This is a genomic window from Rhodanobacter sp. Root179 (assembly GCF_001428465.1).
GTDB lineage: Bacteria > Pseudomonadota > Gammaproteobacteria > Xanthomonadales > Rhodanobacteraceae > Rhodanobacter.
Genome location: NZ_LMHR01000065.1, coordinates 1 through 57,671 on the forward strand (window position 1 = coordinate 1; position 57,671 = coordinate 57,671).

Sequence of the window (57,671 nt, forward strand, 5' to 3'; positions counted from 1 at the left end):
GCGCGTCGTGCTGGCCGAGGACCCCGACAGCCGCCGCGCACAGAACAGTCTTGAACGGATTCGCGCCGCCAGGGACAGCGGCAAACCGAAGCCGGGCGAGGGCCTGGAAGACCGCTTCAAGAAGCCGGTGACCCTGGAGTTTCGCGATGTGCCGGTAAAGGTGGCATTCGACGTGCTGTCGAAGGCGTCCGGCATCAACTTCGTCTATGACCAGGACATTCGCCCGGATCTCAAGGTTTCGGTCTTCCTGCGCAAGACGCCGCTTGACGATGCCATCCGCATGATCGGCCTGTCCACCCAGCTGGAAACGCGGGTGATCAACGGCAACTCGGTGCTGGTGTTCCCCAACACGCCACAGAAGGTCAGCGAGTATCGCCCGCTGAACGTGCGCAGTTTCTATCTGGCCAATGCCGACGCCAAGAAGGTCGCCGAAATGCTCAAGGCGATCCTCAAGACCGAGACGGTGACGGTCGACGAGAAACTCAACATGCTGATCATGCGCGACAGCCCCGACGCGATTCGCCTTGCCGAGCGCCTGATCGCGCTGGAGGACATCGGCGAACCCGAGGTCATGCTCGACGTCGAGGTGCTGGAGGTGAAGAAATCGAAACTTCTGGACATGGGCATCAACCTTCCTGCGGAAGTCGGCCTGTCCGTGCTGCCGCCTTCGCAGACGGCCACCGCGCTGTCGATCAATGCCCTCAAGGGACTGAACGCGTCGAGCATCTACGCCAGCGTGCCGAATGCGACGGTCAAGCTGCATGACGAACGTTCGGATGCGCGGATCCTGGCCAACCCGAAGATCCGGGTGAAGACCAAGGAAAAGGCAAGCGTGCTGATCGGCGACAAGGTGCCGGTGATCACCTCGACCTCGACGTCCACCGGTTTCGTTTCCGAAACGGTCAACTACGTCGACGTGGGCCTCAAGCTGGAGGTCGAGCCGAGCGTCTATGCCGGTGATGAAGTGTCCATCAAGATCAATCTGGAAGTGAGCAGCCTGGTACGCGAGATCACCACGGCTTCGGGCACGCTGTCCTACCAGATCGGCACGCGCAACGCGCAGACCGTGTTGCGTCTGAAAGACGGCGAAACACAGGTGCTTGCCGGCCTGATCAACAAGGAAGACCGGAAGTCGGCCAACGGCCTGCCGTTCATTTCGCGACTGCCCCTGCTCAGTCGCCTGTTCGGTTCCAAGAAGAACGACGTGCAGAATACCGAGATCGTCCTGTCGATCACGCCGCACCTGATCCGCGGCGTGCGTCGCGCCGGCATGGACGAGATGGAATTCGAGAGCGGTACCGCAAACCACTTGCGTGGAGCCAGTGTCGGTGTGTCGACGCCGGTCGCCGATCCGGCGGAGGATCTCCAAGCGGACGGCACGGCGGGTGATGCGGCAGTGCCGGCTGCGGCGGCATCGTCGCCGGCGCCGGCGCCGGTACCCGCAACGGATGTGCCGACGCAGGGCGTGCTGCTCGACTGGTCGGCCCCGGCCGAGGTCGAGGTGGGAGAGCAGTTCACCGCGGTGTTGAACATCAGTGCGTTGAAGGCCATTGATCAGTTGCCCTTGATGGTGGGGTTCGATCCCAAGGTGCTGCAGGTGGTCAGCATCGAGGAAGGGAAGTTCATGGCCCAGGGGGGCGGGCACAGTTCGCTGACCAAGGAGGTGAACCTTTCGGCCGGCCGGATCAGTGCGACGACGATTCGCCAGGGGACGGCGGTATCGGGCCAGGGCAGCCTGTTGCAGGTCACTTTCAAGGCGCTCGCCAAGTCGGAAAAGACCCCGATCAGGGTGCTGTCGGCCACGCCAAGTCCGGAGACGGCCGGCACGGCGAAGCTCGCCGATGCGACGATCAAGGTCCAATGAACGTTCCGGGCGCGAGCGGTTGGCATCGCTGGCATGGCTTCAGCTTCATCGAGCTGCTGGCCACGCTGGCCATCATGTCCGTGCTGCTGTTGGTGGCCGTTCCGTCAGCCCGTCTGGTGACTCAGCGACATCGCGAAGCGGAGCTGCGAACCGCCCTGGCGACCATTCGCGACGGCATCGATCATTACCGAAAGGCGGTCGAGCAGGGACGCATCCAGGCCAGACTCGGCCAGAGTGGCTATCCACCGGATCTGGCGGCCTTGACGGAGGGCGTCGAGGACGTGAGCACGCCCGATCGTCGCAAGATCTATTTCCTGCGCAGGCTGCCCGCTGACCCGATGTTCGTTGGCGAAGCCGGCGACGCTGCCGGGACATGGGGCCTGCGCAGCTATGCCAGCCCTCCCGATGCGCCGGCGGCCGGTGACGATGTCTTCGATGTGTACAGCACTTCCCCAGGCATCGGCCTCAATGGCGTGCCCTACAAGGACTGGTGAGATGCGCCTGCAGCGAAACGGATTCAGCCTGATCGAACTGATGGTCGTCATGGTCGTCATTGCGATCCTGGTGAGCATCGCGTTGCCGCGCTACCAAGGCTCGGTCGAGAACGCGAAGCTGGTGGCGTTGAAGAGCAACCTTCACGTCTTGCGTAGCGCGATCGATCGCTACCATGACGACCGCGCACACTTCCCCGACTCGCTGCAGGCGCTGGTTGACGGACACTATCTGCGTGACGTGCCGGTCGACCCCGTCACGGAAAGTGCCCAGACCTGGGTACCGGTGGAAGAGATGGCCGGAGACGATGCCGGTGTGGTCGATGTGCACAGCGGCGCGGCCGGTGCCGATCCCCACGGCACCGTGTACGCGGAACTGTGAGGATGCGGCGGCAATCCGGCTTTGCCTACCTGTTGATGCTGTTCATGGTCGCGTTGCTGGCGATTTCGCTGCTGGCCATGGGGGCGCTTGAGCACTACGCGAAGGTTCGCTCGGATGAGGTTGAGCTGCTTCGCGTTGGCGCCGAGTTCCGGCGGGCGCTGGCCAGCTATCGAAATGCCGCGGAACCCCGCATGTATCCGGTGTCGCTGGACGAACTCGTGCTCGATCGCCGCTCGGGCCTGCTTCGCCGCCATTTGCGCAAGATCTACGTCGACCCGATCACCCGCAACCGGGATTGGGGATTGGTGCTTGAGGGCGGCGGCATCGTCGGGGTGCATTCGAAATCCGGGCGGAAGCCGATGAAGGTCGCCGGCTTCGATCCGGATGACGCCGGGTTTGAAGGCGCAGAGCATTACAGCGACTGGATATTCAGCCCGGTCCGGTTGACGCCCGAAGCCAATGCCACACCGGAGCGACGCTGAATCAGAGCGCGCTGCAGGCTTTCGACACGGCGGGACCGGCGAGGCGTTTGCGATCCTGCGCCAGTTGCGTCTGCCGCAGTTCGCGCAGTCGTTGCGGAGAACCAATCCAGTAGAACGTGGTGACATTCTTCCTGAGCTGCGCACGGATGGCGGACGAGGGCGTGGTGGCCGTGGCAAGCAGGATCACGCGCGCGGCACCGGCGGGACGCAGGACGGCGTCCCTTGGAGGAAGCGCAGAACGGAGCGATTCATCAAGCACCAGCGACCGGCTGCCAGGTTCGCTCAAGGCGGCTGCCATGTCGGTATCCGAAAGGCGGCTCAATGCCATGGATTCCGGCAACGCATGCAACTGCGCCCAGGCGGCGATGCCACCGTCGACGACATGCACCTGGCGGAATCCGGCACGTCGCAGGCGCTCGCACAGCTGCAGTGCATCGGAGTGGAATCGTCCTCCGTCGTAGACGATCGTCGGGTGGCTGCTCGTTCCTGGCCGGGTGATCAACTCGGAGAGCGTGGCCTGCCTGGCGCCCGGCACGTGGAATTCCAGGAAGCGTGCCCGCTCGCGCAGATCGAATACCTCCGCACCGGCGACGTCCAGCGCACGGGCCTTGACCACGCAACTGTCCTCGCCGGAGGGCACCTTCGGTGCCGAAGGTGTCGGTGCCCGGTTCATCGCCGCGAGCGCCAGCAGTGGGCATTTCCCGGCCAGCGCGGTTGGTGCGCCAGGGGAGTTGCCGGCGTGGCCCGGAACGGACAGCAGGGTGCCGACGCAGAATGCGGCGGACAGAATCCTCCGCCGCAGGTGCGCCCCGGGGTTTCGTTCAGTCGATGGAGATGCTTGCCGGCGAGATGCTGGGTAGGTCATGGAATTCGTGGTCTGCCGGGTAGCCATTCGCAGCCTCGATCTTAGCGTCCTGGCCTGGCAGCTTCGAGGCCTGCGTCAGTGACTCACGGCTTCGTCGTGCCGGGAATCCACAGTTCGATCACGTTCGGTTCGCCGCGGATGGATAGCGGGAACGGCACGGCCTGGGGCGCGCGGGGCGAGGCGAACGGGCGGGTGGCGCCCATCCATGCGCTGATCGCCGACGCGCATTGGGTGCCGGCATCGCTGTAGAGCACGGTGGGTACATGCCACTGGAACGGCAGGGTGCGGCCGTGGCTGGCGGCGCTGGCGGTGACGTTCTCGATACCGGGCGTGGCCACGCCCAGGTCGCGCAGCCGGGGCAACAGGGTTTCGGCGGAGGCGCGCTCGGCCTCGTCGTAGATCTGCGTGTAGACCACGAAGCGACGCGAGATGCCCTGGGTGCAGGCGCGGCGTGCAGCGTCGGCCAGGGTGGAGGCGTTCGCCCGTGACGCGTGGGTGACCGTGGCGGTGGCGGGAGTCGGACGTGCCGCCCGGACCGGTGGCGGTGCTGCCGTTTCGGGCGGCGGCGGTGGCGGCGGCGGGGGAACCTCTCGCGCGGGTTCCGGTGCCGATGCCAGCGGGGGGCTTTCGGACGGCATGTCGACGGTGATGGGTGTCGTGTCGGCGGTGGATGTCGGGGCTGCGGCGTTCGAGGAGGTGTTCGCGCCCGCCACGACGGGCGCATCGGGATCGAGCGCCACCACCGGTGGCCAGTCACGGTAGCCGACCATGGCGCGTTCCCAGCGGGTCAGCGAGGGTGCGCCGCCGAGGATGGTCAGGTCGTTGTTGCAGGCGAGCGCAAGCTGGCCCGGTGGCAGTTTGGTGCATTTCGCCTGCAGCGAATCGACGAGGCCGTCCACCATCAGGCGGATCGAATCCGGGTACGGCGGCGCTCCGGCTTGGGCGCGGAACAACTGCACCGAGGCATCCATGCCGACATCGAAGGCGGCGTCGTCGCCGATCGCCTTGCCCAGGTCGCGGGCGGCCTCGGTGACCAGTTTCTGCTGCTCGATACCCTGTTTCAGATGGGCGTCCCACGCCTGCCAGCCGGCCAGCGCCAGGCCGGCGATCGCGCTCAGCCCGAGCGAGGCGCCGACCGTGGCGGTGACCCGCTGGCGCAGCGACATCGCGCTCTTCTGCACGTCCGGGGCGAGCGGGCCGATGCTGGCGGCGACGCCTTCCAGGGCCAGCACGGGGATCGCGTCGAGGGTGGCGCGATCGAGCGGCCGGCCCAGCAGTTCGCCCAGCTGGCAATAGCTTTCCCACTGCGCCTCGTCGAAGAACTGGTCTTCCGTGCCCTGCTGCGGGAAGCGCATGTCGCGGTTGGCGTAGCCGACGATGTCGAGCGGCGAATCCGCCGGCTGGCGCGGCTTCACCACCAGCAGGGCGCCGGTGTTGCCGCTGTGGTAGCGGATGCGCGCCAACAGCAGGCTTTGCGTGCCCGGCCCCGGCATCACGCTGTCCGGCGTGCCGAGCCGGGCCAGCAGTGCGGGCTCGACGGTGCCCGGCGCGAGGCTGGCCGGGTCGATGAATTCGATGATGGCGGCGTAGTCGATGCGCGCCTTGCGGATCAGGTTCTCGACGTCGGCGAACAGGTAGTTCGGATCGGCGCCGCAATCGGCCAGCACGATCAGCTTCAGCTCGCGCTTGAGCAGGGCATAGACGCCGGTGTTGTCGAAATGCCCGCCGTCGGACAGGTACCACACCGGACCCTGCAGGCCGGGGAAGCGCGCCAGCATTTCCTGCAGGGCCGCCCGCGACTTGCCGAGCCACGACCATGACAGCGACGGCTTGCCGAGCCGGTTGCGCCACCAGTAGCCGAGCCGCAGGCCACTGAGGAAGGTCAGCACGGCCACCCCGGGGCGGGTCATCGAACCCATGCCGGAACCGGCGGCGGCACCGGAGATGGCGATCCATTCGGCCAGCGTGGTGCCTTGCAGCGGTTCGCTGGCGCCCGCGGGCAACGTTTGTGCGGGCCGGGTTCCGGTTTCCACGCCGAACGGACCGACGGTGAGGCAGATGCCCTTCCGATCGGCGTTGAACGCCTCGGTGCGATCGTCGACGGTCTGGTTGATGCAACAGTTGATCAGGTGGATCGGGCCACCGTGCAGGTGCGGCGTGTAGTCGGGCAGGGCCACATCGTCGTGGTCGAGCAGCTCGGTCACCTTGACCACCGCCTGCGCGGTGGCGGTGTCCTTCGACAGCAGCGGCGAGATGGGGAAGCGCGTCGGGCCCGCGGCGGCCACCGGCTGGTTGCCCACCGCGATGTAGGTGCGCGCGATGCGCGAGCGATAGAACGCGTGCAACGACGAGCGGTTGATCGCCTGCAGGTTGCGTCCGGTCAGGCCCGCGTAGGCAAGACAGGGCACCACCACGGCCAGCCAGCGCAGCCAGGCCGCTGCGGCGGACGTGTTGCCCATGAAGAACAGCAGGTATTGCAGCGCGCTGAGCCAGAACAACAACAGCAGGCCGAGCAGCAGCAGGCCGCACAGGTTGGCGATCAGGGCCAATGGCAAACGCGCCAGGCTGGGCTTGTCGTTGTGCGGCTGCAACGCCGGCAGGGCGAACCGCGCCACCGCCACCAGCAGCGCGATCAGGCCCGCGCCGTTCAGCGCCGGGCCGTGCAGGGCGCCCGATTCCAGCAGCCAGGCAAGGAACCAGCCGAGCAGGTCGGCGACGCCGAGCAGCAGGAACAGCAGCAGGCACTTCAGCAGGAAGGTGAGGCTGATCGTGTAGTGCACCCGATCCTGGGCCGGATGGTTGCCGCGCAGCCGGGTCCACAGCCATGCCAGCGGGATCGCCAGCAGGATCACGCCGGCCACCTGCAGCAGGCCCGGGCCGTGGCTGCTGTCCAGCGGCTGGGCCAGCCACAGCAGATAGCCGCCGAGCGCGGCGGTGACCACGACGATGGTCAGGTCCCCCGCCAGCGAGCCGTCTTCCGGATCGCGCGCCCACCAGTAGGCGAAGGCGCAGGCCGCCGACAACCAGCCCAGCGGAACCAGGCCCAGCCACCACAGGTTCAACGTCAGCCATGGCAGGTGTTGTGCGTAGACCGGATAGCAGAGCAGGTGCGGCAACACCACCGCCGATGCCAGCAGGGCCAGCAGCACGGCGATCTCGAACTGGGTGGCCACGAAGCCGCGCAGCTGCCCGGTGGCAGCCTGCAGCAGATCGCCCGCGCCGGCGGGCGTCAGGTAGCGACCGTTGCTGCGCAACCACCACAACAGCAGCGAACGATCGTTGGCCAGGCCCTGCTCGACCTGTTGCGGCGTGGTGGCGGCATTGAACAGACGTCCAAACGCGGCGCCGATGTAGCCGCCCCCGGAGACCGTCGACAGGTAGTCGAAACGGTGCAGCACGCCGTTGCGTGCCAGCGCCCGCAACAGGCCCAGGCAGAAGGTGGCGCTGCGCACGCCGCCACCGGACAGGGCCAGGCCGGCGTGTGGCGCCTGCGGCTCCACCCCGGCGCGGTCGCGTCGCGTGTCGAACAGCTGCTCTTCGGTCGGAGCCGGCTCGCCAGGCGAGGGCTGTGCTTCCCTGTTCTGATTCATGGCTTGTTCTCCCCCGGGCCTCGATGCCCCTGCCACGCCGCGGGTGAGGTTATGCGCCCGCACGTCGCCCGCGGCAAGTGCCGTCGGCGACGTGGAAGCCGCGCCGCGGTGTAGGCGCACCCGCCGCGGTTTGCGATGATGGGCGTTGTCGTCCATCGTTGTGGCCATGAACAAGCTGATCTCCGCTCCCGGCCGCATCGCGCGGCGCATCCTGCCGTTTTCCCGCAGGCGCAAGCCGGGCGCCTCGACGCAGGCGATGCCGTTCTTCGCGGTGCCGGCCAGCGCGATCGCCACCCTGCCTGATCCGTCGGCATTCCGGCAGGCCTTGCTGCGGCTCATCGGCCAGGCCACCCGGCGCATCGTGATCGTGGCCCTGTACCTGCAGGACGACGATGCCGGCCGTGAAGTGCTCGATGCGCTGTACGCGGCGAAGGCGCGCGCGCCGGGCCTGCGGATAACCGTGTTCGTGGACTGGCATCGCGCCCAGCGCGGCCTGATCGGCAAGCAGAAAAGCGCGGGCAACGCGGGCATGTACCGCGAATACGCGGCGCGGCTGGGGCCGGGCGTGGAGATCTACGGCGTGCCGGTGCAGAACCGCGAACTGTTCGGCGTGCTGCACCTGAAAGGCTTCGTGATCGATGACGCGGTGCTGTACAGCGGCGCCAGCCTCAATGATGTCTATCTCGCGCGGCATGAGCGCTACCGGCTCGACCGCTATCACCTGCTGCAGCACGCGGGCCTGGCCGACGCGATGGCCGGTTTCGTGCAGAAGTATTTCATCGGCAGCGATGCGGTGCGGCGCCTGAACGTGGCGGACGTACCCTCGACGAAGTCGCTGCAGCCGGCGATCCGCGAATTCCGCCAGGCATTGCAGCGGGCGAGCTACGACGTGCCGCAGGCCAGCCTGGCCGACGGCACGGTGGCGGTGACGCCCCTGCCGGGCTTCGGCCGCAGCGACAACACGCTGAACGAGGTGCTGCTGGAGTTGCTGCGCGGCACGCGCCAGCGGCTGATCGTGCTGACGCCGTACTTCAACCTGCCGCGGCCGGTGCGCGCGGTGCTGGGCCAATTGCTGCGTCGTGGCTGCACGATCGACATCATGGTCGGCGACAAGACCGCCAACGATTTCTACATCCCGCCGGGCGAGCCGTTCAAGACCATCGGGCTGTTGCCCTACCTGTACGAAAACAACCTGCGCCGGTTCGCCCGCGCGCACCGCCGCCAGATCGATAGCGGCCAGCTCAACCTGCACCTGTGGCGCGACCGCGACAACAGCTATCACCTGAAGGGTCTGCTGATCGACGACGACGTGGCCGTGCTGACCGGCAACAACCTCAATCCGCGGGCGTGGTCACTGGATCTGGAAAACGCACTGGTCCTGCGCGACCCGTCACGCCTGCTGCAGGCACAACACGAAGCGGAGTGGGCGGCCTTGCGCCGGCACGCCACGCGACTGGCCGACTACCAGGCGCTGGAGAGCCCGCGGCAGTATCCGCCCGAGGTGCGCAAGCTGCTGAAGCGGCTCGACCGCAGCCAGCTCGATCACCTGCTCAACCGGCTGATGTAGCGGCGCTGCTACGAATTCGCGGCCAGCCGGCTCAGCCGCATCTCCAGCCAGTTCGACACGTTCGGCCATTCCCCGGCGAGGATGCTGAAGCACACGGTGTTGCGCAGGCTGCCGTCCACGCGACGCCGGTGGGCGCGCAGGACGCCCTCGCGCTGCGCGCCAAGACGCTCGATCGCGCGCTGCGAATCCTCGTTCAGTTCGTCGGTGTGGAAGGCCACCGCCACGCAGTCCAGGGCCTCGAACGCGTGCTCCAGCAGCAGCCGCTTGCAGGCGGTGTTGAGGTGGCTCTTCTGCCAGCGCTTCGCGTACCACGTATAGCCGATGGCGAGGCGTGGGACCGCGGTGTCGATTTCGTAGTAGCGGGTGCTGCCGACGATCTCGCCGCTGCCGCACTCGCGGATCGCGAACGGCAGCATGTGGCCCTCGGTCTGGCCTTGCAGCGCCCTGGCCACGTAGTCACCGGCCTGCCCCGGCGCCGGGACGCTGGTGACCTGCAGGTTCCACAGTTCGCCGTCGGCGGCGGCCGCTTCCAGCGCCGGCACGTGATCCGGGCTCAGCGGTTCCAGCACGACGTATTCGTCATGCAGACGGATCGGGGCGAACGGGGTCATCGGGGATTCCAGTGGGCGGTCAGGCGTCGAGGTCGGGGATCAGCTTGCTCTCGAGCCGGGCGATGTGGTCCTTCAGCAGCAGCTTGCGTTTCTTCAGCCGGGTCAGCTGCAACTCGTCGCGGCCGATCGCCGAGGCGAGCTGGTCGATCGCGGCGTCGAGGTCGCGATGCTCCATCCGCAGCTCGGCGAGCAAGTGGACGATTTCTGCGTGATCCTGGACCTGCATGATGGTGATGAGGCTGGGCGGCGATTTCCCAAGTGTAACGCCGATTTGCCGCGCCGATTGGCCGCGCGGCTTCCCGCCTCGCCCATGGATGCGGCCCGGCGGCGGCCGGGCCGCTACAATGGCAGGCTCCCGTTGCCGATCGCCCGACATGTCCGCCCCGTCGCCCACCTTCCGTCCACCCGCCGCCCACGGCGGCAAGCTGGCCCGGCGCCTGCGCCGCCAGGTGGGCCAGGCGGTGGGCGATTTCGGCATGATCGAGGACGGCGACAAGGTGATGGTGTGCCTGTCCGGCGGTACCGATTAGGTCTACAGTATGGACATGTAACGATTAGGTGTTAGTGTATGGACACTGTGGCTATGACATTGGGCTAGATCTGTGAGCGTTGAATGTCGTGTGGGGCAAGCGGTTAGACCAAGCGGAATGGCAAAGGCTTGCATCCCACCGGCTGCATCGTTGCTATGAAAGTGCAAGGACAGATCGTAGCAGCCGTCGTTTCCCTCAAAGCTGTCACGTCCATTGCGTACCGGCGTGTTTGTCATGGCGCGATGTGAACTCATTACCTTCACGCCGCATTCCCCGGAAGTCGTCGATGGCAAGCTCTCTTGGGTCCCTCTAAAAAGCGGGGCCATGGAGGGCTTGCCCCAGCTTTGCTGGGAAAGTGGCGAGCCATGGCGCGAAGCCAACCTGTGGCTGCTCAGCCGTGCTTATCGACAGAACATCGAGACGGTTCGCTCTAACGCCAAGGCCTTGCACGCTTACGCGCAATGGTTGGAATCGACGGATCCGCCCATTCATTGGTGGGACTTCCCTGCCAAGGAAAAGGACCGCTGCCTGGTTCGTTTCCGAGGGTTCCTCATCAAGCAACGTGAGGCTGGCAACTTAGCTCCTTCGACAGCATCGGCTCGGATGCGTGCAGTGGTGCGGTTTTATCGTTGGGTCTACGCCGAACGTTTGATTACCCCACAGTGGCCGATGTGGCACGAGCGTAACGTCGTCATAAAGCTCGACAGCACGGATTATTTCGAGCGCACAGTCGTCGTGACCACCACAGATTTGGCCATACCGAATCGAAAAAGGAATTCCGCAGGACTCGAAAATGGCGTGATGCCGGTGAGCCCTGAAGAGAGGGATGCGATTCTCACACTCGTCGATGCGCATGGCAGTTTGGAACTTGCGTTGATGCTCCGGCTTGGTTTTTACACGGGGATGCGCCTCGGATCGATCTGCGACCTCAAGGTCAATACCATTCTTCACGCTATCCCAGAACCCTGCGTACCCGACGCCCGGCTGATTTCCATCGGGCCGAACGCTCGGCCACCCGTGCACACCAAGGGTGGAACTTATGGGCACATCACGGTCCCAGGTAAATTGATCGAGGATCTCACGCAATACGCGGCGTCACTCCGACGCCGTGAACGGCAAGCCCTCGCGCAGAGAGATGACAAGTCGCTGCTTTTCTTGACGCGCTTTGGGAACCCGTATGTCAAGCGGCAGGCGAACAAGAGTTCGGCTGTCAATGTGGAAATGCATAAGCTTAGATCGATAGCCCGTGCAGCAGGTGCGAACCTGGCCCACTTTCACTTCCACATGACCCGTGCGACGTTTGCTTGCGAGGTCATGCGCCTGGCTCTCCAGATCGAGGGGATTGATCCGGTGGCGGTGGTCGGTGAGATGTTGTTCCACTCGAGTCGACGTACGACAGAGGCCTACGTGCACTATCTCAAGAAGCAACCAATCAAAGCCGAAGTAGCCAATGAATTCACGAAGGTGTTTCTCGGTTGCATGAAGCGTCCTACCGAAAAGCACGAGCGTGTCTAAGCCATCGATTCCGGAGTTGACGTTTGCCGAGGTGCCGCTCAACCAGGGGGAGGAGCCTTGGGATATGCGCATGTTTCTCTATCGAGGGGCATCAGCATGGCGCAAAGATGCCGTCCGGGCAGCGATCGATGCAGGTGAGTTCGGTTCTCCCATCTCGGAGCGGTTGCCACTGGTGGTCTCCTTGCACGATCAGGTGGCGGCCGGTGTTGCCAAGGGGCATTCTAAGAGGACGTTGGAAAACGTCATGACGGCCCTGCGGGCCTATTTTCGCTACGTGGACGAAGCTGGGCCGGAAGAGCCGACGATCGCCACCGCAGCCAACCTTTACATCGAGTGGATGGAATGGTGCGCACAGCGTGTGGCGACCCACGACCTGAAAGCATCCAGTCAGTATCGCATTGGGGTTACGGCGGGAGCTCCGCTCGCACTCGCCATTGGTAGGACAGACTCGAGCCTTTTTCGCGCCGCGCGACTTGAGCGAAAGGGGCGAAAGAAGGCCATTTACCGAACGTCGGATAAGCAGAACCTTGAAAACACGTTTGCGATGGGGCATGCGTTGCTCGACATCTGCCTGGCCCTCCCAGAAACGGTTATTCGAGGACGACTTCCGATCCTGCTGACGTTCCGTAGCGGTCAAACCTACGAGGAATGGTGCGGATACCGGCGACGATCAGTGGATGAGCTTCTTCAGGGCAAGGTGTCGGGTCGCCTTCGAGTCAGCGCTCGATTTGTCGAGGAACGGCGGCGATGGGAGAGCGATGTAAGCAATCGCCAACGTTCTCCAGCGATCAATGCCCGCTTGGATGCCGAATTGCTGATCTTCATTGCGCAGACCGGCATGAATTTGACACAGGCCTGGAAAATGCAAATGGGCGACTTTCGGTACGAGAGCTTGCGCGATGGCTACGGTGTGAGGCGCTACAAGAACCGCCGACTGGGGGAGGTCGAATTTCATATCTACAGCGAGTATCGGGAACACTTCGATCTCTATCTCAAGTGGCGTGCTGTGGTGTTCGCTGATACCGATAGCGACCTGCTCTTTCCCTACATCAACAAAAAGGGTGAGCCGGCCAGTCATGGCAAGCGAACCTTCAAGGAAATCGAAATGCGCTTGGCGGCCGCACAGGTTAAGCTGGTCCGGCCCCAGTCCTTGCGGCAGACGCGTATCAACTGGATGCTTCGGCGTACGGGTGATCCTGCGCTGACTGCTGAAATGCACGGGCACAGTGTGGAAGTGCTGCACGATGAGTACGAGCGACCTCATCACCAACGTGCTGTCGCGGAGACGACGCGTTTTTGGCACGAAACCGATCCTGCCATTGCCTCGCCAGGGCCTGGCGTGTGTGTCGTGGCTACACCCATGATGCTTCCGGAGTCGCCCGAAGAGGCGCCTAAGCCCGATTGTCGGGCACCCGATGGTTGTCTGTTTTGTGCGCACCAGCGTGACCTGGACACGCTAGATCATGTCTGGTCTCTTGCCTCGTTGCGTCACTTGAAAAGTCTTGAGATGGCGCGCGATGGTTTGTGGATGGCTACGCCTGACAAGCATCCCGCCCACCGGGTCATGGAGCGGATTGCCGAAAAACTTGAGTATTACGCGCATAGCACTTCAGAGCGTGCAGTCTGGGTGGAAGAAGTCGCCCTTCGGATGTCGGAAGGGCGCCATCACAAGCGCTGGGCCGGATGGATTGCGATGGCGGAGTTGACGGTATGAAGGCCCACCAGTTGGGCTCGGAGTATGGTCTCAATATCCGACATCCCACCGTATCCCCGAAAAGCCCGCACTATCGGATCCCTGCGTGGCCACCACCGGATGATTGGCCGGTGGCGGTCGATGCTGATGGTCGGGTCGTCTGCCGGGTGAGTGATTCCGTCTGGAATTTTGCTGTCTACGGTCGCAGTTCCGAGTCCGTGCGCATCAATTTCGCCTCGGGCCGGCTTAAGGTAGACAGAGGACAGGAGGTTCATGTCGACATCGATTCAGTCAATCGGCGTCTTTTCCAGCAAACCATGTGTTGGTTCTTATGGGGGCACCGTCAGCGGCTTAACGCACGGACCGTCGTGGGTTATGCCGCACGGCTTAAGCCAGTTTTTTTACTGTGTGCAAAACACCAGATAGACGCATCCGATCTTTATCGCTTTCCCCGGGTGCTTGATCAGTTGGCGAACACTGTCGCGCCCTCCACGGCCAACGAAGTCCTGACGATGTTGCGCGAACTGTGGACGGTACGCGATGTGCTTGGATTCACGATCCTCGATGAACGAGGCTTGGCTCACTTTGAGGCCGGATTGCCAGAACATCAGGAGCAGCAGACGCCCTATATTCCGCCGCGTATCTGGCTCTATCAGATGCAGCGGCTACGCATATTTTTGGAGGACTTCTGGGCGCATCGGGATGCGATCGTCGCGTTCTTCCGGTATGTGCATGAGGCTTGTCTTGACAATATGGGGTCCGCCGAAGCCCTTTATTCGGAGCCGCTACTGACTCGAAGTCCCTTCAACCGAGAGGCTGACCAACATAAGGGGTGTCGATACCACGGTACCTTCTGGGAGGTGGCTGATCGATTCGGTGTGAGGGGACTGCTAGAACGATGGGCCTTGGATCCTGCCGATGCGGATGTTTCCTGGGCGGCATACGGCCGGCTTCACGTGCTTTCCGGTTATTTTCGGGCCGCCGTCCTTGCGGGCCATAAATATCTGCTGAATTTATCTGGGGTACGCGCCAATGAGGGAGCTGATTTTCGATCCCGTTGCTTTGAAGTCGAGCGAGACCCGACCTATGGTGACCTTTATCTGTTGCGAGGTGAGACCAGCAAAACAGTGAAGGATGACCAGGCGTTGTGGGTCACCTCGCCGTCGGCAAAGTTGGCCGTAGATGTGATGACAACCGTGGCGACCCTGCGTTTGGAATGTGCTCGGAGTAACCCTTACGTCAATCTGCCCGAGGACGAAGTCGCGGACCCATGGTTGCTCAGTCGGCCCAGGGAGCCGTGGTGCTCCTCTGGAAAGGTCAACGGAGCAGGACGCGCATCCGTCAAGTACTACGGATATGGAGATTGGGAAAGTGTATGTCCCGTGCTTTTCGACAAGCGCGAACTAATGATCACGGCCGACGATATCCGGTTGGCTCGCTTGGTGACGCCGACGCTTGATCCCATGCGATATGCAATGGGAATGCTATGGCATTTCCACGATCACCAGTTACGACGTACCACGGCAGTAAATATGTGTGCGTCTAACCTGATCAGTGAGCCTACGCTGCAGTATCAGCTCAAACACATGCGCCGGGCGCAGTCCCTTTACTATGGAAGAGGGTTCACCCGGGTCGCCTTAAATCGGAAGTATGCCGAGGATTTCCTGCGAACTGCTTACGAAATGCTTCGTCGGCAAATCACACTTCTTGCGGATGATCGATATGTCTCGCCGCTCGGTGAGGCGCATAAGATAAATCTCCTGAAGCGCCTTCATTCCGCTGCGGGTGACGAGCCCCTTGGAAAACGCGACATTGGACGAATCCAAAAATTAGTGGCGACCGGCGAGCTGGCTGCGAAGCCGACGCTCTTGGGTCTGTGCCTGAGCCCGGAGCCATGTGAATGGGGTGGCGTGCTTAACCTAATTCATTGTGGGAAGTGCGATCGAGCGTTGGGTGACAAGGCGAAGCTACCTCACGTGTGCGATGTAAGGCAGATGATCAAGGGGCATCTTGAAGCCTCCCCTTCCGATAGTCCTGATCGGGCATCGTTGGAGTTGCAATTGACCTCCGTGGAGACTTTTATTCGTGTCCTACAGTCCTGAGCACAGTGCTGAGCAAAATTTTCGTGCCGCGTTTGATCGACTAAAACGCGGGAAGCCCCAGCGAATGCCCTTGGGCGCGCCCGTCACGCAAAACAACGTGGCGAAGGAGGCAGGCAAAGATACTACGGCCTTGAAGAAGGCTCGCTATCCCGCCCTTGTGCACGATATTCAGATGTGGGTGGCGGAGCACGGTGGAGATAAACCCCAGTCTCGCCGGCAACTGGCGATAGCGCAGCGGAAAAAACGAGGCGACTTGCATGCTCGACAGGCTGAGATCATTGCCCAGAGGGATCTTGCGCTCTCCTTGCTGGTGTCATCCGATGACCAGTTGCTTCATTTGTTGAAAGAGGCGGAGCGAGGACGTGAATCCACTGTCCAGCCGTTGCTGGCCAAAGCAAAAGGAATGAGAGGGTAACCGATCGTGATCACTGTGCGGATCTAACGGACCTCCCGATCATTGTAGAAATCGGAACTATCATGGTTGCTTGGAGACCTTGGCATGCTTCCCCTTGATGGTGTCGAAATGTAGCTTCACCTTATCAAAGATGGTTTTGTAGGCGCAGGAATCTGGAGCTAAGTGTTCAGCCTTTGCTTGCAATTCGCTTGCGCGTCAACCTTATGCGCAGTCGTCCGCACCATCTGCAGTCAATGAATGGTTCGATGCTGCATCATCGAGCTGCGAAGCAGCTCTAGCGAGGGACTCTTCGTGAGGTATTCATCGTCGAGGCGCGTCACCTCATGCGCGAAAATCAACGAGATGGTGCTCATGGCAAGTTCCGCTGGGCGCGTCATGCCGCGGACATTCCAGCGCTCAGCCTTCGCGCGCCCCGAGAAGCTGGCGATCGAGCTGGCAAACACCAAGCCTAGTCGTGCCGATTCCACGCCACCCTGTTGATGGGTCGTGGCAACCGATCGAACCGAGAGATAGATCAGGTACATCACCTGATTGACGCTGAACATTACCAGCGAGTGTCGAAGCGAGTCGATGGCGCAGTAAGTCCATTCGGGGTTGTAACCGGATTTTGACAGCAACCAGCTTGCGTACTGAGCCACCTCGGCGAGCGCCAGATCCTCCCAAAGCGCAAGAAGGGCGGATAGCGACTCATCATCATCGAAGTCGACTTCACTCCATATTTCGTTAGCGATGTCGTGTCGACGTCGACAATCACCGGGTGCCGAGCGGATGCGCCACGCCACACTGTCGAAACCGTACTTCATCCAATCTCGAGACAGCAGCCAATCATCGGCGTGCGCCAAGGAAAGTTCTGGCTCGATGATTCCCAAGGCTTGCAGCGATAGAAGGATGCGATGAGAGAAGTGCTCGTGAGGGGCGAGCTGTCTCTGGAGTGCATCCAGCGGTAGAAGGCGAGTCAATGAGGCATCCGCCGCCACGCGAACAGCAGCGGTGAAGTACAGGCTGGCAGTCAGATCACTCGGGTTCAAGGGTTGCCTTCGTAGCTCGTGATTTGCACCGCTGCGTCAGTGCGATGGATGCGGCAAACCGGCGATACTAAGGAAATCTTAGCTTGCGAGCAAATTTAATTTCATGACTCAGCCCGGAAGTCTGTATATAAGGCGCGATCGTCTTGCCGGTGGCCTATGGGGCCTCTTGATCGGTAACGCCATGGGCGTGCCGTATGCGCACCAAGATGTGGAGGAATTGTCCGCCATCGCGATGACCGACTTCGAACCTCCTACCGGCTTCTTCCGATCCTATGTGGATGTACCCCCACGGACATGGACCATGGAGGGAGCACAGGCATTGTGTTTCCTGCACGCACTTCTCCTCCATGAGCAGTTTGGCCTGGATGATCTGACAGAACGTGTGATCGGCTGGTCAGAGATGGGCCTTTATTCGGTCGACTCCTGCAAGCCGGCAAACGATCCTGACACGGCCGATATGGTCCAGTCGCTATTGAACGTGCCTGCGGGCCACGCTTCACATGACACCGGGCGCGCCGGTGACCGAAGTGCGTTGATCCGTATGCTTCCGCTAGTTCTCTGCCACCTTGGTAGCGAAGCGGAGCTGGTTGCCAAGGCGGTACGATTGTCTTCAACCAAGACAGCGCACCGTTTCGCCAGGACAGCATCCGTGATGTACGCCTTGTGGGCGCGCGCCGAACTGGATGCCAAGCCTGCGCCATGGACTTATGCGGCGGCGCGATTGCGTGAACTCGGCCCAGCGGCGGGGCTAGCTACGACGGATATCGAACAGGTGCTGGATCGTGAGCATGGAACCTACGCGTCTGGTAGCAGTGATGTCATAGATAGCTTGTGGTCAGCACGGGTGGCGATGAATGAAACCGATAGCTATACCGATGCCGTGCGTCGCGCGATTGCTTTCGGAGGCGACACGGATCTCACCGCCGCCGTGACGGGTGGCATCGCCGGGCTCCGATATGGCATGTATGGCATTCCGGATGCGTGGCGCGAACAGCTACGCGGCAAAGAGAAGATAGACGACCGCCTCGTTGTGCTCCTGATTCATGCAACACCGCGCCAAACCGCCTGGATCAGCAAGGCACGCAGCAGTCGCACCGACCCTTTGCGTATCGGGACCATCGATCTGGCGTACGGTGGCAAGATCGGCATCACCTTCTGCCCGGGCAAGAAGCAGCCGTTTGCGGATACGGGGGCGTGGAATCGCAATCTTGACACCGATCTCGACGCCATCAAGGCCTGGGGTGCGACGCATCTGGTGACGCTGATTGCACCTTGGGAGTTTGTCGACCTCGATGTCATCGCACTACCCAAGCGGGCCGAGGCACATGGACTGATCTGGCATCACGCCCCGATTCTGGATGGTCATGCACCTGACATCCTGCCAAAGGGGTTCACCTCAGAGGAGTGGTTCGAGGGCAAGTGGCCGGTCATTCTGCCCCAACTTCATGCAGCACTCGATCGTGGCGAAAGTGTGGTCGTGCATTGTAAAAGCGGTCTGGGGCGTGCTGGCACGGTGGCTGCGCTGTTGCTGGCAAGTCGCGACCCGTCACTGCCATGCGATGAAGTGGTCAAACGTGTACGCGCAGCACGACCGAACGCGATTGAAACAGTTGTTCAGGAGCGTTATCTGGCGAGTCACCTATCGGGATAGGCGGCCTTCCACAGTACTGAGCATAAACGCTCAAATTTCAAACCGCTTTCACATAGCTAGGCGCACCGTTCGTTTGTTGCGTCTGGCAACTTATTGTTGGAGACGGTCACATGAGTATTTCTCGCAAACTACTCGGTTCACTCGCGCTCACACTGGCCATCAGTGGTATCGCTGTGGCCCAAGACAGCACGCCCACCAGCGGCATGGACAAAATGGGTGCCATGCACTCGGACATGAAGGGTATGCACGGCAACATGATGGGTATGCACAAGATGCCGGCGACCGTGACGGCGGCGGATGCGAAAACCGGTGTGGTCGACGTGACGACCGAAGGTATGGCTTTGAAGGTGCATTTCCCACCATCCGCCATGGCCAGCTTGAAAGCGGGTGACAAGATTACGTTGCATATGGGCTTCAGCAAGCCGTGAATCATCTGCACCCCACTCCAGAGTTGAGGGGGCCTGATTGCAAGGGTAAGCTCACCTCATGACCTTCTCGCTACGTCAGCTCGCTCGTTCACGTCGCCTCCGGGCGATGGGCGTGTTGGCGTGGCTGATGTTGGTCATCAACTCATTGGCCGCTGCACCGATGGGCATGACGGGAGTGCCTCATTCCCATGCCATGCACACAACGGTTGCGGCGGTCAGTGAACACTGTCATCACCACGTCGCCGCCAACAAGGCCGCTCGCTCCTGTTGCGACGATCAGGCCGGTTGCTGCGGTGGTATGACCGGTCACAGCTGTAATTGTGCGGCGATGTGCAGTACCACGTTGCCACCCGAACCGGCGGTTGTTTTGGTCTCGTCCGCGATCACCGCCCGTTACGCCATGCCGCTGCCCAGTAGCGCACCCTCGTTGAATACCGCCCCTCCGTTGCGACCACCGGCGGTCTGACTCTCCCTCGTTGTTGATGAGCTTTGCTGGCGATCGTCGTGTGTCGATGATCGCAAGCAATCGGCTGTGATCGGTATCGGCATGATCGATACCGCCTGCCCTGGAGAGAGTCCATGAACCTGTTTTCCCCGCCCCCGGCCGATTTGTCGCGGCGTCGTTTCGTCCAAGGCATCGCCATCGGCGGTGCCGTCGCCGGTCTCGGCCTGTTGCGCCCTTCCAACGCCTGGGCGTTGACGAGTCCCGGCCAGCCCACGGTGCTGAGCGGCACCGACTTCGCGCTGGATATCGCCGAAACCCCGGTCAACTACACCGGTGCCACGCGCCTGGCCACCACCGTCAATGGCGGTATCCCCGGCCCGATCCTGCGCTGGAAGGAAGGCACCACGGTGAACCTGCGCGTGTCTAATCGGCTGCGCGTGCCGACCTCGATCCACTGGCACGGCATCATCCTGCCGTTTCAGGAAGACGGTGTGCCCGGCATCAGTTTCGATGGCATTGCGCCCGGTGAAACCTTCCTCTACCAGTTCAAGGTGCGCCAGTCTGGCACGTACTGGTACCACTCGCATTCGGGCTTTCAGGAGCAGACCGGTATGTACGGTCCGCTGGTGATCGAACCCGCAGGTCCCGATCGTCATCCCACCGATCGCGACTACGTCGTGATGCTCAACGACTGGACCGACGAAAATCCCGAACGGATTTTCGCCAAGCTCAAGAAGCAGAGCGACTACTACAACTTTGCCCAGCCCACCGTGCCGGATTTCTTCCGCGACGTGCGCGAAAAAGGCCTGAGCCAGGCGCTGGCCATGCGCAAGATGTGGAATGAGATGCGCATGAATCCGACCGATTTTGGCGACGTCTCCGGTTACACCTATACCTACCTGATGAACGGTGCGGCCCCAGCCGGCAACTGGACGGGCATCTTCAAACCCGGGGAGAAGATCCGACTGCGTTTCATCAATGGCTCGGCGCAGACGATTTTCGACGTGCGCATTCCGGGCCTGAAGATGACGGTGATCTCGGCCGATGGCCAGGACGTCGACCCGGTGTCGGTCGACGAATTTCGCATCTCGGTGGCCGAAACCTACGACGTGATCGTCGAGCCGCAGGACGAGCGCGCCTACACGCTGTTCGCCCAGTCGATCGACCGCACCGGTTATGCCCGCGGCACCCTGGCACCACGCGCGGGGATGGAGGCGGAGGTGCCCAAGCCCGATCCCATTCAGTGGTTGGCCATGCAGGACATGATGGGCGCGATGGCGATGGGTGATGCCGGTCACGGCGGCATGCAAGGGATGTCGGGCATGAGCGGCATGCAGGGCATGGCCGGCATGGATCATGGTGCGATGCCGGGCATGGCGCCCGCTGCTCCGGTGGTGCGCCATGCGCGCACCGAATACGGCCCTGGTGTGGACATGCACGTGGACATGCCACGCACCAATCTCGACGATCCAGGCATCGGCCTGCGCGACAACGGCCGCCGCGTGCTGACCTACGCCGACCTTCACACCATCGGCGGCCCGATCGATGCGCGCGAGCCCAGCCGCGAGATCGAGCTGCACCTGACCGGCAACATGGAGCGCTTCATCTGGTCGTTCGACGGCGTGAAGTTCTCCGATGCCAAGCCGGTGCATTTCAACAGTGGCGAACGCCTGCGCATCGTGCTGGTCAACGACACGATGATGAATCATCCGATCCACCTGCATGGCATGTGGAGCGAGATGGAAAATCCGCAAGGCCAGTTCCAGGTACGCAAGCACACCATCAACGTGCAGCCGGCGCAGCGCATCACCTATGCGGTGTCGGCCGACAACCCGGGCCGCTGGGCGTACCACTGCCACCTGCTGTATCACATGGAAGCGGGCATGTTCCGCGAGGTGGTGGTGTCATGAAAGTGAATCGTCGTAACACCTCAACCGCTCCGCACCGTTCGGTATTGCTGGCTGCAGTGCTACTGGCTTTGCCGATGGCCGCTACGGCGCAGACCGCGCCCGCGTCCAGCAGCACATCGTCGATGGACATGAGTTCGATGCCGGGCATGGATCACGGCAGCATGGCTGGTATGACGATGCCGGCTCCCGCAAGTAGCGCTGCCAAACCGGCCACGAAAGCGCCCGCCAAGAAAGCCAAGAAGAAACCCGTCTCTGTTCCCCCGACACCGGCTTCCCACGCCATGGACGACATGAAGGGCATGGATCACGGCGCGATGCCGGGCATGGACCACAGCACGATGTCGGACATGTCGATGCCCGCCAAGCCCGCCGCATCGGCAGCCCCCGCCGGCGACATGTCGGGGATGGATCATTCATCAATGCCCGGCATGAGTCCGCAGGCGATGCAAGGGATGGATCACAGCGGCATGGCCGGGATGGATCACGGTGCGATGCCCCCAAAGGGACAAGGCGACATGACCGGCATGGGCGCGATGCCTGGCATGACGATGGGCCCCATGCAGGGCGGTAGTCCGCCACCTAACGCACGGAGCCCCGACTACTCCGATGGCATCGGCTACGGTTCCATGAAGGGCATGGACATGGCTGACAACGCGTCGTTGGGCATGCTTTTGATCGATCAGCTGGAAGCTTTCCACGGTCGCGATGCCAATGGTCAGAGCTGGGAAGCCCAAGGCTGGTACGGCAACGACGAGAACAAGCTGTGGGTACGCACCGAGGGTGAGCGTAGCCGCGGCAAGCTGGAAGATGGCGACCTCGAAGCGTTTTGGAACCACAATGTCGCCACGTTCTGGAGTACTCAGCTGGGCGTACGCCAAGAACTCGGTGAGGGGCCGAACCGCAGCTGGGCGGCATTCGGTGTGCAGGGACTGGCACCGTACTGGTTTGAAATGGAAGCGACCGGCTATGTCGGTGCCTCGGGACGCACCGCCGCGCGCCTGCGTGCCGAGTACGAACTGTTGTTCACCCAGCGCCTGATCCTGCAGCCGGAAGCGGAAATCAACCTCTACGGCAAGAACGATCCGCAACGCCGGATCGGTAGCGGCGTGTCCGACATTCAGTTTGGCTTGCGTCTGCGCTACGAGATCCGCCGACAATTCGCGCCCTATATCGGCGTGAACTGGGTGCGCCGCATCGGCACGACGGCCGACTACGCCAGGCAGGATCATCAACCCGTTCTCGACCGGCAGATCGTGGCCGGCGTTCGCATCTGGTTTTAAGGGGAAACATCATGAAACAGCACATCAAGCATCACAGCATCACCGTTGCCGTCGTCCTGGGTGTTCTTGCCATCGGTGCAGGCGCGTTCGTGTATTCCGGCATCTACAACATCGGTGCCGACGACCACCACACCAAGCCGGTTTTTGCGGTCTTGCAGACCCTGCGCGAGCGCTCCATCCACGTGCGCTCGGAAGACCTCACGATGCCGGACCTCAACGACCCGCAGCTGATCCTGAAAGGGGCCGGCCAGTACGCGGCGATGTGCACCCAGTGTCATCTCAAGCCTGGCATGAAGGATTCGGAGCTTCGTCCCGGCCTGTACCCACAGCCGCCCAACCTGTCACAGACGCGCGTCGACCCGAAGGATGCATTCTGGATCATCAAGCACGGCATCAAGATGAGCGCGATGCCAGCCTGGGGCGGCAGCCACGACGACCCCACCATCTGGAGCATGGTCGCCTTCCTGCAGAAGCTGCCGGGCATGACGCCGGCGCAATACAAGGACATCGTCGCGAAGGCACCACCGGATGAAGACATGGATATGGACGAAGACAGTGGCCACAGCCACGGCGGTGCGGCCGACGAGGACACCCATGGTGCTGCCGACATGAAGGAGATGGTCATGTCCAGTGAAGCTGGCCATAGCCACGACGCTGCCGCGAAAGACGGCCACGATCATGCGGCGGCCACCGCGCCTGTGGCCGAAGCCCCGTTGTCGCTGGACGGCATGAAGCCGAAGGCGGTACCCGAGGCCGAGGCCGTGGCGCAGGCGTTCCACACGGCGTTGCAGCATGGCGACCGTGCAGCAGTGCTCGCGCTATTGGCGCCCAACGTCACCATCAGTGAAGACGGCCATACCCAGACGCGCGATGACTACGCAAACGGCCATCTCGGCGAGGACATTGCGTTTCTGAAGAGTGCCCAGATTACCCCGGTCTCGTTGGGTTCGATGCCCATGGGCGACACCGCCATGGTCGGCAGCGAAAGCGACATCAAGGTCACGATCAAGGACAAGCCGACCACGCTGCGCAGTCGCGAATTGCTCAATCTCAAACAGGACGGCAAGAACTGGAAAATCGTGTCCATCCAGTGGCAGTCCGCACCGGTATCGGGAGAATGACCATGAGGCGATGGCTTTCCCGCTTGGGCAGTGTCGCCCTGTTTGCCGCCGCATTCTCACCCGTAGCGATGGCAGCGAATGCGATCGATGTCTACCGCGATCCCTCGTGCGGCTGTTGCGGCGCTTGGATTTCCTATCTGCGCACGCAGGGCTACACCGTCACCGTGCATGAAGATCAGTCGATGATGGTGGTCAAGACGCGGTTGGGCGTGCCTGCCGATGCCGCGTCCTGCCATACGGCGCTGATCGGCGGTTACGTTATCGAAGGGCATGTTCCGGTGGAAGACATCCGCCGGCTGCTCGCCGAACATCCGGACGCCCGAGGCTTGGCAGCACCGGGTATGCCGATGGGTTCGCCCGGCATGGAGATGAGTGCGCCGGAGCGCTATGACGTGGTGTTGATTGGCCGGGATGGATCCTCTCGCGTCTTTGCCGCCCACGGCCCGAAGGCGTAATCGTCGTGGCCGGTGGACGCACTGTTCGTTCGTGCGCCGGCCACGATCGCACAGCATGTGCCCCTGACATCCAAGCATGGTTCGGAGAGTGATGATGTTCCTGCAGCCGATCGATATTTTTGTCTACGCCTGGCTTGCCATCGCGGTGCTCTCGGCGATCTATGTGGCGTGGGATCAGTTCCGCGGTAATCCCGAACCCACGGTGATGAAGTGGGGCTTCGTGCTGATCACGCTGTACATGGGGCCGATCGGCTTGCTGCTCTACGTGATGGCGGACAAGGAGCCAGCGCCGGGTACGCATGAAGCGTTCGTGCAGCCACTGTGGAAACAGGGTGTGGGCTCGGCCGTGCACTGTGTCGCCGGTGACGCGACCGGCATCATTCTCGCCGCGGTGGTGGTTTCCGTGATCGGCCTGCCGATGTGGGCCGATCTGATCGTCGAATACGCCGCCGGCTTCCTGTTTGGCCTGCTGATTTTCCAGTCGCTGTTCATGCGCAAGATGATGGGCGGCTCGTATCTGGAAAACGTACGCAAGTCGTTCATGCCCGAATTCATTTCGATGAACGCGATGATGGCGGGCATGGCACCGGTCATGGTGCTGCTGATGATGGGGCGCGACATGCGTGCGATGTGGCCGGGCGAGCCGCTGTTCTGGTTCGTGATGTCGCTCGGCGTCACGGCCGGATATGCAGTGACCTATCCGGTCAACGTGTGGCTGGTATCGCGCGGCATGAAGCACGGACTGATGACGGTGCGCGACGATGCCCCTGCCCAACACGATGCACCATCTCAGGCAGCGAAGAACGCATCGCACGATCATGGCGCGATGGCGTCGATGCCCGCCGGTCACGCGATGCCGGCGGACACCGGAATGGGTGACGGCAAGCACGACGCGTCCGCCGGCCACGGCATGCACGGCGGCGGCAAGACGCCCACACGCGCGCAGCTCGTGGCGGTCACTGCTTTCACCAGCCTGATGCTGATCGCCGGCATGACCTTGCCCTCCGCCTTCGTCAACATGCGGCTGTCCGCGCACGAGGTCGGCAAACTGATCATGCCGCCGGGGATGATCACCACGCAGGAAACCCCGGCCGCGACCATGCGCGACATGGCCGGCATTGATCCACGCGAAAGCGTGTATACCGCACCCGTCGCTGCCCAGGGCGACCAACTGCTGCCGCCGCAGATCGTCGACGGGGTGAAGGTCTTCCACTTCGATCTCGAAGTGATCCAGTGGAGCATCCTCGCCGATCGGCCGGTGAACGCCTATGCAGTCAACCGCCAGGTGCCCGGCCCGCGCATCGAACTGGAGCAAGGAGATCACGTGCGCTTCGTGGTCACAAATCATCTGCCCGAATCCACCACGCTGCATTGGCATGGATTGATCGTGCCCAACGCGATGGACGGCCCGGCCGTCGTCACACAGAAGCCGATCGCCCCCGGTGCGACCTACACTTACGACTATGTGGTGCCCCAAGTCGGCACGTATTTCTATCACTCGCACGATCATCCGGATCGCCAGCAAAGCCTGGGCCTCTACGGCGCACTCATCGTACGACCCACGCACAATCCGGACAATCTCAAGCGCCTGGCCGCATTGCATCTGCCACCGGAAGAGGTAACGGCGGCGGCCGATCCGGCGAAAGAAGTGAAAGCCGATCACGAATACACCCTGCTGCTACAGGAATGGCTGGCCCGTGACGGCATCACCTATCCGGCGATGAACATGGAAGGCGGACTACCCAACTACTTCACGATCAACGGCAAGGCGTACCCGTCGACCGATACGGTAAAAATGCGCGTGGGCGAAACGATCAAGATCCGCTTCATCGGCAGCAACACCAATTTCGTGCATCCGATGCATATCCACGGCGGCCCCTTCACCGTGGTGGCCCGTGACGGCGTGGATCTACCCAAGGATGCGCAGTTCCAGGCGGATACCGTGAACGTCGGTCCCGGCCAGCGCTACGACGTGATCTGGACGGCGCGCAAACCGGGCCGCTGGCTGGTGCACTGCCATATTCCGCACCACACGACCAACAACAACCAGGAGCAGCAAGGCGGCGGCGGATTGATGATGGTGCTCGACGTGCTCGACGCCAACGGGCATTCGCTGCCGATGCCGGCGCAGTAAGATCATCACCCTCATGACCCGCATCCCTCATCCGACATTGATGCCACGCCGTTGGCGCTTGCGCGACATTCGTCGCGCACGCCTGACGCGCTGGCTGCTGCTCGGCAGTGTGTTGTTCATGATGGGCTTGCAATCGGCCCTGGCTGCCTACGCGTGCACGATGCCGTCGGGCATGATGGGCCCGGCCATGGCCATGAGTACATCCGCCCGGGATGCTTCCATGGCCACCACGTGCCCAGAGATGCAACACGCCCCGGCCGATCGGTTGTTGTGTGCCAAGCACTGCGCCTCCGACGCCTCTGCGCCGACCGATGCCCGTCCACTGTCGGTGCCGCCCAATGTGCTGACCGCGTTGCCGCCGGTGTTGCCCGTAATGGCCATGCAAACACAGGCCACGGCGGAGCCCGAGCGGCGTTACCAACTGCGTGCGCCTCCGCCATCGGCCACCTTGTTGTTCTGCTCTCTCCTGATCTAGCGCACCACGGGTTCGACCGCGGTGTCGTCGCGCCCATTCGGGCCGATGCAAGCTAGATCATGGGAGTGCTCCATCATGGGTTTCCTTTCTTTCGCCCGGTGCTATGCGCCGGGTCTGGCCATCGTCCTGGGTTGGACGGTGGCGACGGCGGTGTACGCGGCCGATCGGCCGCTGACGCTTGAAGCCGCGGTGCAGCGCGGTGTGACGCAGGCGCCGTTGTTGACCGCTCGTGACGCTGATATCGATGCGATGCGTGAAGAAGCTGCTCGGGCCGGGCGACTTCCCGATCCGTCGCTGACATTCGGCGTGTCCAACTACCCCGTGACCGATCCGGGCGCTTTCAGCTTGCGCTCGGACACGATGACCATGCGCACCGTCGGGGTGATGCAGACGATTCCCTCGCGCGCAGCGCGCGACGCCGAACGTGGTCTGGCCACTGCGCAGATCGATGCCGCCGAAGCCGATCGCGCAGGCACGGCGCAAACGGTGCAGGAACGCATCGCCGATGCCTGGATCGACCTATGGGCGATCCAGCAGAAGCGCGCGCTGCTGGCCGAGTTGCATGCTGAGAGTGGCTTGGCCGTGCAGATCGCGCAGGCGCGATTGCGTGGTGGTGACGGCAGCGCGACCGATGCGCTGGCCGCCCGAGCCGAGGCCGCGACCTTGGACAATCGTCTGGAGGCCGTCGATGCGGAGCTCGCCGCCGCTCAGGCAGGTTTGCAGCGCTGGCTTGGCCCGAGCGTTACCAAACTGGCTGAAGCACCGGACTTTGGTCAATTGCCGGTCACGGCGGATCGCCTGGAACAGCACATCGATCAGCAAGCGCCGATGCAGGCGTGGCAGGCGCGCGAACAGGTCGCGCAAGCGGCGCTCGATCAGGCGCGTGCGGCCAAACATCCGGACTGGAGCGTGGAGGCCAGCTACGGCAAACGGGCACCGGGCTTGTCCGACATGGTGATGTTGCAGGTGGGCGTGAGCCTGCCGCTGTTCACCCGCAACCGGCAGGATCGCGGCATCAGCGCGAAACAGGCGCAATGGGACGCCGTGCAGGCGGCGCATGAAGACGCCCGTCGCGCGCAGGTGGAGGCAGTGACACGCGCGGTCGCGACATGGCAGGGATGGAACCGACAAATCCAGCGCTACCAGGAAACCTTGCTACCACTGGATCGGGATCGCGCCACCACGGCGCTGGCTGGCTACCGCGGTGGCGGCCTGTTGCAGCCATGGCTGGATGCCCGTCGCGACGAGATTGAATTGCGTCTGAGTTATGCCGATGCGCTGGCCGCCCGCGCCCGGTTATGGGCCTCGCTGGCTTATTTGTTGCCGACCTCGGAGACGACGCCATGAAGCGTGCATTGATGATCCTAGCCGGTCTATTGCTGGCAGCTCTTTTGCTTTTGGTCGGGTACTTCAGCGGTCGTCGACACCCGCCAACGTCGTCCGCTCAGACAGCGTCCGCCGTGGCTGCTGCCCATGGCGGCGACAAAAAAGTTCTGTACTGGTACGACACGATGGTGCCCCAGCAGCATTTCGACAAACCGGGGCTGTCGCCAATGGGCATGCAGATGGTGCCTAAGTATGCCGACGAAGGCGGGGCCAAGGATGTCGTCCGGATCGACCCAGCGACGGTGCAGAATCTGGGGGTGCGCACGGCACCGGTCGAGCGCCGCGTGCTGGCGTCAGCCATCCGGGTGCCGGGCACCATCACCTGGGATCTGCGCCAAGCCATTACCATCAGCGCACGCGTCGATGCGGTGGTGAGCAAGCTGGACGTGCGCGCACCGTATACCGTGGTCAAAGCAGGTGAGCCGCTGGCTGAGCTGTTGGCCCCCCAATGGAGCAGTGCATTAGCCGAATACGACGCGCTTCAGCATGCGCAGTCGGCCGACGCGAAAGACCTTCGCGCGGCTTCGCGGGAACGCCTGCAGGTACTGGGCCTGACGCCCGCAAATATTCAGTCGTCGCGTCATGGCGTGGGTGCGGCGATCACGCTGCATGCGCCGCAAGCGGGCGTTGTCACCACACTGGATGTACGCGAGGGCCAACGCGTCAGTGCGGGCCAGACCCTGATGACCGTGAATGGCCTGTCCACCGTGTGGATCGAGGCAGCGCTGCCGCAGGCGGCAGCCGGTGCGGTGCGCAGTGGCACGCCAGTCACCGTCACGGTCGATGCGCTGCCGGGCCGATCGTTTCACGGCACCGTGGAAACCTTGCTGCCGGATGTGGATGCGATGACGCGCACCCAGCGTGCCCGCATCGTGCTCGCCAATGCCGACGGTGCCCTGAGTCCGGGCATGTTCGCCACCGTGCAACTCAATCCGACTCCCGACGCGGCTGTGCCGGTGGTGCCGGACGACGCGCTGATCGCGACGGGGAACCATACGCGAGTCATTCTCGCCGAAGGGGATGGTCACTTCCGTGCCGTGTCGGTGCGTACCGGGCGCGCGGCCGGCGGCTATACGGAAATTCTCGCCGGCCTCCATGGGGGCGAGAAAGTCGTGATCTCCGGTCAGTTCCTGATCGATTCGGAGGCGAGTCTGTCCGGTGCGCTGGAACGCCTGAATGACGCCGCCGCCAAACCGGCATCGGCGGCGAGTGCGTCGATGCCGGGCATGCCGATGGGAGGCAAACCATGATCGCCGCCCTGATCCGCGCGGCGATAGCGCATCGCGTGTTCGTATTGCTAGCCGCGCTGGCACTGGCGGCGGTTGGCGTGTTTTCCGCACTGCATACGTCGGTCGACGCACTGCCCGATCTATCCGACACCCAGGTGATCATCCGCACCAGCTACCCGGGTCAGTCGCCCCAGGTGGTCGAGGACCAGGTCACCTATCCGCTGGCCACCACCATGCTGTCGGTACCCGGCGCGACGACCGTGCGCGCCTTTTCGTTCTTCGGCGATTCGTACGTCGACGTGCTGTTCGACGACAGCACCGATCTGTATTGGGCGCGTTCGCGTGTGCTGGAATATCTGAGCCAGGCGCGCGATCGCCTGCCGGCCGACGTGACGCCCGCCCTCGGTCCTGACGCGACGGGACTCGGCTGGATTTACGAATACGCCCTGATCGACCGCACCGGCCAGCACGACCTTGGTCAGTTACGTGCGCTGCAGGACTGGTTCCTGCGCTATCAGCTCAAGACGGTGCCGAATGTCGCCGAGGTGGCCACCCTGGGTGGTATGGAGCGCGCGTGGCAGATCGTGCCTGATCCGCAGGCGCTGGCGGCGCGCGGCCTCACCGTGACGCAGCTGGTCGATGCCATCCGCAGTGCGAACGGCGCCAACGGCGGGTCGGTGATCGAACAGGGCGAAGCGGAACTGATGGTGCGCAGCGAAGGCTATCTGAAGAGCCGCGCGGATTTCGAAAATGTGCCCATCACCACCAACGCCGGCGGCGTGCCGGTGCTGCTGCGCGACGTGGCGACGGTGCGGCGCGGCCCCACGTTCCGCCGTGGCCTCGCCGAGCTGGACGGTCAAGGTGAAGTGGTCGGCGGCATCATCGTGATGCGCACGGGCAAGAACGCCAAGACCACCATCGCCGCGGTGAAGACGCGACTGGCGGAACTGCAACGCAGCCTGCCGGCCGGTGTCGAGATCGTGCCGACTTACGATCGCTCCCGGCTGATCGATGCGGCCGTGGAGAACCTGTGGGGCAAGCTGCTGGAAGAGTTCCTGATCGTCGCCTTGGTCTGTGTACTGTTTCTCGGCCATCTGCGCTCGGCGCTGGTCGCGGTGATCACCTTACCGTTGGGCGTGCTGACTGCGTTCATCGTGATGAACCTGCAAGGGGTGTCGGCGAACCTGATGTCGCTCGGCGGTATCGCGATTGCGATCGGTGCGATGGTCGATGCGGCGATCGTGATGATCGAGAACACCCACAAGCATCTGGAGCATTGGCGCGAGGCGCACGACGGCGAGGATCCGCAGGGGGCCGAACGCTGGTCGCTGATTGCCGAGTCCACCGCCGAGGTGGGACCGGCGCTGTTCGTGAGCCTGTTGGTGATCGCGCTGTCGTTTGTGCCGGTGTTTGGGCTGCAAGGCCAGGAAGGCAAGCTGTTCAAGCCGCTGGCGTTCACCAAGACCTACTCGATGGCCGCAGCGGCGGGACTGGCCGTGACGCTGGTGCCGGTGCTGATGGGTTATCTGGTGCGCGGACGCATCCGTGCCGAGCGCGCCAACCCACTCAACCGGGGCTTGATGCATGGCTATCGGCCGGTCCTTGAAGCGGTGCTGCGCTATCCCAAAGCCACCTTGTTGCTGGCCGGTGTGCTGTTGCTCACTGCCATCGTGCCGCTGACCCGACTCGGCAGCGAGTTCATGCCGGCGATGGATGAAGGCACGCTGCTGTATATGCCGACCGCCTTGCCGGGTTTGTCCGCCGGTAAAGCCTCGCAACTGTTGCAGCTGACCGATCGCATGATCAAGACCGTGCCCGAGGTCGCGCATGTGTTCGGCAAGGCGGGACGCGCCGACACCGCCACCGATCCGGCACCGCTGGAGATGTTCGAGACCACGATCACCTTCAAGCCGAAGGATGAGTGGCGGCCGGGCATGACGATGGACAAGATCAAAGCTGAGCTGGACAAGGCGGTGCACGTACCGGGGCTCACGAACCTGTTCGTGCCGCCGATCCGCAATCGCATCGACATGCTCTCCACCGGCATCAAGAGCCCGATCGGCATCAAGGTCCTGGGCACCGATCTGGCGACCCTGCAAACCTTGGCCGACCGCATCGAGACGGTGGCGAAGACCGTGCCCGGCGTCAGCTCGGCGATTGCCGAGCGTCCGACCAGCGGTCGCTACGTCGATGTGCACATTCGTCGTGATGACGCGGCACGTTATGGGCTGTCCCAACAGCAGCTGCAGCAGTTGATCGCGACCGTGGTTGGCGGTGATCCGATCGACCAGACGATCGAAGGGCGCGAGCGTTATCCAATCGTGGTGCGCTACCCGCGTGCCGAGCGTGATTCGGTGGAAGCGCTGCGGCAGTTGCCGATCGTCGCTGCCAACGGCGCCCAGCTCACGCTGAGTCAGGTGGCTGACATCACCGTGGTGGCAGGGCCGTCGATGCTGAAAAGCGAGGACGGTCAGTTGGCGACCTATGTCTACGTCGACACGGCAAGCAGCAACCTCGGCGGTGTGGTCGCGGATCTGCAGCGTGCGGTGGCACAGCAGGTCACCTTGCCACCGGGTACCACCGTGGCCTGGTCCGGTCAGTTTGAATATCTGGCCAGTGCCATGCAGCGCCTCAAGCTGGTGGTGCCGATCGCGCTGGTGATCATCTTTCTGCTGATCTACGCCGTGTTCCGACGCGTGAGCGAAGCGGCGCTGATCATGGCCAGTGTGCCGCTGGCACTGGTCGGCGGCCTGTGGCTGATCTGGTTGCTCGGCCACGCGGTGTCGGTGGCCACGATCATCGGCTTCATCGCGCTGGCCGGCGTCGCCGCCGAGTTCGGCGTGGTGATGTTGTTGTATCTGCGCCATGCCTGGGATCGGCAGCTCGCGCGCGATCCGCAGGCCGGTTTCGACGCACTGGATGAAGCCATTCGCCAAGGGGCCGTGCAGCGTGTGCGCCCCCTGGCAATGACCGTCGCGGTGATCCTCGCCGGCCTGTTTCCGATCCTGCTCGGCCACGGTGCCGGCTCGGAAGTGATGCAGCGCATCGCGGCCCCCATGATCGGCGGCATGCTCACCGCCCCGTTGTTGACCATGCTCGCCCTGCCTGCCGCGTTCCGCCTGCTGGTTCGTTATCGCTTGCGCAAAGCCCGCGAGGCAGAGACCTCACTTCACTCCAACCCACAAGGAAACTGACGTATGAAAAAGCACCTCCTTACCTTCGCGCTCACCGGTGCGCTGCTCCCCGCTTCCAGCGTGGTCGCCGCCCAGAAGATGGATCCGAACATGCCTGGCATGACCGGCATGCAGCACGACGCCAAACCGGCTGACGCGCAAGGCACTGGCATCGTCAAGGCAATCGACACAGTCAAGAACACCATCACGCTGCAGCACGAGGCGATCACCGCCATTGGCTGGCCGGCCATGACCATGCCGTTCAAGGTGGCGTCACCCGACCTATTGAAGCACGTGAAAGTCGGCGACGAGGTGCAATTCACCCTGCATCCGGCGGGCATGGCCAGCACGGTGACGTCGATCACGCCTGCGCAGTAGTAAGCGGATGCGCGTGTGCCTGTGCGAGCAGGCGCACGCCTATGCCTGCCGAAGGAAATCCAGTGTCGGGCAGTGACCGCCACGCGGAACCTGCGCGCAGTCGGCGGCGAGCTGCACGAGTTCCGCCTCCAACCGCCGCAGGTCCTCCAGCTTGCGGCGCACATCGAAAAGCTTGTGCTCGGTCAGTCGGCGTGTCTGCGCGCAGGCCCGCTTGCCCTTGAGCTGCAGCAGTCCGGCGATCTCCTCCAGCGTGAAGCCCATGGTCTTGGCGCGACGGATGAACTGCAGGCGCATCACGTCCGTCTGCCCGTAGCGACGCACGCCGCCCAGAGGCCGCTCGGGCTCATGCAACAGGCCCACACGCTGGTAATAGCGCACCGTCTCGACGTGCACGTCAGCGGCCAAAGCCAACCGACCGATAGTGAGCGCAGAAGTCATGCTTGACTCCGTAGTTGGGTACGGAAGTTAGTATGCACCCATGACTACGCTCCCGGCCAAATCGTCGCTGCCCGCCATGATCGTTGCGCTGCTCGCGGCGATCGGTGCATCGGTGTGTTGCGTGGTACCGCTGGCACTGGTGCTGCTGGGCATCAGTGGCGCGTGGATTGCCCATCTCACGGCGCTCGATCCCTGGCGTCCCTGGTTCATCGCGGCCACGTTGCTTTGCCTTGGTCTCGCGTTCTGGACGCTGTATGGACCATCGTCGCGTTGCCGCACCGAGGGCGTCTGCATCGACCCCGCCATTTTGCGTCGGCGCCGATTCTGGCTGTGGACAGCCACGGTACTGATCGCGCTTCTGTTGCTGTTTCCCTATCTCATCGGTTGGTTTTTGTAGGAGACGAATGATGCGTCCGTGGCTATTCGCTGTAATCGCCTTCCTGTGGCTGGGCATGGCTCATGCGGCAACACCCACAACGGCCGTGCTGCATGCGGCGAACATGACGTGCCCGACCTGTAGCGTGACGATTGAGAAGGCCTTGAGCCGTATACCGGGTGTCACGAGCACGAAGGTCGATCTCAAGGCTGAGACAGTCACCGTGGGGTTCGATGCCGATCGTGCCACTGTCTCAACACTGGCGCGCACCATTACCGAAGCAGGCTTCCCGGCCACGGCGAAAGCCTATGGCGGTTGAGCCCATCCTGCAGAGCACGCTGACCTGTCCACAGTGCGGACATCAGGTCACCGAGACCATGCCTACCGATGCCTGCCAGTTCTTTTACGACTGCACAGGTTGCGGCGAGCTGCTCCGGCCGAAAGCGGGTGACTGCTGCGTGTTCTGCTCGTATGGCGACGTGCCATGTCCGCCGGTGCAGCAGCAGGCGCGATGCTGCGGATAGTCAGGCCTGGTGGCGCGGCGCATAACCGAGGAGCGGGCCACCGTTGCCTACCATCGTTCGCACCCGAATCTCAGGAATGTCGGTGACGGTGGTGGATGTCCGGGTAGTGCGGATGGACATGTGTGATCGGCTCGTGCACGTGCGGATGGGTATGCGGCTCGCTGCCATCCCAGGGAAAGTCGTGCGTGTGTTGGTGGTGTTCGTCGTGGCGGTGGCGGTGCTCGTGGGCGAGCGATTCATGCGTGTGCTCGTGTGCATGGCGTTCGCTGACGTGCAGCCAGACGCCCATCGCCATCAATGCGCCGGCCAGCCAGAAGGTAAGGCCCGGATGCTCGGGGAATAGCAGCAGCGACAATGCGGCGCCCACGAACGGCGCAGTGGAGAAATAGGCACCGGTGCGCGCCGTGCCCAGGTTGCGCAGCGCCAGCACGAACAGCACCAGGCTCAGGCCGTAGCCGACGAAGCCGAGCAGACCGGTGGCCAACAACGGCAGCATCGCGGGAAAGCGCAGGCCAAGCCACAAGGCAAGCCCGATGTTGATCACGCCGGCGACGCCGCCCTTGATCGCGGCGATCTGCACCGGGTCGCCACCGGACAACGGGCGCGTCAGGTTGTTGTCGATCGCCCAGCACAGGCAGGCACCGGCGATCGCCAGCGCACCCCACGGCAATTCGCCGATGCGTTGGCGCTGCCAGCTCAGCAGTACGCTACCGGCCACGATCGCCAGCATGCCCAGAAACACTCGCCGATCGACATTCTCGCGAAACACCACCCAGGCAAGCACCGCGGTGAGTACTCCTTCCAGATTGAGCAGCAACGAGGCGGTGGAAGCGAGCGTATGCGTCAGGCCAAGCATCAGCAATACCGGGCCCAACACGCCGCCGAACACCACCGCACCCGCCAGCCACGGCATCTCTCGTCGCCGCAACGGCGCTTCGGTTGCGGGCCGTCCGCGCCAGCGCCGCAGCACCATCCACGCCGCCAGCCCGATGCCCGAGCCGGCGTACAAGAGGCCCGCCAGCAGGAGCGGCGGAATCGTGCCGAGCAGTGTCTTGGCCAATGGCGTGCTCAGACCGAACAAAGCCGCGGCCGCCATCGCCTGGAATACGCCGCGCAGGTGTTCGTGGTTCGGTTTCATGCATCGATTCCAGGGGACGGCAAAGTGAGTCGCTCCCGCATCTGTGGCGGATGGCTTCTCCACCGTGCTGAATGAAGATGAGCAAATGGAATTGTCTAACACCTAGGGTGCTGGTTAGCATGGGCAGATGCCATACGCTCGATCGTCACTGCTGACTCGCCTGCGCCGCCACCGCGGTCTGTGGGTGTTGGCCGTGGCCGTGCTGATGATCAAGCTGGTCGCCGGCACGGTGTGCGTGGCCGATGCGCCAGAGAAGCGATTGGTTTCGACCACCACCATCTCCGCCGCCAGCATGCCCGTGGATACCGTGGTCGCCGATGTATCGGCTGATGATCCGAACGCCTGTCTTCTAGGTGAAACGGGGGGCTGTCATTGCGCTTGTGCGCACACGGTGACGCTGCCAACGACCGCCCGGCTTTCTATTGCCAAGGTGCAGGCTCGCTTCGACACCTTCGTTATCCGTTCCGGATTCACGCCGGCCACGACCGGCTCCCTGTTGCGCCCTCCCATCGCCTGAAATCGCTCCGTTTCGCGACGCATCCGCCTGCGTGATGCGTCGCTTCGTGACCGTTTTCAGGAGATCGCTTCATGTCTGTTTTACGTTCGGTGCCGATCGGCGCCGTGTGTCTGTTGTACGCGGCGATGCTCAGTGCCGCCCCCGTATCCCAACCTTCCCCTCCGGTAGTGGCTCCCGCGCCATCGTTGGCATCGTCCCCTCTGCAAGAGGCGGTACGTCGCATCTGGCAAGGCAGCCCCGAGGTGCAGGCTGCTCGTGCGGATCTCGATGCCGCCCGTGCCCGTGCGCGTGCCGCAGCGCAGCCGTTGTACAACCCCTCGCTGTCGCTCGATGCGGAGAACGCCGACGTCAATCGGCGCACGGCCGGCATCAGTCTGCCACTGGATCTGTCCGGCAAGCGTCGCGCCCGCACCAGTCAGGGTGAGGCCGATCTGCTCGCTGCCGAGGCGAGCTACGACGTGCGGCGTCGTGACGTCGCCACACGTTGGTTGAAGGCATGGTCGACGGCGGCGCTCGCGGCTCGACAAAGTGAACTGGGTCGTCGTCGCCTCGCGTTGATGCAGCGCTTCGACGACCTGGCCGCCCAGCGGCTCAAGGTGGGCGATATCAGCAGTCCCGAACGCGATCTGGCCGGCCTGGCACTCGGCGAGGCGCAGGTGCAACAGGCGACGCTCGCGAGCAACGAGGCCGCGGCCCGTGCGGCGCTGCGGGCTATCAGCGGCGATCAACTGACCGCGCTGCCACTGTTGCCCAAGGGCCTGTCACCGGCACTCGACAGTGCTGCGCCGTTGCCCGTCGATGAGTTGCCGGAACTGCGTCAGGCCCGCGCCCTACAAGCGAGCGCCGAGGCCGGCGTGCAGGTCGCACGTCGTGCGCGCATCCCCGATCCCACACTCAGCCTGACCGGTGGCCAGGTGCGCAGTGGGCCGCGCACCGATCAGGTAATCGGCGTCAGCGTGTCCATTCCCTTGCCGGTGCTCAATACCGGACGTGCCGAAGTGGATGCCGCCCGGGCGGAGGCCGAAGCGGCGGCGGCCAGTGTGCGTTCGCGCCAGTTTGTGCTGCGTGCCGGACTGCAGGAGGCGCAGGCCCGCTATGTTGCCTTGCGCGGTGCCGCCGAGGCGTTCCGCAGCGGTCGTGCCGCCGCGTTCGAGGATCGCACCACGCTGCTGGAAAAGCTCTGGCGTGCCGGCGAAATCAGCACTTCCGACTACCTCGTGCAGCTCAAGCAAAGTCTCGATACCGCGTTGTCCGGCCAGGAGCTGGAAAGCCAGACCTGGCAGGCCTGGTTCGATTACCTCACCGCTGCAGGTCGTCTGACCGACTGGCTCGACGGCCGTACTCAGGACGGCCTTAATCAGGAAATCTCCCGATGAATATCTTTCTTTTGAAACGCAGCCTGCTGGGACTGGCGCTGTTCGCTGCGCTGGCCGGCCCCGTACTCGCGCAGGAACCGGCACCTGCCAATCCGCTCGCGCTCGACGTCAAGGCGATCAAGGACGCCGGCATTGTCCTCGACAAAGCCGCTCCCCGTGCGCTGACGGATGAACTGAAAGCCCCCGGCGAAGTGAAGGCCGATGCCTATTCCACCGTGCTGGTTTCGCCCCGTGTGGAGTCGCAGGTGCTGGCCCGCAAGGCTCGGCTTGGCGACGTCGTGAAAGCTGGCGCGCCGCTGGTGGTGCTCTCCAGCGTCGAAGTGGCCGCCACGCAAGGTGCGCTGATCGTCGCCGAACAGGATTGGCAACGGATCGCGTCACTCGGACCACAGGCGGTGTCGGCCCGGCGCTACAACGAGGCGAAAGTGCAACGCGACCAGGCCCGCGCCAAGTTGCGCGCCTACGGCTTGTCCGAAGGCCAGATTGGCGGCTTGCTGCGCAAGGGCTCAGCCGGTGCTGACGGCAGCTTCGAGTTGCTCGCGCCGGCCGCCGGTCGTGTGACCACCGATGAGTTTCTGGTCGGTGAGCGGGTGGAACCCGGCCGCACGCTGTTCACCCTGGTCAAGGAAGATTCGGTCTGGGTCGTCGCGCAGATGGCGCCGGCCGATGCCGAACGGGTCAAGCCCGACGCGGATGCCCGCATCCTGGTGCATGACACCGCGATACCCGGCACGGTGGTGCAGCGCTCGCACCAGACCGATGAACGCACGCGCACCGTGCCGGTACGCATCGAGGTCGATAACCGCAAGGATCTGCTGCATCCGGGTGAATTGGTCGAGGCGCGCATTGCCGCTGGCAATGCTGCGCAGAAGCTCGCGGTACCGGCCGACGCGATTGTGCTGCTGCAGAACCAGCCGACCGTGTTCCTCGCCAAGGGCAACGGGACGTTCGAACCGGCGCCGGTGATGGTCGGCGACACGCGCAATGGCTGGACGGTCATCACGCAAGGCCTCAAGGCCGGCGACACCTACGTGCGCAAGGGTGCCTTCGCCTTGAAAGCCCGTTTGCTGCGTTCGCAGCTGGGAGAAGAATGATGCTGGAACGTCTGGTTGAATTCTCCCTGCGCTACAAGGTGCTGGTGCTGATCATTTTCGTGGTGATCGGCTTTCTCGGCTTCCAGGCGGTGCGTCAGCTGCCCATCGACGCATTTCCCGACGTCACACCGGTGCAGGTCAATGTCTACACCGAAGCGTCGGGACTCGCGGCCGAGGATGTCGAGCAACTGCTCACCACGCCGGTGGAATCGGCGCTGGCCGGTCTGCCCAAGGTGGAGCAGATCCGCTCGGTGAGCCTGTTCGGCTTGTCCTATGTGTCGGTGTATTTCGATGACAGCATGGATATCTATTTCGCTCGCCAACTGGTCAACGAACGCCTGCAACAGGTGGGCGATCGCTTGCCGGCCGGTTACGGCAAGCCGGAGATGGGGCCGAACACCTCCGGCCTCGGACAGGTGTTCTGGTACACGGTCGAACGCGCTGACAAAAGCTTGAAAGGGGCCACGGCGGGCACGGCACCGAACGACATGGACCTACGCACGCTGCAGGACTGGACCATCCGCCTGATCCTGCGCACCGCACCCGGTGTCGATGACGTCACCTCGTGGGGTGGGCAGGAGAAGCAGTTCCAGGTGCGCATCGATCCGATGAAGCTGATCGCGCACAAGCTCGGCTTCAAGGAGGTGATCGAGGCTTTGCAGGCGAACAACGCCCAGGTCGGCGGCAACTTCGTCGACGTCGGGCGCGAGCAGTATCTGGTGCGCGGCCTCGGGCTGATCCAGAACGCGAAGGATCTGGGCAACATCGTCCTCAAGACGGAAGACGGTACACCGGTCTACGTGCGTGACGTGGCCACGATCACCGAAGCGGGCGCACCACGTACCGGTGCGGTGACGCGCGACGGCAAGGAAGTGGTGATGGGTCAGGCGCTGGCCCGTATCGGCGAAAACGCCAAGAGCGTGGTCGATGCGGTCAAGGCCAAACTCGACACGGTGAAGCAGGCCCTGCCGCCCGGCGTGGTGGTCAAGCCCGTGTACGAGCGCACCGAGCTGGTCAACGCGGCGGTGGAGACGGCGGTGCGCGCCCTGATCGAAGGCTCGATCCTGGTCGCGATCATCCTGTTCCTGTTCCTGGGCGAGTTCCGCAGCGCGCTGGTGGTGGTGGTGGCGTTGCCGCTGGCGATGCTGATCGCCTTCATTTGCATGAATCAGGTCGGGCTGTCGGCCAACCTGATGTCGCTGGCGGGCCTGGCGATCGGCATCGGCATGATGGTCGATGGTGCGGTGGTGATGGTGGAGAACGCCTACCGCATCATGGCCGAGCGCAAGGCGCACGGGGGCCCGGTGGATCGCACCTCGGCCGTGCTGGCGGCCGCCCGCGAGGTCGCCAACCCGATGGCGTTCGCGATTCTGATCATCATCGTGGTGTTCCTGCCGCTGTTCAGCCTGCAGGGCCTGGAAGGCAAGATGTTCAAGCCGATGGCGTTCAACATCAGCTTCGCCATGGCCGGTTCCCTGATCCTCGCGCTGACCCTGATCCCCGTACTCGCCGCACTGGTACTGAAGCCCAAGGAAGAGAAGGACACGTGGCTGGTCGCGTTCCTGAAGCGCCACTACGCCAGCGTGCTCACCTGGGCGCTGGCGCGACGCAAGCTCGTCCTTGGCATCGCCGCCGGTGCCTTGATCGGCAGCCTTGCGCTGTTTCCGTTCCTGGGCAAGGAGTTCATGCCCAACCTGAAAGAGGGCGCCATCATGTGGCGCATCACCTCGATTCCCTCGGCCTCGCTGGATGAGTCGATCAACATCTCCAAACAGGTGTCGGCGCTGATCAAGCAGAAGTTTCCGGAGGTGGACACCACGCTGGCGATGATCGGTCGCGCTGAAAAAGGCGAGACCGCCGATGTGAACTACATGGAGGTCTACACACCGCTCAAGCCCAAGGACCAATGGCGCAAGGGCGAGACGCTGGAAAGCATCGAGGAGGCAATGCAGAAGGAGTTGTCGGCCGCCTTGCCCACCGCCGTGGTGAGCTATACCCAGCCGATCCAGATGCGCATCGAGGAGTTGATCTCCGGCGTGCGCGCCACCTTGTCGTTGAAGATCTACGGCGGTGACCTGGGCGAGCTGGATCGTCTCAGCGGCCGCATCAAGGACGTGCTGGCCGGTGTACCCGGCGTGGCGGATCTCGCGCTGGAGGCGAACATCGGCAAGCCGCAGATCCGCATCAAGGTGGATCGCGATGCGCTGGCCCGTTACGGGCTTAACGCCGACGACGTGCTGACCGTGGTGAAGAACGGCATCGGCGGCGAGCCGGTGACGACATTGCTCGATGGCGTGAAGCGTTTCGATATCGCGGTGCGGCTGGACGATGCCGACAAGGCGTCCCTGCAGGCGATCCAGCGCATTCCGATCCGTGCGCCAAGCGGCGCGCTGGTGCAGCTGTCGCAGGTGGCCGAGGTCAGCGATGCGGAAGGCTATTCGTTCATTCGTCGCGAGCAGTTGCAGCGCTACGCGGTGATCCAGATGGATGTGCGCGGTCGCGACATCGACGGCTTCGTCAAGGAGGCGAACGCTGCCATCGCGAAGCAGGTAAAGCTGCCGACGGGCTACTACAGCGAATGGGGCGGTGCGTTCGAGAACCAGCAGCGGGCGTTGAAGCGGCTGTCGCTGATCGTGCCGGCGACGATCTTCTTCATCTTCGTGTTGCTGTACACCGCCTTCAATTCGGTGAAGTACGCCGCGCTGATCCTGGCCAATGTGCCGTTTGCCACCATCGGCGGCATCGTCGGGCTGGCGATCACCGGGCAATACCTGTCGGTGCCTTCCGCGATCGGCTTCATCGCCGTGTTCGGCGTGGCGATGTTGAACGGCATCGTGTTGGTGAGTTTCTTGAACGAACAACGTGAGAAAGGGCTGCCGGTCCGCGAGGCGGTGATCCGCGGCACCGCGTTGCGCATGCGACCGGTGATGATGACCGCCAGCGTGGCGATCCTGGGCCTGGTGCCGATGCTGCTCTCCAGCGGCGTCGGTGCGGAAACCCAGCGTCCGCTCGCCACCGTGGTGGTCGGCGGTCTGATCACCTCGACCCTGCTAACCCTGGTGCTGTTGCCGGTGCTGTACGACTGGATCGAAGAACGCGCCGCACGGCGCCTGGCCAAGGAGAACACCCCATGAAAGAAGTGAAGGCATTCATCCATCGCGGCCGCATCGTCGACGTCATCCATGCTCTGGAGGAAGGCGGATTTCGTTACCTGTCCGTCAGCGACGTCAAAGGTTTGCTGACCGCGCTCAGCGCCCAGGAACAGATCTATTCGATGGAGCTGGGCGAACGGGTCACTCGGCAGATCAAGCTCGAAGTGTTCTGCGAGGACGATCAGGCCGAACGCGCGGTACAACTGATTCGTCTGCACGGGCGCACCGGCCAAAGCGTGGCCGGTTGGGTCTATCAGAGCACGGTGGATCGGGCGTGGCCCATCGACGGGACCGTGGACTGAAGGCGATGGGCGGGTCACTCCCGCCCATCCTTCCGGGTGTCATTACATAACGCTGTGGCGGTCGCGTAAGGTGACCGCCGCACGGGAGACTTCAATGAGCGCGTCAGAGCCACACAAGCACGATCACGATCATCACCACGACCACAGTCATGGTGTGGCACCCGATGCGGACAAGAAGTATCTGACCATCGCCTTGCTGTTGCTGCTCGGCTTCATGGCGGTCGAGGTGGTGGTCGGCATCCTGGCCAAGTCGCTGGCCTTGATTTCCGATGCGGGCCATATGCTCACTGATGTGGGTTCGATTGGGCTGGCCCTGGTGGCGATGCGCCTGGCCAAACGACCGGCCGGCGGTAGCTACACGTTCGGACTCAAGCGCGTGGAAATCCTGAGCGCCCAGGCGAACGGCGTGACCCTGTTGTTGCTGTCAGTCTGGTTCATCGTCGAGGCAATTCGTCGCCTGATCGATCCACCGGTGGTGGAAGGCTTGCTGGTCACGGTGATTGCGGTGATCGGCATCGGCGTCAACCTGCTCGCCGTGTGGGCGATGAGCAAGGCGAACCGCCAAAGTCTCAACGTGGAAGGTAGCTTTCAGCACATCCTCACCGACCTCTATGCCTTCATCGCCACGGCCATTGCCGGCGCCATCATCTGGTGGACCGGCTGGAATCGCGTCGACTCGATCGCTGCGCTGGTGGTCGCCGGGCTGATGCTGAAAGCCGGCATCGGGCTGGTACGCGAATCGGGACGCATCTTTCTGGAGGCGGCACCGCGTGGCCTCGATCCAGTCACGATTGCCGAGGCGATCCGCGCTGTGCCAGCGGTAACCCGGCTGGATGACCTGCACGTGTGGGAAGTGACCTCGGGGATGCCAGCGTTGTCGGGGCACATCTATGTGAACCACGACATTGACTGCCACGATGTGCGCCGTACCGTCGAGACGATGCTGCACGATCGTTTCGACATCACGCACACCACGTTGCAAACCGATCATGCGACCACGGACGAATCAGCCCACGCGGCGGGTTGTACCTTCGCCTCACCTAGCGGGGCGCATTAGGACGTGGCCGGGTTGGCCATGCAATGTTCATCCTGTGCCGCTTGGGAGACTGAGTGGCGACGCACTTCGTCACGCGTCGCTACTCGAGTTGTCCTGACCAACTAGGCCAGATCGAGCTTCCTGAAAGACACGATATCCGACACGACGGACTCGCCCATCCACGGCTCCAGCACCACTGGCGCGGGAAGCGCGTTCAGCGCGTTGACCACAGGATCAAGGGGCACACCCTTGGTGGCGCTGGTGAACAGATACATCCTGGATCCTAGCTGTGGTGCATACGTGCCGGGCCATTCGGGCTTCATCATCGTGTAGTTGAACTTCTCACACCAACGCTGCTGCGCTTCTAGCTTGGTAGCCACGCGCCCCTCGTACGGCTCGCTGGCCAGCAGATAGCGGCGTGTCACCGGATCGAACCAGGCGCTGACGTGATCCTGGCCCGGAATGTGCGAGTTGTTATTCTGTTCCCCTGAGTCCATCCCATACCGACCGCTAGGCCTCGATGGATACGCGCGCTGATGTCCAGACGAGGGCTTCAGCCCGGTGGCCTTGGCAAAGACGAGTTCACGCGCCGCACCGCAAATGATGGTGCGTGCTCGGAACTGACTCTCGTGCGACCTTGCGGTCGTGAGCATGGCGTCCCCGTTGCCAGGCCGGAAGTATGTGAGATACCGCGCGTTCAAGAGTTGATCCGGGCGGAGGATGGACTGCCAGGGACTAGGTAGTTCGATCGTCAGCGACTCGTGACCGTACTTACCCTCTTTCCGGTCGCCCCAATGAGCGATCAGAGTCAGAGGGAACGCGGGTATCTTCGTGATCGCTGCTTGCTCACGAAGCTGATTCTGCGCGTGTCGGAAGTTCTGGAATCCGCTTTCGCGCGCGGCAAGATCCAGCGCGTGCGCATGCTGCGATCCAGTGCTCTTCTTGATGGCTTTTCCCTGACGCTTGATGTGCGAAAGGACGGTAGCGGGGGTATAGCTATGGGACATGGCTCTTCTCCCGGTTCGCACAGAACGTCGCTCGCCTGCCATTCCCGAACCAGAGAGGCTCAAGTCATAAGAGATGAAGGGCAGTGCTGATACAGCTTCGCTACGGCGAGCGGCCGGCTCCTACCCGAGAGCCGCAGTTAGTTTGCCGGCTCTGATCGCAAGATTCAACGGTTCAGGTCACAGCAGTGGATGAGTCATAAGGACACGATGGCAGGAGTTGCAGAACGGCGGAGCCATAGCCAGCCACTCAGCATGGCCAGCCCACTCATCGCGAGGGCTCCCAGCATATCGCCAGGATAGTGCACGCCTAGGTAGATGCGTGCCCATGCCATGGGCAGACCGAGCAGTGCGATCCCGGCGCCCCAGGCTCGGGTGCGTCGATTCAGTAACAGCATGCCGGCGAGGACCCATTGCACAGTCAGATGGTCGCTGGGAAAGCTGCCGGTCGCCGCATGGGAAATCCATGCTTGGCCGACACCGGCCACAAACGGGCGCGCTCGATCCCAGACAGTGCCGATGAACAGATTTATGAGCAGTGCTATTGCAGCGACACCCACCGCTTTCAGGGCGATCGAGCGCATCGACCACCGAGGAAACATCAGCATCGTCCCGAGGAGAGCGGCGGTCAGGATCAATGGCCCATCGGCCAGACCTCGCGCGAGATGCAGCGTCACGGGCGATGGCGGTGTAGACGGATGGATGGCGTGGAATAGTCGAAGGTCAACGGCGTACGCCATGGTGCCGAACCCCGCGATCGGCGATGTCATGGCTTGCTGATCGGTGCAAGGGCAGCGATCCGCGCTTCCTTTGCTTCGCGCAGGATACCCAACGCCTCTTTCAGCACATAGCAGGCGATGGCTGCACCGATGACCAGATCGGGCACCGCACTGTGTAGAAGCAGCACCAGCACACCGGAGACGATCACCGCCAGGTTGGCAATGACGTCGACCCGCGTGAACAGCCATGTGGCGCGCAGATGCACTTCGCCGTGACGGAACCGGTCCAACAATCGCAGCACGGTGGCATTTACGATCAAGGCGATGAAGGCAATACCCATCATCCAACCACCCTCGGGATGACTGCCGGCGACGAGTCGCCACGCCACACCGGCGAGGACACCCGCGCCCAGGATCAGCAGCAACGTGCCACTCAAAGTGGCGGCCGATGCCTTGAAGCTTGCGGTGCGCTGCCAAGCGACGAGCGCGATGCCGTACGCACTCGCGTCGGCGAGCATGTCCAGCGAATCGGCGATCAGCCCCATCGATTGCGCGATCAGACCCGCGATCACACCGACCACAAACATCGTGGCGTTGAGAACCAGCGCCAAGCGCAGGATGCGTCGCTCCGCTTCGTTGCTGGCTTCAGCATGGCAACCACATTCACTCATGCCCTATCGCCTTTATTCTGCATCGGGAAGCACTTCTTGGGTTCCTTGAGGTGATGGCAACGGCTGGCGGCCACGACGGATGTTGAACACGAATCCAACCGCCAGTAGCACCAGAATCGTCAATTGGGCCAGCAAGGATTGCCAGGTCGGATAAATGCCAAGCAGTTCGATATGCGGCACCGGCGCGACGCTCACCGCGACCCAGCCGGCCTCTTGCAGGGCGGCGATGCCCTTGCCGGTCAGCACGATGGCGAGCACGGCGATCAGCGCCGAACTGGCCGAGAAGAACGTGCCGATAGGGAGTCGACGACTGGTGCGCAACAGCACCCAGGCAATCAGCCCCAGCACCGCCGCACCGGCGGCGATGCCGCCGAGCAGCCACACTTCCTGACCGTCGTTCCACAGGGCGGCATAGAACAGGATGCTCTCGAACACCTCGCGGTACACCGAGATGAAGGCCAGCCCGAACAGGAACCATGCCGAACGCCGGTTGAGCGCGGCCGCCATCTTTTCCTTCAGATACGCCTGCCAGCGACCACCGATACTTTTCTGGTGCATCCACAAACCGACCCCGAGCAGCACAAACGCCGCAAACAGCGACGACAGTCCTTCGGTCAATTCACGGCCGGCACCACTGATGGAAATCGCATAGCTGGCGATCGCCCAGGTGATTCCTCCCGCGACCAACGCGAGGCTCCAGCCGGCATGCACGTAGCGTAGTGCTTCGGGCCGCGCGGCCTTGCGCAGGAAGGCGAGCAGTGCGACCACGACCAGCAGGGCTTCCAGACCTTCACGCACCAAGATCGTGAAAGCACCCAGGAAGGTGGCGGCCGCATCGCCTGCGGCATCGGCAGTGACTTCTTGCGCGCGCACCAGCAGACCATCGACCTCATCGGCCTGTTTCGTCACCGATTCCATCGAGGTGCTGCTCGTCAGCGCGGTGCGATAGGCACCCATCGCCGTTTCGAGCTGGGCGCGCAGCGCGCCATCACGTGCGTTGAGTTGCGGTTCGACCGGCTCCACGCCATCGAGGTAAGCGGAAAGCGCTAATTGAGTGGCTTGCGCCTTGGCGCCGGCTTGGTAAGCCGTCAGGCTCGCCGCCAGTCGCGCGCGTGCCAGTGGAATACCCGCCAGGGCCTGCTGCTGGATGGCACCAGGATGAGCCCGCAGATAGCCCATGATCGCCCGAGCCCGCTCCGCACCGAGGGTAGGCGTCAGCTGTGTGACGCGAGCACGCGACAGCTCCTTCAAGTCAGCGATTTGCGCCTGTGCGGCGGTGTCGTGCTGCCACGTATCGGCACCTGCGGCCGCTTCTTTCGTGTAAGCCAGCGAGCCCACGTAGTACGCCAGCGCCCAACGATCATCGGACGACAGCTGCTGCGCGTAGCTTGCCATCGGCGTACCTTCCACGCCCTGGCTGATCACCTCGTACAACGACAGCGCGCTACGCTGATCCGCCCGCGTCTGGTCGGTGAAGTTCACCGGGCGGGGCGACAGCTGCAGGCCGGCCGGGCCGTCACCATGACCGGTTGACCCATGACAGGCAGCGCACTGGTTCTGGTAGAGCGTCGCCCCACGCGCCAGGTCGGGGGCCTGTTCCGGTGCGGTCGGTACCGGGTAGGCCTGCAGCAATGCATCGGCAAGCGCATGCGCTTGCGTCGCCACCTGAGCGGGTGCCGCTTTGGCATCCACCGAGGCCACCAACGTATCGGCTTGCTTCAAGAGTGCGGGCGTGGTCGCGGTCGGTGGCAACGCGCCGATACGTGATCGAGCCGTCGATGTGAATTCCCGCATCTCGGCGTACTCGGACGCGCTGATCACCGCGCCATCCTTCACTGCACCGGCGTAGTCGGTCGCCAGGTAGTCGAGCATCTGCCAAGTTTGCGGAACCGAGGTCATCGCGTCCTGAGCCACGACCGAAAAGGCAGTCATGCCGAACAGGAGAAGGGCGGCTATGGAAAAGCTGCGCAAAATACTGCGAATACGATTCGTTATCATTGGGGAATGATACTCGCCCTTGAGAGCTTGCACAGATCAAATTGGGCGGCGTCTCGCGCGTATGAGGTACCACATCGTGACTGCTATGACACTTCTCTACCTTCCGATGGCACGCCGGTATTCGCCACGTAGAGCAAGTAGTCGATCAGACCCAGAATCTGGACCACGCGTTCGGGTGCCAGATCGGACAGCAATTTGTGGTGCACCTGGTTTCGGATGAAGCCAAAAACCCCGCGATACAGCAGGTGGACCGCATCCTGCTCTCCCTGGATATCGCTGACACGGATCGCCGGCGTCCCACCCGCAAAGGCGCGGGCGGCCAGATCGGCACCGGTGGCAGCATCGGTGGATCGGGTCAACGTACGCAGACGATGCTCAAGAATGCGTGTCGCTTCGGTCACGACCGTATCGTGTCGCTCGGATTGGCCGGATTCTTCGAATTGATTGAACAGATCCAGGCAGCGCCGTTTGAGTTCGGTATCGAGGATCTCGATGGAATCGATCATGACCGGCTTCGGCCGTCGGGCGTGTGTTATGGACTGATCCTGGGGCCTATCCCCTTCTTGTTCGACGGTGGTCAACTGTTCCTGCTCAACCAGGAGCGGCAGCACTGAGGCTCTGGCAAAGATCCCCTGAGTGGCTAACTGCTCTTCGCGCAAGGTGATCTGTCGATCCAATGCCGATAAGAGATGGGTGGTCACATTGGGTTTGCTCGAAAGCGCGTTTCGTCGTTGCTTGAGGAAGCCTAGATAGAGCAGCCCGACCGACTTCAGGTAGCGCACCGTTCCATGTTCGAGACTGAGATCGCAATCGAATTTGTCGGTGGACTTGGCCAAGCTTCCTTCGAGCCACTGGCGGGTGCGCGTGACTTCGCGTCGACCTCGATCGAAACGAATCTCCTGCCGGATCTCTTCAGTGAAAAAAGCCTTCAAGTGCGGATCGGCCTCGACTTCGGCGGCTTCCAAGGACAACAACTCCTCGTAGTACTTCAAGGCGCAAACGAAGAAATCGAGGGTGTCGCGAAGGAAAGCCACCCACGAGTAATGGTGGCTATCGGCGGGTTCCGGCGTGGCTGTGCGAGTCGTCATGGGTTACAGCCCTGGGCGTTGAGTATGAAAAATATACGGATCATTCCCAAATATCTCATCACCGCGGCCATTGTGTTGGCCGTGTCCGAATTGGCCAAACGCAGTGATCGCGTTCGACCCTTCACAAAAAAGGACAGGGAGTTGGTCTCCACGCGTGGAGCGCCACCATGATCTCGCACCCATGAAACTGTGACGAGTACTGCTAAGTAACTCTTAGTATCCAGTGGAGCCTGCGACTCCGAAGCTGTCCCTAGATCACAACAGGGCAAATTCATAGGATGGCTCGCGGAGGTAAAAAGGAAGTCGTCCTAGCCGCTCGCTTGAAAGAAGCGCGCTTGGCTGTGGGCATATCTCAGCGGGAACTCGGCATCCAATCCGGTATGGATCCTTCGGTAGCATCGCCGCGAATTAATCAATATGAGCGCGGCAAGCACGCGCCAGACACGAATACCCTCAGCAAGCTAGGTCAAGTTTTAGGCATGCCTGTTGCGTACTTCTTTGCTGAAGACGATGACCTCGCCGTGCTCATTGCTAATTTTCATAGGCTGACATCCAAAGCTCGTAAGCGGTTGGTTACGCTGTCAGCCAAAGAAACTCGTGGATCGCGAGGCTGATATATCTGTCTTCGGCCGCTGAGAATCGCTATCTAGCCGCTAATTTCATACGGCACACTCTGTTTCGACGAAGCACAGTCGTATAGATTGCCATGTTGAGCGTGGTCGATGGACTGCTGCTTGTACTGGCTGAGCACCGGTTCTGAGGCTTTCGTTCGGTGATCACACTCCCTCGGTGCACGCAGTCCGTTGCTTGACGAGAGTTCATCCCATTGGGGAACATGGCGAACTAATCTCCATGTGTGCCCTACCATCCATGTGTGTCCAACCATCTCGTCTTGGCCATGGACGAAATGCTCTCCCATTGCTGCGAAAACACTCCAAATCTATGGACACTCGCCCAAGCGCTCACAAGCGTTGTAGGCGTAGCGTTGTACGGCATGTCCATAGATCATCATCTAACCGGTGCGGCGGCAAGGATTCTTACACCTTGCTGGACCTGCTGCTGCAGCTGCAGGCGAAGGCGCCGGTACGCTTCGAGCTGGTCGCGGTGAACCTGGACCAGAAGCAGCCGGACTACCCGGAACATGTATTGCCGGACTACCTGACCGCCCGCGGCGTGCCGTTCCACATCATCGAGCAGGACACCTACAGCACGGTGACCCGGGTGATTCCCGCGGGCAAGACCATGTGCAGCCTGTGCTCGCGGCTGCGCCGCGGCGCGCTGTACACCTGGGCGGCGGCGAACAGCATCACCAAGATCGCGCTCGGCCACCATCGTGACGACATTCTCGCCACGTTCTTCCTCAACATGTTCTACCAGGCGCAGCTGAAGGCGATGCCGCCGAAGCTGCGCTCGGACGACGGCCGCCACGTGGTGATCCGGCCGCTGGCCTATTGCCGCGAGGACGACATCGCCGAGTACGCGGCGCAGCAGCGGTTCCCGATCATTCCGTGCAACCTGTGCGGCTCGCAGGACAACCTGCAGCGCCAGGCGGTGGGCCGGATGCTGGTCGAGTGGGAGCGGCAGCAGCCCGGGCGCAGCGAGAACATCTTTCGCGCGCTGAGCCATGTGTCACCCTCGCAACTGGCCGACCGCCAGCTGTTCGACTTCAACTTCGGCGCGACGCCTGCCGCCTTCGCCTGGCCGGTCGACGGCGCGGACGAGGCCGCCACCACGCAGGCCTGAACCCTCCCCGTCACCTCACTGTCGAGTAACCGCCGTGTCCTACTTTGCTTCCGTTGAAATGGCCCCGGGCGATCCGATCCTGGGTCTCACCGAGACCTACCTCGCCGATCCGCGGCCGGGCAAGATCAATCTTGGCGTGGGCATCTACGTCGACGAACAGGGCCGCATTCCGCTGTTGCCGAGCGTGCACGAGGTGGAGAACGCGCTGGCCGCCGCGGCCAAGCCGCGCGGCTACCTGCCGATCGACGGCCTGGCGGCGTACAACCGGCTGACCCAGCAGCTGGTGTTCGGCGAAGCATCGCCGCTGCTCGCCGCCGGACGCCTGGCCACTGCGCAGACCATCGGCGGCAGCGCCGCGCTGCGCGTGGCCGCGGACCTGCTGAAGCAGGTCGGCGGCGCCGGCGCGAAGATCGCGATCAGCAACCCGAGCTGGGGCAACCACCACGTGGTGTTCCGCACGGCGGGCTTCGAATTGCTGGAATACCGCTACTACGATCCGGCCACGCATGGCCTTGATTTCGCCGGCATGCTGGAAGACCTGGGCCGGATGGAGCCCGGCACCGTGGTGCTGCTGCATGCCTGCTGCCACAACCCGACCGGCGTGGACCTGGACGCCGCGCAATGGACGCAGCTGATCGAGTTGCTGAAGGAGCGCAAGCTGCTGCCGTTCGTCGACATGGCCTACCAGGGTTTCGACCGGGGCACCGAACAGGACGCCACCGCGGTGCGCCTGCTGGGGGAGTCGGGCATCGATGCCTTCGTGGTCGCCAATTCGTACTCGAAGTCGTTCTCGCTGTACGGCGAGCGGGTCGGCGCCTTGTCGATGGTCGGCGTCGATCGTGACGAAGCCGCGCGGCTGCAGTCGAAGATCAAGCAGGTCATCCGCACGATCTACTCCAGCCCGTCGACGCACGGCGCCGCGCTGGTCGCCGGCGTGCTGGGCAGCGGCGAACTGCGCGCGCGCTGGGAGCAGGAACTGGGCGGCATGCGCGGGCGCATCCATGCGATGCGCGCGGGCTTCGTCGAGAAACTGGCCGCACTGGGCGCGCCCGACTTCGGCTTCATCAACCAGCAGGCCGGCATGTTCTCCTACTCCGGCCTGAGCAAGGTGCAGGTGCACCGGTTGCGCGACGAGTTCGCGATCTACGCGCTGGACAGCGGCCGCATCTGCGTGGCGGCGCTGAACCAGGCCAACCTCGACACCGTGGCTGCGGCCGTTGCGACCGTCACACGCTGACCTTGTCCGTGTTGTCGACCAGGCCAAGCAGGCGCGCACGCTCCACCGCGTGCCAACGGGTGCCGGCTGACAGCTTGAGGAACAGGTTCTTGAGGTGCCACTTCACGGTCTCGCTGCTGATGTCCAGGTTGCGGGCGATCAGCTTGTTCGACAGGCCCTGCTGCAGCAGGTGGAGCACTTCGGACTCCTTGGCGGTCAGCAGGTCGGGTTCGCATCCCGGTTCGGTGGCGGATACCGGCGGCGCTGCCGCTTCGTTCGCGGTCGCGGGCTGGCGCACGGTACGCCCGTCGGCGGTGGCGTCATGCCACGCCATGCCCATCTGCACGGCGAGCGGGTGGGTATCGGCCAGCAGCCTCGCATGGCCACCCAGGCTGGCCAGCGCCAGCGCCTCGGACAACCAGGCCCGGGCCGTGGCCGGATCGCGCTGCCGCAGCGCGACGGCGCGCAGGACCTTGATCGTCCAGCCGTCCCGCTCCCGCTGCAGTTGGCGGGCCAGCAGGTCCGCCGCGACGAGGTGCTGTTCCATCGCCTTCATATCGTCACCGGCCAGCGCCGCGTAGGCCCTGGCGATCAGGCCGGACAGCCGGTACTGCGGCAGGAATGGCTGCAGTTCCTCGCTCTGGAACACCGCTTCGAAACGCTCCAGTGCCTGCAGCAGTCCGCCCACCGTTTCCAGGCGCTGGTCCAGCGCATGGATCCGGATCCGCTCCACCAGTCCCTGCAGCTGCAGGCGCGGGAGTCTGCGGTGCTTCGCCAGTGCGTCGAAGTTGTCGAGCGTGTTCAACGCGCGCCGCTCGTCACCCTGACCGAGGGCGATCCGGGTCAGCGTGTGATAGGCGATGGCGAGCGTATCCGGGAAGCTCGCCTCGATGACGTCGATGCGGTTGGCCAGCAAGGCCTGGGCGGCCGACAGCTCGTTGCGCTCCAGCAATGCGGCGGCGAGCACGGCGGCATACATGCAGGCGACCATGCTGCGCCGGCCGTCTTCCTTTTCCGCCCTTGCCAGCGCCGGGCGCAACAGGGCCTCGGCCCGGTTGGCATGGCCGTCCCGGAGATGGCCGAGGCCGGCCATCAGTCTCGCCAGGGCCTCGGCCAGTCGCAGCGAGCCGGAATTGCCGTGCGTTGCCACCTGCGCGGCCAGCCGCTGAACCTCGCTGCTCGAACCTGCATGGAGCTCCAGCAGCGCGCGGGCGTTCAGGGGAGCGACGGCGCAAACCGGGTCCTCCGTCGGCGAGGACTCCGACGGCCAGCGCGCCAGGATGCCGGACAGGCGCCCAAGCTCGTCGGCGTAGCCCGCCGCGCCGCCGGCGACGCGCAGTGCCAGCTTGAGCATTTCCGTCGAAACGGCGGGATCGGCAGCCACCTCGAGGCTGGTGCGCAACGCCTGCGCGTTGTCGTCGCCCAGTGCCAGCACCCACGCGGCGACCAGCCTGAGCAAAGTGCTGCCCGCGATGAAATCAGGCGGGATACGGTCCAGCCATTCGCGGGCCTCGTTCAACTTGCCCTGGGTGCCCAGCAGCCAGAGCGAGCGTGCGGCGTAGCCGTGCGCGGCGGCCTCGTCGCCTGCCGCCAGCGCGTGGCGGGCCGCTTCGTGAAAGCGCTCGCGACCGGCCAGCCAGCGGGATGCACGCAGGTGCAGTTCGGTCTGCTCGGCGCGCGGCAGCTGTTCGAAGCGGCCGAGCAGGAAGTCCCGGCCGAGCGGATGCAGGCGCACCCAGTCGCTGGTTTCTCCCACCATCATGATCGGTGATTCGAGCAGGAGTTGCTCCAGACGAGCCGGCGCGTCGACGCAGCCGGTCACCGCTTCGCACAATTCCGCGTTCAGGTGTTCGAGGATCGCCGTGCGCACCAGAAAGCTCCGTTGCGGCATCGACATGCGGGAAAACATCGATTCGATGAAGTAGTCCTGCAACCCCTCCCGACGTGCCGAAATCGTGGCGATGGACCTGGCCGGGTCGTCTTCCTGTTCCACCTTGGCGATCGCCAGTTGCAGCCCCACCGGCCAGCCTTCGGTGAGATCGTGCAATTGGGCGCGCTGGTCGAGATCCAGCCGTGCGCCCAGTCGTCGTTCGATGATCTCGATGGACTCCTCCAGACGCAGGCGCAGGTCTTCCGCCACCAGCACCGCGAGGTTGCCCTTGGCGACCAGCTCGGTGGTGTGCAGCGGCAAGCGCACCCGCGATCCGATCACCACATGCAGGTTGGCCGGTGCATTCAGCAGCAGGTAGCGGAGCGAGCGGTGCAGCGTGGTCTTCGGCAGCCTTTCCGCGTCATCGATGATCAGGACGGTTTCCCGCTCGAGCAGGGCGACCTCCGCCAGCAGGACGGTCAGCGCGTCGATTTCCTGCCCGGCCCTGCTGGCATGCTCGGCGGCGATCAGGTCGAACGCCTTGCGTCCGCTGACCAGGTACAGCGCCTGCAGCAGGCCCGTGACGAAACGTACCGGCTGATCCTGGTTGTCGGCGCCCAGCCAGGCCACCAGGGCGTTCCGTTCCAGCCAGCGCCGGCGCCACTGCAACAACAGGGTGGTCTTGCCAAAGCCTGCCGGCGCGGCCACGGCGATGGCCGTCCGTTCATGGATCTTGTCCCAGATCTGCATCAGCCGGCCACGGTCCAGGGTGGTACGCGGAAGTCGCGGCGGGGTGATCTTCAGGCGAAATTCGGGGGCGGGCATCGGCAGAGAATACTCGTTGGCCGGCCCTGCCGGCACGACGCCCGGCGGCATCCGTGGCGTTCATGCAGCCCCCTCCGGATGGCGTCGTGGAGAGGGATGGGGGGGAGAGCCCCCCCTTTTTCGGGGGGTGGGAGAGACGACCCGTATGTCGTTCTACTTGGCCTCTGCCAGACGCTGCGTTCCGGACCTGCATTCCGGCGCCAGCCAGGCCCGCATGACTCGGGGGAGTCCCATCTTGATCTTGAACTACAAAACCTTGCCGCTGGCCGTGCTGCTGGCCTTCGGCGCGAATCAGGCTTGCGCCGTCGAGACGAATCCTGCCGCCGTCAGCCGCGCCCTTGAACTGATCCGCAGCCACGGCGCCACCACCCGCGCCGCGGCCGGTGACCATTACGTCAGCCGTGGCGTGATCACCGACGCGAACGGGACGGAACACGTAAGGCTGGACCGAACCTACAAGGGCCTGCCGGTGATCGGTGGCGACCTGGTCGTGCATTCGCGCAATGGCAGCTACCAGTCCGCCTCGCTGACCCAGGGCGCCGCGCTGAACCTGTCGGTCCAGCCGGTGATCGGCGCGGACGAGGCCGCGGTCATCGCCGGTACGGAATTCGGCTCCGCCTTCGCCGGGATGCCGGAACGCACCCTGTCGATTTACGCGCGGGGTCACGGTGCCGCCCGGCTGGTCTGGCGCATCCGCATGCACAACGCGCAGGCCGACACGACCTATATCGTCGACGCCCGCAGCGGCGCCATCGTCGAGCACTGGAGCAACCTGGAGACGGCGGCCGTCACCGGCCAGGCGAAGACGCTGTATTCGGGCACGGTCCCGCTGGTCACCAACTCGGTCATCGGCGGCTACGAGCTGCGCGATCCGAACCGCGGCAGGATGCGCACCATCGACGGCTCCAACAGCCGCACCTCGGGCCAGATCTACAAGGACAGCGACAACGTCTGGGGCAACTCCACCACCCTGGACCTGGCCACCGCCGCCGCCGACGCTGAATACGGCGCTTCGATGACCTGGGATTTCTACAAGACGGCCTTCGGGCGCAACGGCATCGGCGACGACGGCAAGGGCGCCTACAACCGGGTGCACTACGGCACCAAATACAACAATGCGTTCTGGTCGGACGCCTGCTTCTGCATGACCTACGGCGACGGCGACGGCATCAACGTCGGTCCCCTGGTCGCGCTCGACATCACCGGCCACGAGATGAGCCACGGCGTCACGGCGCGCACCGCGGGCCTGATCTACTCGGGGGAGTCCGGCGGACTGAACGAGGCCAACTCGGACATCCTCGGCACGATGGTCGAGTTCTACGCCAACAACAGCCACGACACGCCCGACTACATGATCGGCGAGTCGATCGTCCCGGCCAACGTGCCCGGAAGCCCGAGCCAGCACGCGCTTCGCTACATGTGGAAGCCCAGCCTGGACGGCCGTTCGCCCGACTTCTACGTGAGCAACATCGGCAGCCTGGACGTGCACTACTCGTCGGGCGTGGCCAATCACTTCTACTACCTGCTGGCCGAAGGCACCACGCCGAAGACCTTCAGTGGGGTGGTCCACAGCTCGCCGACCTTCAACGGCGCAAGCCTGCCCGGCATCGGACGGGCCAAGGCACAGAAAATCTGGTATCGCGCGCTGACGGTGTACTTCACCTCCAGCACCGACTACGCCGCTGCCCGCGTCGCCACCATCCAGGCGGCGAAGGACCTGTACGGAACCACGTCGGCCGAAGCGAATGCGGTTGCCGCCACGTGGACCGCGGTCCACGTGCTCTAGGCCGGGCCAGCTGCGGCGCGATCGCCACCAGGCCAACCATCACCGCCCGCGCGGGACCAGCCAGGTCCCGCGCCGGTTCGATAGCCGATTGTCGGGGACACCATGAACCATTCCACGCAGCGCGGCGCATCGCGCAGAACGCGCGTACTTGCCAGCCACCCTGTTGCCCCCATCAGTCGCGCGATTCGCGCGGCCCTGGCCGTATCGGCCACCATGCTGACCCTGTTTGCGCCCACCGCCAGCTGGGCTGCCGATACCGGCACCTGCAGCTACGACGCCGTCAGCAACACGTATGCCTGCAACGGCGATTTCAGCCAGCCGATTCCCGATGCCGGTTTCATCCCGCCGGTCGACCTGACGGTCGTGCTGGGTGACCAGCTGCCGAGCAGCGTGCATCCGGACGCCGGCTACATCGGCATCGACGCGGCGTGGGCCGGTGACATTTCCATCATGGTCAATGCCGGCAGCGGCATCCAGACCGGGGGCGCCGACGGCATTCATGCCTACGGTTCCGATGCCACGACCCGGGTGTCCAACTACGGCAGCATCGGCACGGCGGTAACCGCCGATGATGCCGAAGCGATGGACATCGGCGGCGTTCACGACGTGACCGTCGTCAACGGCGGCAGCGTGCTCGCGAGTGACGCCGACGGCGGTCATGACGTCATCGGCGCCAGCGTGTTCTCCGACTATGGCAGCGTCCAGTTCGACAATCTTGCCGGGGCCGTGATCGGCGCCAGTGCCTACGACGGCAGTGCTACCGCAATCGCGGCAACAAGCCTGGGCTATTACGGCCAGCTCGCCATCAGCAACGAAGGCGTGATCAACGCCGACTCGACCCACGGCGATGCCAGCGGCATCGTCGCGTCGGCGGTCAGCTATGGCTACGCAAACGTCCAGAACAGCGGCAGCGTCCAGGTCAGCGGCTACGCCAGCGCCATCGGCATCGACGCTTTCGGCGACTACAGCAGCACGCTCGACAACAGCGGTGACGTCGATGCCGATGCCGACGCGGCGACGGGCGATGCGGTCGCCTACGGTGCAAGCAACCGCTCGAATCATTTGTCCTACCTCTACAACGACGCGCCGGGCACGATCGCTGCCACCGCCCACGCCGCTTATGGCGTGGCGGTAGCGGTCGGCTCCTATGTCGTGGGCGGCGATGTCAGCACGCTGCACAATGACGGCAGCATCACCGCCAGCGCGAAGAGCGATGTTGGCTCCGCGCAGGTGTATGGCGCCGTGGTCGAAGGCTACAGCGGTGTCGGCCTGCTGATCAGTGGCGGTGACGTCGACGCCAGCGCCGTGGCGGGCATCGGCGGCTACGCGCAGGCCACCGGCGACCTGGTGGTCGCTGCGGTGGCGAGCATCTTCAACGATGGCAACGCCAGCGCCACGGCCACCGCCGGCGCCGCCGGCGTCGCGAAGGCCACCGGCCTGCACGCCGAGGGCACCAACACGGCGATCAACAGCTATGGCGACGTGAGCGCCACGGCCAAGGCCGTGGGTGGCGCAGCCAGCGCCACCGGTACGTATGCCTACGGCCACTCGGGCTCGGCGTCCTTCTACAACACCGGGGACCTCTCGGCCCAGGCGTC

Annotated in this window: 48 protein-coding genes and 1 pseudogene (1 of these 49 running past the window's edge); 36 read left to right on the forward strand and 13 right to left on the reverse strand. The window is 63.5% G+C overall.

Annotation, left to right across the window (positions count from 1 at the left end):
- The 4 genes from ASD82_RS06160 to ASD82_RS06175 form a co-directional block, all read left to right on the forward strand.
- Nucleotides 1–1,864: secretin N-terminal domain-containing protein (locus ASD82_RS06160; protein WP_056716887.1), on the forward strand; the 1,864-nt coding region annotated here is incomplete at its 5' end.
- Nucleotides 1,861–2,358 carry a type II secretion system protein gene (locus ASD82_RS06165; protein WP_056716889.1) on the forward strand — a complete coding sequence of 166 codons (498 nt, stop codon included), beginning with the start codon at nt 1,861–1,863 and terminating at the stop codon, nt 2,356–2,358. The genes ASD82_RS06160 and ASD82_RS06165, both read left to right, overlap by 4 nt.
- A gap of 1 nt (nt 2,359) precedes the next feature.
- On the forward strand, nt 2,360–2,737 hold the full coding sequence (locus ASD82_RS18190) for a prepilin-type N-terminal cleavage/methylation domain-containing protein (RefSeq protein WP_056716891.1): 378 nt from the start codon (nt 2,360–2,362) through the stop codon (nt 2,735–2,737).
- 2 nt (nt 2,738–2,739) lie between these two features.
- On the forward strand, nt 2,740–3,219 hold the full coding sequence (locus tag ASD82_RS06175; RefSeq protein WP_056716893.1) for a type II secretion system protein: 480 nt from the start codon (nt 2,740–2,742) through the stop codon (nt 3,217–3,219).
- A gap of 1 nt (nt 3,220) precedes the next feature.
- Here the strand turns inward: ASD82_RS06175 and ASD82_RS06180 are convergent, their stop codons facing one another.
- Together ASD82_RS06180 and ASD82_RS17935 are read right to left on the reverse strand one after the other, a co-directional pair.
- Nucleotides 3,221–4,084, reverse strand: coding sequence for a rhodanese-like domain-containing protein (locus ASD82_RS06180; protein WP_162253814.1), 864 nt, complete (start codon nt 4,082–4,084; stop codon nt 3,221–3,223).
- Nucleotides 4,085–4,167: 83 nt separating this feature from the next.
- Complete coding sequence (locus ASD82_RS17935) at nt 4,168–7,674, reverse strand: patatin-like phospholipase family protein (RefSeq protein WP_056716896.1); 3,507 nt, start codon at nt 7,672–7,674, stop codon at nt 4,168–4,170.
- Nucleotides 7,675–7,840: 166 nt separating this feature from the next.
- On the opposite strand from ASD82_RS17935, the gene pssA reads away from it, so the two are divergent.
- Complete coding sequence (pssA, locus tag ASD82_RS06190) at nt 7,841–9,241, forward strand: CDP-diacylglycerol--serine O-phosphatidyltransferase (RefSeq protein WP_056716898.1); 1,401 nt, start codon at nt 7,841–7,843, stop codon at nt 9,239–9,241.
- Nucleotides 9,242–9,249: 8 nt separating this feature from the next.
- Here the strand turns inward: pssA and ASD82_RS06195 are convergent, their stop codons facing one another.
- Both ASD82_RS06195 and ASD82_RS06200 read right to left on the reverse strand, forming a co-directional pair.
- Complete coding sequence (locus ASD82_RS06195; protein WP_056716900.1) at nt 9,250–9,852, reverse strand: GNAT family N-acetyltransferase; 603 nt, start codon at nt 9,850–9,852, stop codon at nt 9,250–9,252.
- A gap of 19 nt (nt 9,853–9,871) precedes the next feature.
- Nucleotides 9,872–10,078 carry a DUF465 domain-containing protein gene (locus ASD82_RS06200; RefSeq protein WP_007804203.1) on the reverse strand — a complete coding sequence of 69 codons (207 nt, stop codon included), beginning with the start codon at nt 10,076–10,078 and terminating at the stop codon, nt 9,872–9,874.
- A 148-nt stretch (nt 10,079–10,226) separates the two neighbouring features.
- Here ASD82_RS06200 and ASD82_RS17325 point away from each other — a divergent pair.
- The 5 genes and pseudogenes from ASD82_RS17325 to ASD82_RS06220 form a co-directional block, all read left to right on the forward strand.
- Nucleotides 10,227–10,379: pseudogene (locus ASD82_RS17325) on the forward strand (tRNA 2-thiocytidine(32) synthetase TtcA); the annotation flags it as partial.
- A 237-nt stretch (nt 10,380–10,616) separates the two neighbouring features.
- Nucleotides 10,617–11,897, forward strand: coding sequence for a tyrosine-type recombinase/integrase (locus tag ASD82_RS06205; protein WP_082585262.1), 1,281 nt, complete (start codon nt 10,617–10,619; stop codon nt 11,895–11,897).
- Nucleotides 11,890–13,611, forward strand: a complete 1,722-nt coding sequence (locus ASD82_RS06210; protein WP_157599199.1) for a hypothetical protein — start codon at nt 11,890–11,892, stop codon at nt 13,609–13,611. Before ASD82_RS06205 ends, ASD82_RS06210 begins: the two co-directional genes overlap by 8 nt.
- Nucleotides 13,612–13,721: 110 nt before the next feature.
- The gene (locus ASD82_RS17670) at nt 13,722–15,692 is read left to right on the forward strand and encodes a hypothetical protein (RefSeq protein ID WP_157599200.1); all 1,971 of its coding nucleotides are present in this window, start codon (nt 13,722–13,724) and stop codon (nt 15,690–15,692) included.
- Nucleotides 15,676–16,107, forward strand: coding sequence for a hypothetical protein (locus ASD82_RS06220; protein ID WP_157599201.1), 432 nt, complete (start codon nt 15,676–15,678; stop codon nt 16,105–16,107). The genes ASD82_RS17670 and ASD82_RS06220 overlap by 17 nt, the downstream gene beginning before the upstream one ends.
- A 230-nt stretch (nt 16,108–16,337) precedes the next feature.
- On the opposite strand, the gene ASD82_RS06225 is transcribed toward ASD82_RS06220, so the two are convergent.
- Nucleotides 16,338–17,135 carry a hypothetical protein gene (locus tag ASD82_RS06225; RefSeq protein WP_157599202.1) on the reverse strand — a complete coding sequence of 266 codons (798 nt, stop codon included), beginning with the start codon at nt 17,133–17,135 and terminating at the stop codon, nt 16,338–16,340.
- Between the two features lie 103 nt (nt 17,136–17,238).
- Between ASD82_RS06225 and ASD82_RS06230 the strand changes: the two genes are divergently transcribed.
- From ASD82_RS06230 to ASD82_RS06285, 12 genes are all read left to right on the forward strand, one after another.
- Nucleotides 17,239–18,786 (forward strand): ADP-ribosylglycohydrolase family protein, encoded by a 1,548-nt coding sequence (locus ASD82_RS06230; RefSeq protein WP_082585263.1) that lies wholly within the window; start codon nt 17,239–17,241, stop codon nt 18,784–18,786.
- A gap of 110 nt (nt 18,787–18,896) precedes the next feature.
- On the forward strand, nt 18,897–19,214 hold the full coding sequence (locus ASD82_RS06235; RefSeq protein WP_056716912.1) for a hypothetical protein: 318 nt from the start codon (nt 18,897–18,899) through the stop codon (nt 19,212–19,214).
- A gap of 579 nt (nt 19,215–19,793) precedes the next feature.
- Nucleotides 19,794–21,569, forward strand: a complete 1,776-nt coding sequence (locus tag ASD82_RS06240) for a copper resistance system multicopper oxidase (RefSeq protein ID WP_056716913.1) — start codon at nt 19,794–19,796, stop codon at nt 21,567–21,569.
- A complete protein-coding gene (locus tag ASD82_RS18075; RefSeq protein WP_235580646.1) occupies nt 21,566–22,849 on the forward strand; it encodes a copper resistance protein B in 1,284 nt (427 codons plus the stop codon). The genes ASD82_RS06240 and ASD82_RS18075 overlap by 4 nt, the downstream gene beginning before the upstream one ends.
- Nucleotides 22,850–22,860: 11 nt before the next feature.
- Complete coding sequence (locus ASD82_RS06250; RefSeq protein WP_056716915.1) at nt 22,861–23,970, forward strand: c-type cytochrome; 1,110 nt, start codon at nt 22,861–22,863, stop codon at nt 23,968–23,970.
- Between the two features lie 2 nt (nt 23,971–23,972).
- Nucleotides 23,973–24,425, forward strand: coding sequence for a DUF411 domain-containing protein (locus ASD82_RS06255; RefSeq protein WP_056716968.1), 453 nt, complete (start codon nt 23,973–23,975; stop codon nt 24,423–24,425).
- Between the two features lie 94 nt (nt 24,426–24,519).
- The gene (locus ASD82_RS06260; RefSeq protein WP_056716970.1) at nt 24,520–26,559 is read left to right on the forward strand and encodes a DUF4396 domain-containing protein; all 2,040 of its coding nucleotides are present in this window, start codon (nt 24,520–24,522) and stop codon (nt 26,557–26,559) included.
- Between the two features lie 13 nt (nt 26,560–26,572).
- Entirely contained in the window at nt 26,573–27,034 is a 462-nt protein-coding gene (locus ASD82_RS06265) for a hypothetical protein (protein WP_157599203.1), read from the forward strand.
- 75 nt (nt 27,035–27,109) lie between these two features.
- A complete protein-coding gene (locus ASD82_RS06270; RefSeq protein ID WP_082585264.1) occupies nt 27,110–28,381 on the forward strand; it encodes a TolC family protein in 1,272 nt (423 codons plus the stop codon).
- Entirely contained in the window at nt 28,378–29,670 is a 1,293-nt protein-coding gene (locus ASD82_RS06275) for an efflux RND transporter periplasmic adaptor subunit (protein WP_056716919.1), read from the forward strand. The genes ASD82_RS06270 and ASD82_RS06275 overlap by 4 nt, the downstream gene beginning before the upstream one ends.
- The gene (locus ASD82_RS06280; protein ID WP_056716922.1) at nt 29,667–32,843 is read left to right on the forward strand and encodes an efflux RND transporter permease subunit; all 3,177 of its coding nucleotides are present in this window, start codon (nt 29,667–29,669) and stop codon (nt 32,841–32,843) included. Before ASD82_RS06275 ends, ASD82_RS06280 begins: the two co-directional genes overlap by 4 nt.
- 3 nt (nt 32,844–32,846) lie before the next feature.
- Complete coding sequence (locus ASD82_RS06285; RefSeq protein WP_056716923.1) at nt 32,847–33,200, forward strand: copper-binding protein; 354 nt, start codon at nt 32,847–32,849, stop codon at nt 33,198–33,200.
- Nucleotides 33,201–33,239: 39 nt separating this feature from the next.
- On the opposite strand, the gene ASD82_RS06290 is transcribed toward ASD82_RS06285, so the two are convergent.
- On the reverse strand, nt 33,240–33,638 hold the full coding sequence (locus ASD82_RS06290) for a MerR family DNA-binding protein (RefSeq protein ID WP_056716926.1): 399 nt from the start codon (nt 33,636–33,638) through the stop codon (nt 33,240–33,242).
- 40 nt (nt 33,639–33,678) lie between these two features.
- Here ASD82_RS06290 and ASD82_RS06295 point away from each other — a divergent pair, with 40 nt between their 5' ends.
- The 3 genes from ASD82_RS06295 to ASD82_RS18080 are packed head-to-tail and all read left to right on the forward strand — an operon-like array spanning nt 33,679 to nt 34,538.
- The gene (locus ASD82_RS06295; protein ID WP_056716929.1) at nt 33,679–34,035 is read left to right on the forward strand and encodes a mercuric transporter MerT family protein; all 357 of its coding nucleotides are present in this window, start codon (nt 33,679–33,681) and stop codon (nt 34,033–34,035) included.
- A 10-nt stretch (nt 34,036–34,045) separates the two neighbouring features.
- Nucleotides 34,046–34,333: a heavy-metal-associated domain-containing protein gene (locus ASD82_RS06300; protein ID WP_056716973.1), complete on the forward strand. Its 288-nt coding sequence runs from the start codon at nt 34,046–34,048 to the stop codon at nt 34,331–34,333.
- Nucleotides 34,323–34,538 carry a GDCCVxC domain-containing (seleno)protein gene (locus ASD82_RS18080; RefSeq protein ID WP_082585265.1) on the forward strand — a complete coding sequence of 72 codons (216 nt, stop codon included), beginning with the start codon at nt 34,323–34,325 and terminating at the stop codon, nt 34,536–34,538. Before ASD82_RS06300 ends, ASD82_RS18080 begins: the two co-directional genes overlap by 11 nt.
- A gap of 70 nt (nt 34,539–34,608) precedes the next feature.
- On the opposite strand, the gene ASD82_RS06305 is transcribed toward ASD82_RS18080, so the two are convergent.
- Nucleotides 34,609–35,676 carry a DMT family transporter gene (locus ASD82_RS06305; RefSeq protein WP_056716931.1) on the reverse strand — a complete coding sequence of 356 codons (1,068 nt, stop codon included), beginning with the start codon at nt 35,674–35,676 and terminating at the stop codon, nt 34,609–34,611.
- 193 nt (nt 35,677–35,869) lie between these two features.
- Between ASD82_RS06305 and ASD82_RS06310 the strand changes: the two genes are divergently transcribed.
- The 6 genes from ASD82_RS06310 to ASD82_RS06335 all read left to right on the forward strand — a co-directional run bounded on the left by ASD82_RS06310 (nt 35,870) and on the right by ASD82_RS06335 (nt 43,174).
- A complete protein-coding gene (locus tag ASD82_RS06310; protein ID WP_235580647.1) occupies nt 35,870–36,193 on the forward strand; it encodes a hypothetical protein in 324 nt (107 codons plus the stop codon).
- A 71-nt stretch (nt 36,194–36,264) separates the two neighbouring features.
- Nucleotides 36,265–37,569 carry a TolC family protein gene (locus tag ASD82_RS06315; protein WP_235580648.1) on the forward strand — a complete coding sequence of 435 codons (1,305 nt, stop codon included), beginning with the start codon at nt 36,265–36,267 and terminating at the stop codon, nt 37,567–37,569.
- Nucleotides 37,566–38,663, forward strand: coding sequence for an efflux RND transporter periplasmic adaptor subunit (locus ASD82_RS06320; protein ID WP_056716936.1), 1,098 nt, complete (start codon nt 37,566–37,568; stop codon nt 38,661–38,663). Before ASD82_RS06315 ends, ASD82_RS06320 begins: the two co-directional genes overlap by 4 nt.
- Entirely contained in the window at nt 38,663–41,797 is a 3,135-nt protein-coding gene (locus ASD82_RS06325) for a CusA/CzcA family heavy metal efflux RND transporter (RefSeq protein ID WP_056716976.1), read from the forward strand. Before ASD82_RS06320 ends, ASD82_RS06325 begins: the two co-directional genes overlap by 1 nt.
- Nucleotides 41,794–42,117, forward strand: coding sequence for a P-II family nitrogen regulator (locus ASD82_RS06330; protein ID WP_056716938.1), 324 nt, complete (start codon nt 41,794–41,796; stop codon nt 42,115–42,117). The genes ASD82_RS06325 and ASD82_RS06330 overlap by 4 nt, the downstream gene beginning before the upstream one ends.
- 70 nt (nt 42,118–42,187) lie before the next feature.
- The gene (locus tag ASD82_RS06335) at nt 42,188–43,174 is read left to right on the forward strand and encodes a cation diffusion facilitator family transporter (RefSeq protein WP_235580649.1); all 987 of its coding nucleotides are present in this window, start codon (nt 42,188–42,190) and stop codon (nt 43,172–43,174) included.
- A 101-nt stretch (nt 43,175–43,275) separates the two neighbouring features.
- Here ASD82_RS06335 and ASD82_RS06340 read toward each other — a convergent pair whose 3' ends face one another.
- The 5 genes from ASD82_RS06340 to ASD82_RS06360 form a co-directional block, all read right to left on the reverse strand.
- A complete protein-coding gene (locus ASD82_RS06340) occupies nt 43,276–44,160 on the reverse strand; it encodes a hypothetical protein (RefSeq protein ID WP_056716942.1) in 885 nt (294 codons plus the stop codon).
- A 194-nt stretch (nt 44,161–44,354) separates the two neighbouring features.
- Complete coding sequence (locus ASD82_RS06345; protein ID WP_056716944.1) at nt 44,355–44,927, reverse strand: phosphatase PAP2 family protein; 573 nt, start codon at nt 44,925–44,927, stop codon at nt 44,355–44,357.
- A complete protein-coding gene (locus ASD82_RS06350; RefSeq protein WP_056716946.1) occupies nt 44,924–45,547 on the reverse strand; it encodes a cation transporter in 624 nt (207 codons plus the stop codon). Before ASD82_RS06350 ends, ASD82_RS06345 begins: the two co-directional genes overlap by 4 nt.
- A gap of 12 nt (nt 45,548–45,559) precedes the next feature.
- A complete protein-coding gene (locus tag ASD82_RS06355) occupies nt 45,560–47,545 on the reverse strand; it encodes a cytochrome c/FTR1 family iron permease (RefSeq protein ID WP_235580650.1) in 1,986 nt (661 codons plus the stop codon).
- A gap of 83 nt (nt 47,546–47,628) precedes the next feature.
- The gene (locus tag ASD82_RS06360) at nt 47,629–48,633 is read right to left on the reverse strand and encodes a TIGR02391 family protein (RefSeq protein ID WP_082585266.1); all 1,005 of its coding nucleotides are present in this window, start codon (nt 48,631–48,633) and stop codon (nt 47,629–47,631) included.
- A 278-nt stretch (nt 48,634–48,911) separates the two neighbouring features.
- On the opposite strand from ASD82_RS06360, the gene ASD82_RS17335 reads away from it, so the two are divergent.
- The 3 genes from ASD82_RS17335 (at nt 48,912) to ASD82_RS06370 (ending at nt 51,613) form a co-directional block, all read left to right on the forward strand.
- Complete coding sequence (locus tag ASD82_RS17335) at nt 48,912–49,247, forward strand: helix-turn-helix transcriptional regulator (protein ID WP_082585267.1); 336 nt, start codon at nt 48,912–48,914, stop codon at nt 49,245–49,247.
- 328 nt (nt 49,248–49,575) lie between these two features.
- Nucleotides 49,576–50,376 (forward strand): tRNA 2-thiocytidine(32) synthetase TtcA, encoded by an 801-nt coding sequence (gene ttcA / locus ASD82_RS06365; RefSeq protein WP_056716949.1) that lies wholly within the window; start codon nt 49,576–49,578, stop codon nt 50,374–50,376.
- A 34-nt stretch (nt 50,377–50,410) separates the two neighbouring features.
- A complete protein-coding gene (locus ASD82_RS06370; protein WP_056716951.1) occupies nt 50,411–51,613 on the forward strand; it encodes an amino acid aminotransferase in 1,203 nt (400 codons plus the stop codon).
- Here the strand turns inward: ASD82_RS06370 and ASD82_RS06375 are convergent.
- The gene (locus tag ASD82_RS06375; RefSeq protein WP_157599205.1) at nt 51,603–54,287 is read right to left on the reverse strand and encodes a LuxR C-terminal-related transcriptional regulator; all 2,685 of its coding nucleotides are present in this window, start codon (nt 54,285–54,287) and stop codon (nt 51,603–51,605) included. The two genes, ASD82_RS06370 and ASD82_RS06375, sit on opposite strands and share 11 nt — an antisense overlap.
- A 235-nt stretch (nt 54,288–54,522) precedes the next feature.
- Between ASD82_RS06375 and ASD82_RS06380 the strand changes: the two genes are divergently transcribed.
- Together ASD82_RS06380 and ASD82_RS06385 are read left to right on the forward strand one after the other, a co-directional pair.
- Nucleotides 54,523–56,073 (forward strand): M4 family metallopeptidase, encoded by a 1,551-nt coding sequence (locus tag ASD82_RS06380; RefSeq protein ID WP_235580651.1) that lies wholly within the window; start codon nt 54,523–54,525, stop codon nt 56,071–56,073.
- Between the two features lie 213 nt (nt 56,074–56,286).
- Nucleotides 56,287–57,671, forward strand: the start of a protein-coding gene (locus tag ASD82_RS06385; protein WP_056716956.1) for an autotransporter outer membrane beta-barrel domain-containing protein. Its footprint extends 3,898 nt past the window's final position; 1,385 of the gene's 5,283 nt are visible here — the first part of the coding sequence; it begins with the start codon at nt 56,287–56,289; its stop codon lies off the right edge, out of view.

Bases quoted from the DNA above. Each gene is read 5' to 3' on its own strand.
- ASD82_RS06165 (WP_056716889.1), top strand. From the start codon at position 1,861: ATGAACGTTCCGGGCGCGAGCGGTTGGCATCGCTGGCATGGCTTCAGC.
- ASD82_RS18190 (WP_056716891.1), top strand. From the start codon at position 2,360: ATGCGCCTGCAGCGAAACGGATTCAGCCTGATCGAACTGATGGTCGTC.
- ASD82_RS06175 (WP_056716893.1), top strand. From the start codon at position 2,740: ATGCGGCGGCAATCCGGCTTTGCCTACCTGTTGATGCTGTTCATGGTC.
- ASD82_RS06180 (WP_162253814.1), bottom strand. From the start codon at position 4,084: ATGACCTACCCAGCATCTCGCCGGCAAGCATCTCCATCGACTGAACGA.
- ASD82_RS17935 (WP_056716896.1), bottom strand. From the start codon at position 7,674: ATGAATCAGAACAGGGAAGCACAGCCCTCGCCTGGCGAGCCGGCTCCG.
- pssA (WP_056716898.1), top strand. From the start codon at position 7,841: ATGAACAAGCTGATCTCCGCTCCCGGCCGCATCGCGCGGCGCATCCTG.
- ASD82_RS06195 (WP_056716900.1), bottom strand. From the start codon at position 9,852: ATGACCCCGTTCGCCCCGATCCGTCTGCATGACGAATACGTCGTGCTG.
- ASD82_RS06200 (WP_007804203.1), bottom strand. From the start codon at position 10,078: ATGCAGGTCCAGGATCACGCAGAAATCGTCCACTTGCTCGCCGAGCTG.
- ASD82_RS06205 (WP_082585262.1), top strand. From the start codon at position 10,617: ATGGCGCGATGTGAACTCATTACCTTCACGCCGCATTCCCCGGAAGTC.
- ASD82_RS06230 (WP_082585263.1), top strand. From the start codon at position 17,239: ATGACTCAGCCCGGAAGTCTGTATATAAGGCGCGATCGTCTTGCCGGT.
- ASD82_RS06235 (WP_056716912.1), top strand. From the start codon at position 18,897: ATGAGTATTTCTCGCAAACTACTCGGTTCACTCGCGCTCACACTGGCC.
- ASD82_RS06240 (WP_056716913.1), top strand. From the start codon at position 19,794: ATGAACCTGTTTTCCCCGCCCCCGGCCGATTTGTCGCGGCGTCGTTTC.
- ASD82_RS18075 (WP_235580646.1), top strand. From the start codon at position 21,566: ATGAAAGTGAATCGTCGTAACACCTCAACCGCTCCGCACCGTTCGGTA.
- ASD82_RS06250 (WP_056716915.1), top strand. From the start codon at position 22,861: ATGAAACAGCACATCAAGCATCACAGCATCACCGTTGCCGTCGTCCTG.
- ASD82_RS06255 (WP_056716968.1), top strand. From the start codon at position 23,973: ATGAGGCGATGGCTTTCCCGCTTGGGCAGTGTCGCCCTGTTTGCCGCC.
- ASD82_RS06260 (WP_056716970.1), top strand. From the start codon at position 24,520: ATGTTCCTGCAGCCGATCGATATTTTTGTCTACGCCTGGCTTGCCATC.
- ASD82_RS06265 (WP_157599203.1), top strand. From the start codon at position 26,573: ATGACCCGCATCCCTCATCCGACATTGATGCCACGCCGTTGGCGCTTG.
- ASD82_RS06270 (WP_082585264.1), top strand. From the start codon at position 27,110: ATGGGTTTCCTTTCTTTCGCCCGGTGCTATGCGCCGGGTCTGGCCATC.
- ASD82_RS06275 (WP_056716919.1), top strand. From the start codon at position 28,378: ATGAAGCGTGCATTGATGATCCTAGCCGGTCTATTGCTGGCAGCTCTT.
- ASD82_RS06280 (WP_056716922.1), top strand. From the start codon at position 29,667: ATGATCGCCGCCCTGATCCGCGCGGCGATAGCGCATCGCGTGTTCGTA.
- ASD82_RS06285 (WP_056716923.1), top strand. From the start codon at position 32,847: ATGAAAAAGCACCTCCTTACCTTCGCGCTCACCGGTGCGCTGCTCCCC.
- ASD82_RS06290 (WP_056716926.1), bottom strand. From the start codon at position 33,638: ATGACTTCTGCGCTCACTATCGGTCGGTTGGCTTTGGCCGCTGACGTG.
- ASD82_RS06295 (WP_056716929.1), top strand. From the start codon at position 33,679: ATGACTACGCTCCCGGCCAAATCGTCGCTGCCCGCCATGATCGTTGCG.
- ASD82_RS06300 (WP_056716973.1), top strand. From the start codon at position 34,046: ATGCGTCCGTGGCTATTCGCTGTAATCGCCTTCCTGTGGCTGGGCATG.
- ASD82_RS18080 (WP_082585265.1), top strand. From the start codon at position 34,323: ATGGCGGTTGAGCCCATCCTGCAGAGCACGCTGACCTGTCCACAGTGC.
- ASD82_RS06305 (WP_056716931.1), bottom strand. From the start codon at position 35,676: ATGAAACCGAACCACGAACACCTGCGCGGCGTATTCCAGGCGATGGCG.
- ASD82_RS06315 (WP_235580648.1), top strand. From the start codon at position 36,265: ATGTCTGTTTTACGTTCGGTGCCGATCGGCGCCGTGTGTCTGTTGTAC.
- ASD82_RS06320 (WP_056716936.1), top strand. From the start codon at position 37,566: ATGAATATCTTTCTTTTGAAACGCAGCCTGCTGGGACTGGCGCTGTTC.
- ASD82_RS06325 (WP_056716976.1), top strand. From the start codon at position 38,663: ATGCTGGAACGTCTGGTTGAATTCTCCCTGCGCTACAAGGTGCTGGTG.
- ASD82_RS06330 (WP_056716938.1), top strand. From the start codon at position 41,794: ATGAAAGAAGTGAAGGCATTCATCCATCGCGGCCGCATCGTCGACGTC.
- ASD82_RS06340 (WP_056716942.1), bottom strand. From the start codon at position 44,160: ATGTCCCATAGCTATACCCCCGCTACCGTCCTTTCGCACATCAAGCGT.
- ASD82_RS06345 (WP_056716944.1), bottom strand. From the start codon at position 44,927: ATGACATCGCCGATCGCGGGGTTCGGCACCATGGCGTACGCCGTTGAC.
- ASD82_RS06350 (WP_056716946.1), bottom strand. From the start codon at position 45,547: ATGAGTGAATGTGGTTGCCATGCTGAAGCCAGCAACGAAGCGGAGCGA.
- ASD82_RS06355 (WP_235580650.1), bottom strand. From the start codon at position 47,545: ATGATAACGAATCGTATTCGCAGTATTTTGCGCAGCTTTTCCATAGCC.
- ASD82_RS06360 (WP_082585266.1), bottom strand. From the start codon at position 48,633: ATGACGACTCGCACAGCCACGCCGGAACCCGCCGATAGCCACCATTAC.
- ASD82_RS17335 (WP_082585267.1), top strand. From the start codon at position 48,912: ATGGCTCGCGGAGGTAAAAAGGAAGTCGTCCTAGCCGCTCGCTTGAAA.
- ttcA (WP_056716949.1), top strand. From the start codon at position 49,576: ATGGACACTCGCCCAAGCGCTCACAAGCGTTGTAGGCGTAGCGTTGTA.
- ASD82_RS06375 (WP_157599205.1), bottom strand. From the start codon at position 54,287: ATGCCCGCCCCCGAATTTCGCCTGAAGATCACCCCGCCGCGACTTCCG.